Genomic DNA, 57,671 nt, shown 5'->3' on the forward strand with positions numbered 1-57,671 from the left:
AAAAGCATTGCCCAACGCCTGAACCACGCCCTTGTGCCCGTCCTGCAACTCAAACAAGCAACCAACGTCGAGGTCGATAGACTTGCTACGACTGAAGAAGCCGCCAGACTTGCCTTGGTTCCAGTTCAGGTTCACGCGGATTTCACCGAACCCAGCAGCTGTCTTTTCCAGGCTGATCGAGGAGCGAGTCTTGTCGAGGGTTACCTTACTCAGGCTGATAGTCGACTTTGGCGCTGGGGCTGGGGTAGGCGAAGGAGCAGGTGCCGGCGCAGCACTTGGAGCTGGCGTCGGGGTCGGGGCCGGGGCCGGGGCCGCAATGTCGACACCAAAGTGGGTTGCCAGTGGTGCAAGGCCACCGGCAAAGCCTTGAGCGACACATCGGAATTTCCACGCACCCTGGCGACGGTAGAACTCGCCAAGAATGAGCGCGGTTTCCTTCATACCCGAAGTCGGGATCTGGGTCTCAATGCCGCCAGACACAGTGACCACAAGCATGGGTACACGGTCGAAGCTGGCTTTGTTCTCGTAGATGGTCGCCGTCAGCGCGACCTTTTCGATAGCTGCGTCCAGCCGGCTGAGGTCAACGGTGAACACGGCGCGGCCAGCAGCCGTATCAACCAGCTGCACCGACCCACCCAGTACACTGGGCTGGCCGTAGAAGCACATGTCATTGTCGCCACGGACCTTTCCAGTTGCGGTCAGGGCAAATGCAGACACATCAATGTCTGCACCTGGAATGGGCGAATAGCCCACCTCCACCCGCAGGCTCCCGGTCGCTACCGGTGCGTTACCACCAGGGACCAAGGTTGTCATGCGCGCACCGCCTGAACGGCCAGGTTCACCAAGTCGTCAGCAGTACGCCCATGGGTAGTCTTACCGATAGCTTTGAACTCCCAACCAGAAGCGCCGCGCGACAGGTTGGCCATGACCACGCCAGTGTGCTCACCCTGGTCACTGAGGTTGAAACGCGCCAACTCCTGTTTATTGCCGTCATTGACGATGCGGCAGTACGCATTTTGGATGCGAGAGAAGTTCTGCCCAGTGAAGCTGTTAGTCGTAAACACCAGGTGCTTGACCGATGCAGGAACGTTGCTCAGGTTTACGGTGATCGACTCATCATCACCCTCACCCTCACCAGTGCGGTTGTCACCAGAATGCTGGATCGAACCATCTTTGGATTTCAACTGGCGGAACCACACCAGGTCGACCGGCTTCAGGTCGCCATCCAGCATGATGCACGATGCGTCGAGGTCGATCTCTCCACCGCCACCACCGAAAATCTTGCCGAAAAGACCAGTAGCTTTCACAGGATCCCAACCCAGACCCAGGGTTACCTTGGACAGACCCGAGCCCGCGGTCTTCTCCAGAGAAATGGACTGATTCTTCGAAAGGGTAAGTGCCATCGTTACGCTCCTTGTTGGTCATCGTGCTGCTGGGTGCCAGAGGAGACACCCGTAACTGAATTTGTGGTCGCGTCCGACGAGTTCACACGCGCTCCAATTTTCTCAATCTTCATCCGGCCACGCTGCCAGCGCGGGTGAAAGTGCCGCCAGTGCGGCTCTTGCGCTGCAGCAAGTAGCTCTTGATCCCCGCGGGTGTCACCCCAAGCTCGTAGCTTGTACTGGGCCAACGGGCCATAAACAGCTTCCAGGCGAAGAACCTTTGCTTCGCAGCGGCAGTTACTCCCGCTAAGCGCGCCGGTGAGCTTGCCTTCAACTACTTCAAGCTCAGTCCCAATCAAGCTGATACCCAGCTCCTGAGCGAATGGCATGAGCACTATCCGCGGAGAAGCTGAACAGATTGTTACCAGGGCACCGCTTGCAACTTCGGCCGCGACGGATTGTACGCCGGCCGGCCGCATGAGCCGTACCCAAAACGCCCGCCTGAATTCCGCAGCCTTCCGCTTCACCCAAGCCTCCTCAACACCAGTCAGGAAGGTGGCGACAAGCACAGCTTTAAGCTCGTCGCGACTCATTCCCTTGCCGAGGTAGCGAATGCATGCAGGAAGCATGCGTATCACCCGTGCGGCGAACTTCCGCTTACCGAACGCAAACAGCAGGAATGGGACGAAACTGTCTCGCCGCGTCAGGGTGCCGTCGAAGTCAAAAACCGACAGGACCTGGCCGGAGGCCGGGCCAGCTTCAATCATTTCCTGGGTCATCGAACTGCCTCAGCCAGGCGAACTGGCTCCGCTATACCTGCTTCTGCGGGTTTCACTCCGTGCCATTTCACCCGTTCGATGATGTTGATGGCCCAGTTGTAGTGGGTCGCTGGTTCAACCATCGCATCGTTATGCTTGAAGACAGCGGGCGCAGAACCATCGACGATGAGCTTGGCGCAGTTGTAGTCCTCAAGAGGAACGCGGAAGCCGTCATGAATCTGCGCAATCTGAGTCGGGTGGATCGCTGTCTTACCAACCAGCCCATGGGCAATGTCCAGGTCCAGCTCCTCAGCGAGCAGCTGAGGTGTTGCGAGCTGCTCGAAGACAGGCGCGGTAAGAGCAAAACCTTGTGCCCCAAGGACCCCGCACAGCATTGGGATCACGTACCCCATTGGGGTCTGATACAAGGTCGTTGCCGGGTTTCGGCGCAACCCCAGGCAACTCATAAGATCATTTCCACCGATGCGCAACGCAAGGATTCGATCCCCCAGCTCTGCGCGAAGCGCGCAACCCAACTCGCCCATCGCCCCAGGGTTGTATACGTCGCTGGTTTCAAGCGTGGGCATCAACAGCAGGTCGGGGTTGGTAACTGCTCGGACCCACTCGCCCAATGTGGCAAGGGACAGTTTCGGCACTACGAACCCATGCGCTGCGGTGATTTCTGGCCACTCATTGAGTACAGCCGCCATCCTCGAATCACGCGGTCGAACGAAAACCAGTGGACTTCTTGGAGAGCGATTAACTCGAGGCCCGATAGCAGTCAGGATCGCGCGCAGCGACTGCAGAGCATGCTCAACATCGGTCGCGGCAACCGCGTCCTCTAGGCAGATAACGAGCGAGCGAAGACCAGGCTGCTTATCAGCGCAAATCACCTCGACGATATCGGCTCGAGTTGCAGGCATGTAGAGCGTCGCGCCCAGTGCCCACGGGGAGATGCGGTCCATTAGCTCACCTCCCGGATAATGGTAACGGCACGGTATGGCCCCAAGTCTTCACCAGCTTCCTGTACCTGGATGCCGGCACGGTCAGTCAGATGGATCAGCAGTTGGACATCTGCATCGCTGCGGTCCCGCACCAGTACCTGATCTGGGACACGGCGCAGCACAGCGCGAGTCGCTTCGGCGATACCGGGCTTGATGCGATTCAAATTGGTCACACCAAATCGGTCAGCAAGACGGCTGACGACACCAAGTGCATCGTTCTGCAGGTTCTTTGCCTCATCTGGTGTCCACGGCAGGGCCGGACTTACCTCGACGGCAGCTCGAGCTGCTTCGATCCGATCAATGAAAGCCCGGGTCACGTCGTGCTCTCGCAGGTGGTCGTATACGACGCAACCATGCAACCCGCCATCACTCGGCCAGATCGAACGGGAAACCAAACCGGAGACGGTCGCACCGAGAATACCGGATGGGATGATCCAGTCTTCAGCCGAGGCTGCCAGCCAGGCCCGTCCGCACGGATCTGCCAGTACGACCAGTCGGGGGTCTTCAGGGAAACGGCTGTCTCCTGCAAGGCTGCGCTTGATCTCCCCAGAGATTGCGCCTTTGCCCGTCCACCCATCGACGAAAACGATGTTCTCGGCGCCGTGCGCAGCGATGATAGATTCAAGCGCAACAGTGTCGATACCACGATCGCGGACGATGCTGATGCCGTAGTGATGTGCATCGCGGCCCAGGTCAATCAATGCACGGCGTAACAGAACCCCAAGCGGAAGCCCGGCGCGAACGAAGGACACGAGCGCAATTGTCGGACCCTGATAGCGTTCTTCCAAGGCCAGAGCCAGGGATTGAACGTCCGCCGCCATGCGCAGGCCGTTCTGAGTCATCGCTCGCTCGAACAACTGCATGTGAGTCTGTGACGGCGCATCTTCCTGGCTGATCATTTCCGAGTAGTGCTTTTGCTTGGACTGGATCAGCCGCTCCTTTTCCAGCACATCGGTCAGGCCGATGTTCACTGGCTGCAAAAGGAAATGAACATCCTCAGGCAAGTAGCTACCGCTACCAACAGTCATCGAGGTCAGGATCGGGTTAAGCATGGATGCTGCCCTCCACCAATGCGGCAAGCTGGCTCCGCGCCGGAGTCGACCAGAAATCGCAGAGGTTCATGTAGCCGAGATCGGTGATGCTGTCGCCGAAGCCGAGCACAGGGCGCTCCCCGTTCAACTCACGATCCTGCTTGAGGAAGTGCTCAACAGCGACGCGCTTGGACAGACCTGCAGGTAACAGGGCAAGGTTGTTGCCGTTGGAATGAGTGTGCATGCCTTCGATCAGGCCAGCTTCTCTCAGCTTGTTGCGCACCAGAATCAGGTCAGCGTCAGAACCGTTGTTGTGCTTGACCACAACGTAGTGACGCTGATCGGCCTCTTCCACAACCCAGCCACGAAGCGATACACCTTGCTCGTCCCCAATACGCAACGCCGTCTCACACAGCACGGGCAAGCGGTCCTGAAACGCCGAGAGAATTCCATTCATCACGCCATGCCAGTCCATATTGACGGAGCGGTCGGGATTAAGGATCAGGCCGCCATGGGAGCAAATAGCAGGGCCAGTGAAATCCAGACGAACACGGTTGAAGGCCTCTGCACTGCGCGCAGTAACGGGTACCACATCAGTCGTTGCCAGGAGCCACCCAAGGAACTGCTTCTGCATCTCGGTCTGGTAACCGCTCACTTCACCGTTAACGTCAAAGGACGCCGGATAGCGCGAAGTGCCCTCAGGCATTTTTCGAGCGGTTTGGAAGAGGGTGTCGTCCAGGTCGACCAGGGCCAGCGGGCGCTTATTTGCCATCGACGATCACCTCCGCGTTCAAAGCTTCAATCAACGCAGCCGGCACAGCCTGTGCGTCCGTCTCGCTGCAGATCAGCACTCGATCGAATTGCCCGGGTGCCACGTTGTAGAGGAAGTTAACGATGCCCAGACCGTAGTTGTCCGAGAAGTTCAGCGCGTGCCCAATCGAATGACCAAGTGCAATTGGCGAACGGGTAGTCGAGCTGAAATGCACATCGGCGCCAGCGCGTTCAAGGCGTTCAGCCAACAGGAAGGGCTTCCAAACGAACTCACCGGTACCGAGGACGATGACCCGCTCACCCGGCTGGACAGCGATGTTGAGCCCCAGGGTGTCTGCTACCCCACGGGTACCCAGTCGGCCCCAGTCGTTATCGGGGTTTACAGCCCAATCCCCCGCGGCCACAGTGCCGGTGTCCGGCATTTCAGGAAGCGGAGCTTCAGGATCTTCGGTGAAGCTGTAGGCGCCACTCAGCAGGGATACCTGTGCGGCCGCTTCGCCGATGCTGCTCGACACAGCGCCCGCAGACCAATCAGTCAGCACGCAGGTGACAACGCGCTCGATCTGGTTGAGCCCAGCGTCCACGAGGGCGCGGTGTAGATTGATGAACGTGCGACCGGTCGAGGCCTCATCATCAACGAGCACCAGCGACTTGGCGCTGCGCATCATTTCCGAGAGTTGAGGTTCGGACGGCTCATGAATCAAGTGTGCACTGGCATGGCTGTGCTCTTCTTCAAAACGAGCAAAGATCTGATCGCCTACCGGGTGGCGGGTGCTGACGATGTACATGGTGTCAGCCCGAGACTCGCTGAGGGCGCGATGAACGCCCGCCCCCAGGCCGACGGCTGTCTCTGCCATACCGATGACCAGTACAGGGCCTGGCAGGTCCGATGGGATTTGTGCAGCCAAGGCCTTGTAGGATTGCTGCATCACCGATGGCTTGACGGGAATGTGCTTACCCAGCACCCGAGAAACAAACAAAAATGCTCGTTTCGGATTGCGGCGCTCGGCAAAGCCAAAAAGCGACTCAGGCGAAATGGAAGCCTGATGCACATCAACTTCGAGAACGCCGCGCTTCAGCGTGGCGCTCAACTTTGTAGACGCTTGATTCACTAAACTATGCTCCATGTTGGAGTTCCGTGGACGATAGTAGTGAACCTAACGTGCGCACTTTTAATTTCAATGGCCTGCAGCATTTAATTTCGCGCTTCGATTTTCCAAAGCGACGGTTGAACACCCCTCGCTATATCGGCAGGTGTCTGCGCTGCATGAGAGTCATTGACTGTGATATGGATATGGCATGCTTCTAAGAAGGCACCGAGCAAATGGGACTTGACCGCAAAGTTCATGTTCTGCGCATCTGGCACGGTTGAAGTAACCATGCCGACCACACTCCCCCGCGAGTCGAACAGTGGACTACCACTCGACCCGGGCTGAATTGCCGCTGTGAACTGCAAGAGGCTCGAGTCGTTACGCAGTCCGAACAGGGCGGAGACGCCGCCCTGAGTGACATGCGCACCACCGCCAGCAAATCCCGACATTGGGAAGCCAATCGCTGTCACTGCGTCGCCCAGGGAGCAGCCGCCGGTTGCGGCGAACTGGACGGGCGTCAATGGCGCACCATCTACTCGGAGCAATGCAATGTCGTTTGAAGTGTCGACCATCACTGGCTCAGCTCGGTACCGACCATTGAAGGAACTGATCTCAATCGACGACATCCCCTCAATGACATGGGCGCAGGTCAGCAGCACGTTGCTGGACACAGCAAAGCCAGTGCCAGTGGCGGCCGTTTCACCGCCATTAGGGCGAGAGTCACGACTCCCAACCTCTGGATGGTCAGGGTTGGCTTCGTCAATCTCCACCCCGAGCCTGCGGCCAAACGCCGCCAGGCCATAGGCTGAGCCTTCTGCCATGGCCCGGAATTTCCATTGTCCACCGCGGGAATAGAACTCGCCCAATACCAATGCGCTCTCGCCAAACGCGCTGGTATCCAGGTCGTAGGAAATCGTTTGATCAACCTTGAGCTTGAGGTTGCCAAGAGAGCTAACCGGCCCGAGGTTGGAATATCTGTAGACGATCAGCAGAACGCGATCGCTGCCGACAGGCAGGCTCCCGAGCTGAAGCGAGCAGCCGACCTGCTCCCGACTGCCACTCCATTGCATCCAAGCGGGCTGCTCAATGTGAAAAAGCGCGGCAGCCCCCCTTGGGGATCGTTTGTCATCAACAGGGATCAGCGCGACAGCTGCGGTCGAGCCAAAAGCGTTCTGCTGCGAAGACTCCAGCGTCCACGATGCTTTTGGTGAAGAAAGTGCAACATTGGCGCCTGGCGTCAGCATGTCTCGCTCCCTGAGTAGACAGAAACTTTAATCTAGATTTGGTACACGTGGTACCAGAATGATGGCCATTCTATCACCCAGCCGGGGCCGTAACGGCAATAGTGATCGCCCGAATTCGCACCCCCTCCTTCCAAGAAATCTGTGGCTCTGGGAGGCCAAGCCGGCGCGCAGCGAAGATACCCGCAAGGTTGACACCAGCTTCACGGGTGTAGCCAACACCACCTGAATATCGTGGGTTGATCTCAAGAAGCCTTGGCATCCCATCGGCGCCATCGCGGGTCTGGACATTGATGATGCCGTCACAACCGAAATGCTGAGCCGCAGCGACAGCCAGGTCGGTTGCCGGCGTGTCTCGCTCGAAAGTTTGGTGCGCTCCGGCTTTCCGGCGACCGACATACGCCACTACCTTGCCGCCCTCACAAACCATGTCCACGGAGCACTCAGGCCCTGGGAGGTAAGGCATCACCAGCATCGGCTCACGAGCTGGCCCGGCTGAGTAGATTCGATGATAAGTCTCGAAGTCGACTTCTCGAGCATCTGGGTTCGCAAAGCAGCGGAATGGATCAACCCCGGCCTTGAACCGCCAGAATCCCTGTCCATAGATGCCAACAACCGGCTTGATACAAACCTCTGAAGTCGGACTCAAGGTTTCATAGGCAGCGCGTAGCTGGTCTGGGTTTTCAATCGTGATAGCGGGGATGCAAGCCAACCCAGCGCGTTCTGCCTCGGCTGTAAAATTGGCCTTGTCGTCAACCAGCTCAAAAGTGCGCTTGCTCATTCCGCCGGTAACAAGCGTGATGCCTGCGCGCTCAAAATCCGCACGACGGCTCTCATACGCGCCCCCAACGCGACCAGCTAAGACCACCTTAATCGAGTTCTCGATTGCAGTGCGGAGCACCCAGTCAATGCGCTCTTCGCGGTCTTCAGGCTCCTTAAAGCTGCCGTGAGCCAAACCGGTGATCTCCGGTCGGTCACCCCCATGGGATGCGAATACGCGCACACCGGCTGGGAGTGCCTCCAAGGCGCCCAGAATGATGTCGCGCTGAGAAGCCTGACCCTGTAGAAACCAGATCATTAAAACCACCTTGATTTAGTGCAATTGAATTTGGATCTAGGATCCGGACCTTGGGCGAGATGGTAACGGTTGAGCCGGCGGCTTCAAGCGGGGCGACATTATGATCTGCCTCCCTGAAAAAGGCTGCTGGCCGAGCGACAAACGCACCACGCAAATTGTTGCGATTTATGAATGGGTTTGATGCCGAGAATCCAGGGTGCACTACCGTCAGGAAGGTGACTAAGTGTGCCCCTGGCCATGAATGTTCTCTCAATAACCTTGTTTGTTTTTACTCACGTTTGCGGAACCTGGAGGAGGCGGCGCGTTGACTTCGTCAAGCATTTCTATGAGGCGGTCGTACTCTTCCTGGGTGATCGCTCCTGATTCCAATGCCTTCCTAGCCTGAAGTCGGATCACGTCCTTCGATAGTGTTGTCCAGCCGTTTTTCCTGGCTCTGAGGATTTCCCCAGCCAGTCTTTTAAATTCGGATGTGCCCATTGTGACTTCCTTCAGTATGAATGATCGACATCCAGACGCTTCTGCGAATGGGTCTTGCGCCGGTTGTGGCTCCTCTATACGCCAATGAGGTTAGAACCACTATCAGTCGTCTTCAGATCGGCGAAAGCCTGTTATTTGGTCATCAAACAGACCAGGCTTATCAAGGTCCTCGAACTCTTCGAACAGGTCCTTTTGCCTGCGCGGTGGCGTTTTCTTGACGGAATATTGCGGATTGAAGTGCAGGATCATCGGAATTGTTGACCCGATTAGTAGCACGAAACTGATTGCAGAAATCCAGCCGCCGTGAGCGTGGTGCGCGTAGACAGCAACCAAGGTCGCAATCACTGCAAGCAATACGGTGACTATGCCTTTGCAGAGAGAAGCTATCGATCGATTTGAAGTCATTTAACCTCGCAGCAGGAAAAAAGCCCCCTGCAGGATCAATTGCAGGAGGCTTTGGATACCCAGGGATACGGGTCAGTTATGAAATACCAGGTCGGTTTCGTCAACCTGCTGAGCCACCTTGTTCAGCTCCGCAGCCTGGACTTGTGGGTACACCTGGCGAGTCTGGTTAAGGCGGTGCATTTTTGCCGCGCTCAACACGTCCTGCTCTGTGACGATTTCTGGATCATTTTTGTTGTTTTTGCGCTCATTGGCCGTGAGTTGCACCGCCAATGCTTGTGGGTCTACGCCCTTGGCCAGCGAACCGGCGATACGTGCGCAGGCGATACCTGTGCGGTCAGCTTGATCATGGGTGACAAATTCATAGGCGTCTCGGCCTTTGTCGAGGATGTTGGACATGCGTGGCCCCCAGAGGCTGATGGATTGCGGTTCCAGAATAGCGACTGAACGATCTGCCGACCAGCAGCGGGAACTCGCAACGCTTTTACCTTTACTCAGGTCTGAATGGGCCCCTGGATTTCCTCTCAGTCAGGCAGCGCTACTGGGGTGATCCTTGATAGCAGACGACGTTGCTCAATGATGCTGAGGTATCCTTGACTCTCGATGGTTTCAGAGGCCTCTGATGCCGTCTCCGGGCTTGAAAGCAAAAAACGGGTGGTCAGTTCATAAGCTGTCGGTTGTAGGAATGGGTACCCAGAGCCATAGAACAACCAAACCACGCAAAGGAAAGCCCACCCTAAAGATGCGCTAACGATTACCGCATCGATTCCAGGCTTTCGAATACACAGTCCCATAGGAATTTTCCTACGCTGCGGGGCGCTCTGGTCGCAGCACACATTTGCCCTCATCGAAGTGAGCAATGAGAGCGCCGCTTTCATCGAAATACTTCACCTTCCAAGTTGGGTGGCAGTTGTGGTTGCGCTTACCGTGCTTGAGCTGGTTGGTGAACCGCACATCCAAGTTAGCACTGGCGTTCATGCCTTGGATGGTGCCCGAATCACCATCGACCTCAACCATCATGCCCAAGCGAGCGAATTCGATGCCTCGGCAGCGAATCATGTCCTCTTGAAACCGTTGGGCCTTGCTAGATACTGCCATGTGATGACTCCTTAGATTAGGTGGGCCCAATGCGTCCGCAGACTGGGGGCCGGGGCTGGGCGGGCTGATGGTGCAGCGGATTAGGGCCGGGCCTTGGGTGAAATTGGTGCGTTTCCCCATCCCTTCGATCTGGGCCGGGCTCTTTCACCCGTGCCATGAAAATTTCGATTACAAGCCGTCCAAGGCTTCCTTCAGACCATCACCCTGTAGCTTGTTCCAATCGACTCCGACCGACTTTGGCTCATCCCCTGGATACCGGCACACGAGAAGCCCACCCTTGAACTCATGGCAATCGGCACCCTGTTTGCCGGCTTCCTTGACCACGTGCGCTGCCTTTTCGCTTGACAAGCCTTCGTACCGCACCCATTTGGAGGGCGTCGACTGTTCAAGCGGGACGTCCATGACTTCCACTGGTATCGAAATGGTTTCAGCTTGGGCAGTACCGCACAGGACAAGGCAAAAGGTGGCAAGCACACTCAAATAGTTCATTAGGTCTCCATTGGTAAGCGTGAAGATGAAGGACTGCTGGATAGCTAAGGATAACGGCTGATGTGAGTAGTGAACACGGGCAGTACACAATACCTTTGTGCGGACCCTCTAAATTCCCCCGCAGGCCGCGTACCCGAACGCTGCGTAATGCTTTGCACCTCAACTACACCATTGGCTTTAGCATTACCGAGTGGCGTTGCTTGTGAGGCGGGCAATGTGATTTGTTTCAAACAGACAAACGAGTTCCGTTTTGCTGCATCCATTGCTACCCTAGCTGGCGAAATCCCACGCGCTCAGTCCCCGGTCCAATTCAAGGGGCCTTTGGTAACGTACTGAGCGCGTCTAATACATGCCTGGAGTCCCCATGAGCCTGATCAACGAATACCGTTCTACTGAAGAATCCATCCGAGAGCTCGAAGCTCGACTGGCATCGCTCAAAGACGACCCAAAGTTGAAGTCTGAGCTGGAATTTGAAACAAAACTGAAAGACCTCCTGGCCACCTACAGCAAAAACCTGAAAGACGTCATCTCGCTGCTTGACCCAGCCAGCGTCAGCCACAAATTCCCGAAAACCGGGGCTAAGGGTGTTCGCAAGCCACGCGAAGTCAAGATCTACAAGCATCCAGATTCGGGCGAAATTGTTGAGACCAAGGGTGGCAACCAACGAACCCTGAAACAATGGAAAGACCAGTATGGCGCCGACACCGTTGAAGGCTGGCGTCAGCAGTAACGCCGCCGCAGCATGAAGAAAAGCCACCGTAAGGTGGCTTTTTTGTGACCTATCAAAATGCATGGGAACGATGTCCCAAGCAGCTACAAGCAGTAGGACGGCCTACACTCCGAAGGGACCGGAGCTTTCTATTTCGAAGCAGATTTCCGCGAGACCTTATCTGCCCATGCAAAGAGTGCCATCTCAACGTCTGCAACGCGCCACCCAGTTGACGTAGTGCCTGGTAGGAGCGCGCAGCTTGGACGCTTTATACCTGCCGTTTCAAGCTGAGCGCATAAGTCCGTACACAAAGCTTGGAATGCGACGTAACCATCGATCCTTGAGCTGTCATACTCGTGAATATTGGGTAGCAAGTCATTCTGTTGCAGGGCCTGGCGAATCCGACTATCCAAACTCGCGTGGATTTCGGGCTTGAGAAATCTGAGTAGCTTCGACGCGTATGTCAATCCGAAGCCGGGTATCCGCAATGCTGCACGAAGGGCCTCTCGAGGATCTTCAAGCGAAGCCACCACCTGTCGGAGTATCTCAATCAATGCCACGCTGCCAAGGCCGGCCTCGAACTTCATCGAAGGATCATTACTGCCCGCTCCCCAAGCAAGAATTTCACGAAGATAGTCCGTCGGCGTGATTCCCTGGTCTAACAAAACACCCACCCTCGCCCCACGATCCTCGAGCGACCTGATCCAATCAAATTGAGGATAAGCATCACCAGGATATCCACGCAATCCGTGTCTGGCATTCGACCACCTGTAGGCACGGAAGCAGTCTGAAAGGTCGTGAGGGTTGATAGCTGACAATCTGTGTCCTTACCGCTGAGCAGCGCCAGCGAAAGCTTTTTCAAGTTGAGGGTTAAGATGGAAGCCTGGGCAATCCCGAAAGAGCTCTGCGCCGCCTCGCACATACTGCAGAGCCCGCTCCCCAGTAATCCAAAGGCGCCCGAGCATCTCTGCCGCGAGTGAGGTCATCAGGCGGCCGCCAAAGGGATCACAAACGACATCGCCCTCCTCGGTAAGCCACCGAATGAGAAACTCTGGGACAGAGTACGGCTGTCCAGCACCATGGACAGGCAGCCCAAGCGCTTCTGCTGCCTTTTTGTATCTGTTGCCGTGAGCACAGCGAATACCGCGCTGAAGTATGTTCCGGGGGATTCTCCCATCTGTAGGCTGGGCGAACGACCCCACCCTCAACCTATAGGCTCCGTCGCCATGGCAGGTTGAGCGCTTTTCTCCACCTGCGTCAATCAGGGCGAGGTGTCGTTCAGTGTGGGGTTCCAGCACCCGGCGGTTGTCTCCCTTGAATTTGAGAGGATTCTTCGCCATGACAATGATTGGCTCATAACCTACGTTGAGCTGCTGCCGGGTTTTGGAGGCCCACTGCACGGGACCAGGAGCCTTGTTGGACTGCCAGATCAGCCGCTCAATCAAGCTGAGTCCAGCATCCTCGAGAGCGATCACCAGTCGTTCGACATATGTAGACCGCGCTGGCGAACCTGGAAGGAAAATGTCCTGGCTAACGTTGATCGACAGACTGCCTCGCTCGTCAAGCCGCTCAATGATAGGCTCCAGCGTATCCATGATGAATTTGACGATCTCTTTTTGGTCAGGATTTCCGTATCGCCGGGAATGAGCTAATGGATACGGCGGGGACGTCACGCAGGCCATAATAGGTATGTCGAGGTTCTTGAAAATGTCTCCGCTCGGCCCGAACACTGCCACGCCCAGATCAGTGCGGAAGGCGAGGACCTTTACACCTGGCTTCGCCATATTCAGGTCACGCTTGGCATCCTCAGTCAGACGCCAGATACCTCGCTCGCCTGGGACACGCTCAAGAATGCCGGCTCGGCGTAAGTCCTGCTGAGTCCAGCGGATGGCTCGGCGTTCAAGACTGTGACGCTGCCCTGAACGGCCAACCGGCACACGCTCAGCCATCGCCTCCTTCGACAAGCCGGCTTCTTGGGCCACAAGCTGGTAGAGGGTGGAGTTGGATAATGGGCAGTCGGGGCGAGCTTTGTAGATAGCAGCAATCTGGTCTGCTCCAAAAAGGTCCCCTTGCGAGGAGGACACCGCTTTGGCTTTAAAATTCTTCATTGATTAGCACCAGCTGTAACGATGGGCAAAACTATCCCAGCTGACGCTGCGTGCCAGAAGCATGCTTTTGTTGCTGGTGGCACGAACTGGACACCCGTACTGTGGCCTCCTACCTCGGAGAGTAAACGATGAACCGCGATGAGCTAATGAATCTGTTCGACCCAATGCAGGAAGCTGAGCTCGAGTGCGACGGTTTCTCGCGAGTGGTTGCCTCTGTGCTCATAGAGAAGGGCCTCAAGCCCACCCTTATGGCAGGCACTCTGACCATACGTGATAGAAGTGTCCAGCCGCATTTCTGGGTCACCTTTGACGGATGGACTATTGATTACCAGGTGCGGAGATGGCTGGGGAATGAACCCTGGATACCGCATGGTGTGTTCCATCAATCTGATACCGAAGCAGTGTATGCCGGCACTGAAGTGGCAGCGTATGTGATACCAACGGGTATACGCACCTTGATGCTCATGTCGACAAAGGATTTGATATCTCAGTCCCAGGGTTAGCTGCCCTGGCCTGTCGCTCATAGCGGGTTTTATCTCTAATTTGGAGCATTGTTTTGACAGGTGTGTTTTGGCTAGAAGGCTCTGCGACTGTGGGAGAATCAACTCTCCACATGAAGCGCTGATGCGTCGACCGGCGCAATCGTACTTCGCCTTCCCAGCGCGGGCCTCAAGACTCCCGGGCTTACTCCAAAACAGGGACGCTTATGACACCAGAGCAGTTTACAGCCGTTCTAAAGCTTGCGACGCCGGAACAGTTAGACGCCCTAGACCAAGCACACTGGCGCTACATCAGCATGATGGGCCTCATCTCAGATGTCCTGCCTGATGAAGTAGTCGAGGCAGACCGCAAGGCCTACCCGCACTTCATCAAGTCTCGGCCGGGATACAACGATGATGAATGCAAGACATTCATGGTTGAGGTCACTGGTCTTTCCCCAGAATTCTGTGAGGCCTGGCGGGATCAGGACTTCTACACCCTTCACGGCGAGTCCGGAGAAGACATGGGGCGCCGACAGAAGCCTTCCTTCTGGGCGAGGGTTCGCAAGCTGGCGTCGGGGCGAGTCGCGAGATTCGGACTTCTGTACCTACTGATTGGTGCAGCCGGCACTTTTGCTGCGCTGAAAACCCAGGGAGGTGACGCAGCCCTCTGCACCCTTATCATCCTGTCTTATCTCTTTGCTCCATTCTGCAATTCTGTGCACAAGGCGTTCCTGGCACGCGAGGCGCGCGGGCAGCAGTAGAGAGTTAGGCATCCCCCTATTGCATCCTGAAAAATCCGCAGATGTACCCTCAACTCGAACCGAAGGACGCCAAGGAATATGAGCGAGAAGCAACTGGAATGGGGGCAAACACCATTCGATCAATGCTCCAGGGAAGAACTCATTCAGCACTGCGCACGGCTCTATGCGGCCACCTCTGCGCTGAATTCAGTGGCTCTACAGCACAAGGACGGTAGCACCTACTGGAAGAAAGGGAGCGGCGGTGACGCGCTTGAGAGAGCGCGTCAAGCGATGGAGTCGGCTCGAAATGGCCATTCCGATGAGTGCATACACCGCTCCTACCTGCTCTATGCTGGAGACCTTCTGTTCAAAGACGCTGCCGGCCTGGAGATCAGGTCAGGTTGGGTTCTCTGTCCAGAGTGTGGGCAGATGACGTCCTCCTTGAGCGGCGAGACCAACTCAGGCAAGGCCTGCTCGGACGTTCTTCCAGGATCTTGTTCAGGAGTCATGCGTGAATTGTCCTGGGATGACCTCAAACCCAAAGCTGACACCTCGATACTCGTATCCGGGTAAAGCTAAGTATCGGGGCCAGGTTCCTGGGGAGGCGCAGCCATTGGCTTGCGCCTTCGAGGGAGGTCTATGCAGAAACGAGGGCTGGCATCTTCACCCCCATGTTAATCGGTGAATGGTCATCGTCTATCATCGAACAGTCCAGGCTGCAGGCCCGCAAGCATGCTTGCTGTTCGAGGGTCATCCGCCCCTCTGTTCGGGAACCAAGCGCAGCTCACCCTCGCCCTAGCAATACTGCTTGCTGTCAGCCGAAGCGCTTCGCCAGTGCTAACGGTGTCCGCCGGCATTGGGTCACCCCCAGCGCTGAACCCCGCCAGCTTGAACAGCTGGTTCTTAAACATAGCGGCCCCCTGTGCTGAAGGGTCCCCGACCAAAACTACTTGGTCAGCTTCAAGCGCTTTGGCTTTATGGAATCCCCGAACACGAATAGTCTTGCCGCCCTGGGTCCTGTCGCTCCGAATAAGATCGCCTACCGCTGCGGCCACCCAATCTTTGTCGACCTCGCTTTCAATCAGTATCAGAACCTTTAGGCCCTTCGCTGCAGCTTCCTGGCAAACCCGCCTCAACTCATCTGGATCATCGCCGAATACCTGTATTTTCTGAGAGGAGCGCCCGACTCTGGACTGAGCCTTAGGTGCCCGGACACATCCGGTCACGACGCTCTGAACCAAATTGTAGCTAGCGTCGATAATTGACTGCGGAGACCGGAAGGATTCAGTTAATGGGACCCTGCATGGAGACCCAGGGCATGGGAACAGGTCATCGAAATTTGTGATCAGCCGAGGCGTCGCCCCAAACGTACCAAATATCCACTGCCCTTTATCACCTGCAATCAATAGCGACGTGCACAGCCCAGGTGCATGTGGTTGCAACGTGTCACGCCGCCTTACCTCGCTGATGACGGCCCTCACCCAGCCAGCAACTGGAACAGTCTGGTCCTCTGCTCCATCAATGAGTAGGTGTCGACATTGGCCAATCACTTGCGTCGGTAGATGGCGTAGCGCCTGCGAATCATTTCCGAACAAGGCAAACAGACGGCCAATCGGGATAACTGGCGAAGCAAGGCCAAGCAGATGGCGCTCTAGGGCCTGCCAATAAACGCCCAGCGCTTCAAAGTAGATCGAATCGCTATCCTCGGGCAGGAAGTTCATGCGCCCTGGGATGCTTGCCACCTCCAGCCCCAGTGCATCCAATAGCGCAGCGGTGGCGTTGAACGAGTCCAGAAGTGGTGCTGCAGAACGATCCCCCTTGAGCGCATACGAGAATGCCGGCGCTGTCTTGGAGAGGTTGCGCAGGCCTTCAGCAAGTAGAAATCCCTCTTGATAAGAATCCAGGTGGATTAAGCCTTCTGGGAAGTACCCCTGCAGCAAGGTTCTCTTCACAGCCACTTCCTTGTATAGCTCCATCGCGGCTGGATCTCGCTTGAGGGATGGCCCTTCACTACGATCTAGACCAAGCACTATGTGGAGCCCCAGCGCTGGGATGTAGCCGTGCGTGCTGTATGTACGACCCCGGAGGCTAAACAACTTCCTCTCTGGAGTAGCCCCCTCAAAAGGCCAGGCCTTCGCCGACCGCCATAGCCCCTCCACTACATCACTCAGTTGCTCATCAAACTCACTTAAGCGCCATCCTAATGGCGCCCGCTTGACCACCTCATCATCATCGACCTCAAGTCGTGGAAGTCTCAGCGAAGCTTTCCAGAGGTCTTGATACAGCGCAGCAAAGGCCCTGTTGGACCTGTAAAGGAGATTTAGGCACTTAGTCATCTCTTCACGCTGCAGCGGAACAAGCGTGGCCTCAAATGGCCGCCCATCAGCCAGTGCTGCAGTATTGGATGCGGAGCAGCCGAAAACATCGAATGGGATTACCGCGGCCAGATCCGGGAGCGCTTGTACCTGTGAGAGAAGGCATGAGCGAGGGGTCTTCACCACCCGCAAGCACACATCGTTGGAGAGCGTTACGCCAAACAGGCCAAATAGCTCTCGCAACTCAGCCGCCAGGTCAATCCTTGCCTCCCGACTGAATGTAAGAATTTGGATTTGCTCGAGGGGAATACCCAGGTATCGGTGTAAGAGCAGGGCTCTGAAGAGAAGGACTTTCGTCTTCCCGGTCCCAGCGCCCCCGGTCACAAGGGTCGCCGGCGAGTTCGACAGTATGCCCTTCCACTGCTCACCAGTAGGCTGCGCGGCCTTGCCTAAAACTTTTTCACAATCAGCACGCATTGCCGCACGTACTTCACCGGTCAACTGGATGCGACCAGGCCCAAACAGGTCGTCATCCTTTCCCGGCCGATGATGTACGGGATCCGGATGCCCAAGGATGAGCTTCACCTGGCTAGGCTGCTCTTCAGCTTTCGAAGTGCAGCTGGCATCTGCGTGGCCTGCCCGCCGGCCGGCCTGCCATGATGAGTCGTGCCGAGCTTGGAGTAAGTCCAACCCAGCACCAAGGACCTGGGCGGCAATGCGAAGGTGTAACGGCAGTTCGTCCAGCTCGAAGGGTGCCTCAGGTGGATGATTCACTTCATGGGATCCAGTTGGAAATTTCGTCCAATACTGTCCTCGAGTGCTCATTATCGCCACTCAAAACAGACACGCGAAATTCTGAGGTGCTGTTTTGGCTAACGCACAGCGGCAACTATGGGTATCGTCTTGCCATTCCCTCGCCGCGCCAACAGGGCCGGTTGAAGCATTGCAGACGGAGCGTTTAATGACACACCCTGGCCACAGCGACTCTCTCCCAGGAGCTCGCATTCAGGCGTATTTTGAAAAATCCGGAACGCTGCGCAAATATGAACGTGGCACGGCCATGCTACGTTACGAATCACCCGAGCCGAAAATCTTCCTGCTGCAATCAGGTACCGCTGCACTGCACGTGGCAGATCCAAGTCAGTCAAATGATCTGAACGTCATCCATCTCGTACCAGGTGATGTCTTTGGTACAACCGAATCGGAGGCCAACAATCGCATTCAGATGTACGTGCTAGCAAAGACTGAGTGCGTGGCATACGTCATGACGGCTTCGGAATTTCTAGCTGGGTGTTCATCGGACCCCGCTGGGATGTTCGCCATTTGCAACGAACTGACTCAGACCAGTCTGCGGGCCTTACGGAAGGTCGGCCAATTCGCATTCTTCGACGTTCGAGGAAGAGTTTCGAGCGCGTTGGTAGAGCTCTGCACTCTGCCTGAGGCGAAGTCTCATCCAAAAGGGTTCCTGCTTAACACGACACGTGTCGAAATTGCATCGATGGTTGGTTGCACACGAGAAATGGTCGGGAAGGTACTTCAAAACTTGCAAGATGAGGGTCTCATCAGCCTGAAGGGGCGCCAAACGCTGGTCCATGCCGGCGCATCTCAATAGCATCTGGAATGGTGCGGACAACCAATTTTCTGTTATTCCCTGATCCTCCCCCTTAAGGTGGGAATCAGGGAATTCCCAATCCGGATCACTCGCTTGGGAAGCAGCGTATTAGCTTGACTCGCCCTTCCGGCCCATCTCCTCAAGATGCCGCTTCCGAGTTTCTAAGAGGTCTGCCACCACCTCATCCATCGTCCATTCCTTCTCTATGGATATAAGCTTGAGTTCCTTCCATACCTTGGAAGTGACTCCAATATTCTTCAATCTTTCTTTGCTCATTCGGTACTCCTTCAGCGCCGGTAAATGGATTTCAAGTCGAGGTCACATCAGATCTGTCGAGCACGAGCACGGTTGCTGTGTCGGTCATCACATCGATCACCACCAGTGGTTGCTACCTCACACCATGGTTCAGATACGCTCCCTGTGTCGCTCCATGGCGTGTTTGTGCGTCAAGATCCTTGTCATAGGCCGAGATTCGTTCAATCAGCGTCTGGGTCGCCTGCTCTGCTATCACCCTTGCCCGAGAGCAATTCACATCAGTTCGGGTGCCATTGATCTTCGCGAGTAGCGTCACCGCAGCGCGGTGAGCATTCTGCGCGTGGAGCGCCTCGTGAGCATTGAGGGCATTGAAGAAACGACGCCACTCTCGCTCAACAGCAGCTGAGCGAGGATTCTGTGAGAGCGCCGGCAGGTGAATTCGAAGCTTTAGGTAGACCTCACCGTTGTCCAGCAAACAACCATTCTCGGTTGGGATGAGGTCGTAATTCGCTGTCAGGCTCCACTTCGTCACTCCGGCGTAATAAGCGTCGCCGCTTCGGCTCGGTGCACTCCCCGCTATCGATCGCTGAATGTCAGCGATCGTCTCTCCGAACACGGGGTAGGTCACAATCCTGGAGTCAACGTATGGAGACATTGCCCCACTAGCGGCGCAGGTAGCGAATGCCAGCATGGCTCCAACCGTCAGCCGCGCCAACTCAGTGCGCATTGCTTACCTGGCGTCGATCGAGCTTCTTCTGATAGGTCGAAATTTCCTTCACTTCGCGCTTGATCAAAGAACGTTTACCGATGCCATGGTCAAGCATGTACTGGGCGACCTGCGCAGCTAGCCCGGCCGCTTCGGCGTGGCCATAAGTCCAAGCCTGCCGCAGATAGTTGAGTGCGTTTTGAAGCTCACCTGCTTTTGCAGAAACCTCACCCAACTCATAGTTTGCCTCTGGATCTTTCAGATCCGCCGCTTCGCCCAGGAGCTGAAGCCCCTCACCTTCCCTGTCGGTGCTGCAAAGAAGCTTACCGAGATCAGTCATCGCAACCGGATAACCAAAAGCTGAGGATGCCCGCAGATGGATTTCAGCCGCGGCGTAGTCCTCCTCCTCGAGCGCTTGGTAGGCCAGGCTGTACGCACTCAATGGGTGCCGGTCACCAACCTCACGGTGCCACTGAACAGCCTTAGCACTGCTGCCATCCGCCTTGGAGCCTTCATAGCAGCGGGCCAGCGCAACACCGGCGTCAAACACGCCCGCCCTGAACCCCTCCTCGAGCGTGGCAACAGCTTCTTTTCGACGCTCGTCCTCTTTCGGTAGCTCGGACAGGAATGCCAGTTTCAGCCTGCAAGCCCAGGGCAATAGATCGCGCTTAGAGATCGGCATCCTCTCCAGCGCGGCTTGCCAGAGATGACCAATGAGGCGTAGCTCCCTTGAATCCTCGTCCTGCTGCAGAATGTGACCGGTCTGAGGGTCAATGGCCATATTCCCCAGCAACCCAACAGGGATGATCCGATTGAAAGCTACGCCATTGATACGCTGGCCAAGGGTCCAAGAGGTGTGAAGCGCACCTTCAGCGCAGACCAATCGCATAGCAGTCCGCACCAGGGAAATCTCTACCTCACTGAGAGTTGGCAGGCTTACTTCCAGCTTGCCCAGGATCGCGCCCCACCCCCCTTCTACCCCTAGGTCAGCAGTGGAGATGCCGAATTTGTTAATCGCCTTGGATCCTCGCTCTATAGCACCACCCAGGGGCACCATCTGCCAAGCCTGTTCATGAATCAGGTAGTTCTGGGCGTGGAGGTCGACCTCATTGAACGATGCTGTATAAACGGGCACTCCTCGCTGGCTCGCCAGGCCAATTGCGGTAGTCGTGTTCTGCTGCTCTCCTGGATCAGAGGACTCGCCCGCGGGATGAACCCAGATAGCCAGGTCCACCTGAGGTCCACTCTCTGAGCTGGCCTCTTCATGGGTGATGACGCCGCAAGGCTCGAGGTCCAATGCGCTGGCCAGCTGAGAGAATTCGGAGGCAGCGTCTTCGTCTACAGTGAGCAGGATATCAATAGCTCCGGGGGAGCCCAGCATTTCGCCGGCCAGGCTTGCCCACTTCGAGTTGTCGAATCTGATCAGAGGGTCTGACCCAATCAGTAGGACACGGATTGGATCGTGGCCAACCGTGAGTCCTGATTGACTAACTACGGTCGCCACAAGGGCAGCAGGGGCTACGATTGAAGCGGCGCTGTCGAGCTGCAGCTTAATGCCGATGTCTGCTGGATTCTCCTTCAGAATCCCTTTGACATGCTTCAGCCAGCCCTCAGTCAAAACACCCAGGTTCTTCGCAGTTTCAAAGGTCTTGGCCAGTGACAAAATTCGGATACCTCATTTTGGTTATGAAGCTGAGTGTACCCGGGCAATAATGTTTGCCAAACCCATAAGGCATTGCCGGAATTCACCCGGCCGTTAAAGTGTTGCATAGGCCCAGAACGCGAAGATCTCATGGAACTCCATCTCAGCCCTACTAGCCAAGCCATAGCTCTAGTCAACCAACTCAAGACTGAGTTGGAAGCTCTCTTTGCCGTGCTCCAGGCCTCTCGGGATCAGGTGGAGGTGCATGCGGTTTATGCCATGGAGTTTCGACATGAAAACGCGGTGAACGCAGCGGACCCTATCGAGGTTCGGCACCTCGAAGGAGATGATGCAGTTCTAGCTGCATTTGAGGCCTTGACCTGCATCACCCTGAAGGAAGGACAGAGCCCGAAAGAGACTCTACGGGTGCCAGGGGCCATCGCGCTGCCAAAGGTCGCAATCGACCAAATTGCTAAGACCAATGCCTTGCGCAGCGAATTGTCCAGGGTGATCAGCACAATCAAAAAGACGAATGATCGCCGGTTGGTGTGGCGGAAATTCCAAGACATTTGCCCCAAACAAGCGATGCGTAGCACGCATGTGCTTAGCGCCCCGCGGAGCATCAACTTTTACTGGGATGACACTGGCTCCTCAGAGACCAGGCATACCGTGTCAGGACTGCTTGAGGAATGGGAGGAACTCCTCAACCAGAACCATGAGAGGCGCCCTACATTCGAAAGCTCACCCCATGGTTCGGTTGAACGAGCGCTTTTAGTCTCGATTGATCTTGTTAATCAAAAGCTCCTCAGCGATGAGGAGGTACTTTTCCGGGATGAGCATGTTGCAATTCGTCGGCCTGTACAGCCCCACATCAGGGCTCGCGTTAGAGACGGAAACTCCAAAATCAAACCGATTATCTGTCCCGTTCCTTTTGTGTATGAGATCGGCTGCCCGCCCCCGAGGATTAAGCCGTTGCCGTCATACGAGCCAAGCGATGCAGGTAAGAAATCTTCAGCTGTAAAACCTGGGCGCGCACTGCTGGAGCCGGAACCGCTAATCGAAAGCATCAATCTCTATCGGTACCACCCGCGCGTTCGCGGGCCTTTGAAGGCGAAAGCAGACTTACCGTCGACGCATGCCGATACCAATGAATAAGGCAATCCCACTATGACCATCCAACAGAACAGCCCTCAGCGCCTGGCGAGCCTCACCCAAGATCTCCTCTCTCTCGACGAGCGGAACCGCGCAAACGCATATCGAGACATGCTCGAGCTTGCCGAGCAGGGCGATGGCAACGCTATGTTCCAAGTGGCCCGCTGCCTTAATCAGGGCATTGGTGTCGAGCCTGACTCTAAACGCGCAGATCACTGGTTGCGCCTGGCCTGCATAGCCAAGCCCGCGTCTAGCGCCGCACTATTTACGTATGGCATGTCGCACGTGCTTGGCCAGCGGGCGGATGCAGATACTGCCAAGGGGGTCAGATACATTGAGAAAGCGGCTTCGGCAGGCTACGTCAAGGCAACGCTCGAGCTGGTGAGGATTGTTGAGCACGGCTTGACCGACATCAAACCAGATCTCCACCGTGCTTACCGGCTGCTGGCCAACTCCCTTACCGAACAGTCCGATCAAGAGCTGTATTCAGCATACGTGGGCTTTGTGGAGCGCCACCACCCGATCACCAACCTTCTGGATTCCTGAGCATGTACAAAGAGCAGTGGGAGCGACTCGTCCAGCAAAAAGCTTTGGCCCTCAGCGAGGCCGACGCGAATGCCATCGTCGCAAGAGCATATGGCCACAAGCGGCTGGACATCGGCACTGATAAGCTGGTCGACCCCATAGACGGCCTCCAAGTCATCAAGTCTCCTGACGAGATAAAGGCCCTCCCCGACCGCACCCATCAGATGATGGAATTCGTTCGGATGGCCACAAACATGGACCCACTCAGAAGCACCCTCGATGACGTACGAAAAGGGCATCCACAGGGCACCCTGATTGCCACAATGTGGGGCTTCTCCAGTTTCGATGCCCTCAAACACTATGCCGCTCAGGACAGAATCGACCCAACCTCCCAAAGCGCGGAGGAGATGGCCAGATTCAAACATCGGATGGGGTTCATGCCCCCATCGCAGTATTTACTCGGCCGGGACTACAGCGGAAACACGCTCGTCATCCATACAGATCCTCCTCTGATCTCTAAGTGGATCGACCAGGTGATTTGCATGAACCGCCTGGACGATCTGCTCGTAGCTGTCGTGCGGGCTACCCCCGACGGGGACAATTACCTCAACCACTACAGCCGGGAACATGACGTCTTCAGAAAGCCTCTTTCTGAAGATCACAGCTCCTTCATCCTGGGGGCAAGACAGAAAAACCCGGGCCATCGCCTGGCTGTGACGATACTTCCTGATCGCACCTATACCCTTGAGCAATTGGTCTCGGCGCATTTCTCCGCCCTGAGTGAAGGCGCCGAGCGGGGGAGTACGTTGATCATTGATCGGCTTACCCTGGCTAGGGATGAGGAATCGATCGATGCGGGCCTGAAGCTCGCGAAGAGCGCCAAGATCAATGTGGTGCTTACCATCACTCATCCGGATCCAGTGCTCTGGAATAAATTCCAGAGCCGCGCGATTTTCGGCTTTGACCGAAACATGCTCGCGACGGGTAACCTGCAGATGGATCAGTCCCTGGCGGCGTCCTCTCCTTTTGTTGGCCCAAGAGGTACGAACCTGCAGCTGGCGTATCACTCTGACGAAACAGGGGTTAAATTCAGCGTTGCCCAGTTGGCACCCGAGACAAAGCCCCAGGGCGCGACGATTTTTAAACGCATTTTTGGCAAGCCGATCGCTGGCTGAGCTTGCGGCTCGATGCTTCAACCCTGAAATGCGGGGATGCTGGCAGCTCCAAATGGAGGGGGAGTTTTGGATGGTGGTAGCCAGAAAAATCTGATCGAGAACGGAACTGACTGACGGTACCGCTGTCAGAAAGGGGTGTGCTAGACGTGCACGAGAGGGTTGGTATCGATTTGCTGCTACCTTCCGTTACGAAAAGGTTGCCCTTTTCAAGCGATTTCGGGGCTGGTCATCTTCACAATTGGACGATGATCGTACAGAATGTGCGCAATGGGGTTCACTCCCCCGCCGTTTTTTCGGCAAGCTTTTGAGGAAAAGCATAGGCTTTAGACCTCCTAACTCCTAAGTCACCCCCTTCTACATCCAAATGCCTATGGGTGCCGCTGCTGTTCCTCGACTTATTCAAGGCCCGTCCATGCAAATGGATGGGCCTTGTCACATCTGATGGGCATCTAGCTCTGTTCAGCGGGCTTCCGGAAAGCTCTCCGCCAGCTTATGCAGGAAGATGTGTTCGTGAGAGCTTGGATCCTGGTCTGAAAGCGATATCCCCAGGGTGTACTTACCGCTTCGATGGTCAGTCCCGCAGTTGACCACCTTGCCCTCGAACTCAAGCTCCTTGCCGTTGTTCTGGGTCAGCTTCATGCAGATGGAGTCGCCGATTCCCTTTTTTTTGTCGGTGAGAATGAGGGCGCCAGCAATAGACAAATCTCTCACCCTGCATTCATCCCACCCCAGAAGCCCCGCAAAGAGACCCTTACCCTTGATCTTCTGCGAGAGCAGGGCTCCCTCTGTGATCACGTACCGCGTGTGCCGCCGGCTGGATGCAGTCATTCAGTATTCCTAGTAGCAGATATGTTCGGACTCGATCTGCGAGTAAGCGTTGCGAAATCCGAAGCCTCGTTTTGGCTGGTATCCAATTCGTAACCGAATACTATCTTCAGTTCCCATCAGCGGCTAACCAAAACCACCCTATGAAATTCCTTGCCCGCATCCCTTCTGCAGCCAAGGGGATGACTGCTCTCGAATCGCGGATACCATGGCAGCTTCAAGTCCCTCTTTTCTTTCTGGTCTACCTGGTCACCTGCGTGACGCTCAGCAACGCCACCCCTGACGGCGAAACGATCACCTTTTTAAAGCTCCTCGAGGACCTCGGGGTGTACGTGCTCTTCCTGGCATTGTGGACTGGTGTCTTTGCACACTTTCGCAGGACGATCAGCCTAGGATGGCTGGTAGCCATAGCAGCCATGTCTCTGGTCCAGGAGGAAGTGAATTATCTGAATATGGGGTACGAGTGGTTCGCCACCCTGGTTGGCCATACAGTCCTCCCGGCCGAGCGCCAGCGAGGTGATGTCTACACCTTGGCGATCGTCTTCACTACGCTTGTGGGGCGATTCGTCTTCCAACGTGGGTTCCGAAGTTTCATGCGGATCCACATCACCTTCTTCCTCGTTGCCTACACCACATTCCTCTGCTGCATCCACTACCTATTCGCCTACTACGTTCAAGGCGAGCTGCTTCAGCAGCGGATGCTCTACCAGGAGGAGTTGACGGCCACTTATCCGGGCCGGTTCAAGTACCAGTGTGAAACGCTACCCATCAAGTGCTTTGAGTGGGTGGGAGATGAAATCCCAACTGAGGTTTTGGCAGCCCCCTCAACTCGGGGTATCCTTGAGTCCATTAAGACTGCGCGAATGAGTGTCACAGGCTGGCTTGATGTATTCCCTCTACCTGACGAAGAAGCCGATTCAGTGTTGAGGGGGGTTGAAGCCAGCCAGAAAGTGATTGTCACGGCTTACAAGAACGAAAACCTCTATCGAGTCGTGTTCGATGAGCTTTACCCAGCTCACTCGCTGAAGGTGGCCAAGGTTGGCGTCCTCTCGTTCTCGACGACGTTCATTGCAGTGTGGTTCTTCGGAGGCATGTACCTTGTGTTTATGCACCAGTCGCGTAGCAGACAACCCAATGCCAGAGGTAAATAGCGGTGCTTGGAAATTACAGACTCTGGAAGCAGAACGTCATTACCACTGCAGTGAAAGCGCACCAGGAAACCCTTCCGCGAGTCACTGAGTTGAGTTGTCCTCAGATGCTGAAGCTCTATGACAAGGTCCTTGGGGCTCTCACCGGGCCACATACGATCAGACTGCGTCGTACTCCGCGCCTGATCGATGCACTCCGCCTTCAAAATGCACAGCGCTCATTCGCCCGGGCGCTTCACCATCAAGTGAAATTTGCCCAGCTGAGCAAATAATCTCCCGCAAGATCGCTGAAATGGGGCTGTCTCTTTCCACTATTAGGGGCAAGAGATACCTCAAGGGCCTGCCCAATGTTCAGCGAAGCAAAGTCTGCCCAGGCCTGGGATCTAGCAGATCCCAGAACCATGCGCTCGAATTTTTCCTCCGCCAGCTTCTACATCGTGATCGATGGCCTGGAACACCCTGTTGTCCAGCAAACAGCTAAGTCCATCAAGGCAGCGCTGACGCGCGCCGCTGGCGTAAGAGTACGCGGCCCCCTGGCCTTACCCACGGTGCGTCGCCGTCACATCATCCTCAGAGAAGCACCATCCAAGGGTTCCCGCGGTCTCTACTGCTCGAATGCGAAGCGGATCAGGAACGTGTTGCTGGTGGAATCACCGACCTCTGAATCCATCATGTCGCTTGTAGCGCTGCCACTGCCGGCGACCGTCAACATCAAGATCGAGTCGTATCAGAGCCAATACGACTTGAAGGAAGCTAAATGATGGCCAACAGTCACGCACACGTTATGAAGCAGCCCACCATCACTGTTTTCGATACACCCGAACCCGAGTGGTTTAAAACCAGCCCTCTCAAAAGCTCCTGGGCCAGCTGGCTTATCAATGGCAACCACTACGGGAAGCTGATAGAGGTCCAGCCAAAGACCACGCTTGACACCAACCAGGGCGATTTCTACATCGTGCTCAAAGGTTGCGTTGTGGCGTTCGCACTCTCTCTCGACGGGAAAAGCAAATCGGTTTTCGTCGATGCTCTGCGTCGAGGAGACATGATCTGGCCACTTCAACCCAAGCAAGTCCGATTCGGTTACGAGACTCGCAGCCTGACGTACCTGCTGCAGGTACCACAGGCCAAGTACGATGAGTACATGAAGTCCAACGGCTATAGCGAGACTGTGCTCATGGCTGCTGAGTTGGATTTGGTGAAGAAGCACTCACAATCGGCCCTGTATCTGTTTGCCAAGGACCTGGACCGAATCAAGCGAGTGATCTGCATGCTGGTTGACCACCCTGATGCTCGACCCACTGACCGAGGTATTGAGGTAATGGCCAGCAAGGATGAGATCAGAACCCTTGCGGGGGTAGAGCGCCGGTCTGCAAGTCGGGCATTCAAAGTTTTGGAGGACGAAGGGACCATTAAATTTGACGGCTACAAAACATTCTTCTTTCAACCCCCAATTGAGGAGTTGGCATGAAGCGCAGCTCTAACGTGGCGGTGAGCAAGATTGCTGCCTACGCAGAAGATCCAAAGAAATTCGTGGGATCGGACGGCGGAGCATACAACCCCGAGCTAGCAAGGATGGGCACTGCAGCGCACAGGCGGATAGGTCGGGGACCTAGCAAGGCGGCATTCGTGGTCACCGTCGTGCTGGTTGTGGCCGCCCTCCTCTACTTCGGAATCATCGAGATCTGACATGCTGACGCTCTTGGCGGTCATCGCCGCGATTGTGCTCTTCTATCTGGTGCTCAAAGCCAGAGCCCCCCTCGACATCTACAGACAGTTTTCGCTCCCGGCCAGTCAATGGACCATCCTCGGTACCGACCTTGGAAAGGGCCACCCTCGTAAGCGGCTGAGTGCGCTGGGAGTAGGGGGAGAGCCCGATGCCATATTCAAGGGAAAAAGGACCGGGCAGATCGTGATTGGGGAGTACAAAAACCGCAAGCACAAAGGGTATGTTCGACGCCGAGAGTACTACCAGGTGATTCTCTACATCGGCCTGGCTCGTCAGGTTTTCGGCGAGTCGAATGTGATTGGGCTGTTGAGCTTCAAGGACGAATGCGTGCAGGTCCCATTTGATGAGCAGCTGTTTCGGGCCCTCGTTGAGATCCGTACTGAGGTGCCCATCTCGCTGAAGTACAGGAAGCCCAAAGACGCCAGGCCCCTGCACAAACGAATGTCCATTACCCCGAGGAACCCAAAGATTCGGTTCCCCCGATGACAGTTAGGCGACCTCAGCCAGCCGGTCAAAAGCAGGGAAGTACAGTACCTTCTTGACCGGCAGTGTTACCCCGGCATCACGCACAGCCACCCCGTACTCTTCCATCTTCATTCGATAGCGTTCTACCTCCCGAGCGACAAATGCATCCTCCGACATGCCCTCAGGGCAATCCGGGGTCTTATAGTCGCTGATCCAGTAGACGCCATCCTCCTCGAACGGTCGATCCAAAAAGCGATGTACCCATCGGCCATTCCGATAAGCACTGACCTGGACCTCGTGACCGCTGCCCGGCCGCTTTTTCAGAATCCATTGGCCATGCTTGCTATTCACTGTATTCACCAACAACCGGATGATGCGCGCAACAGCTGAGGGCACTTCTGCGGTTGGATACCCTTCCCGGCGTAGCAGTGAGGCAATGGCCTGGGCTTTGGTACGAACCCGTTCCTCGTTCCACAGATCAACGCCCTGCTTGCCAATCTGCTCTACGAACCAGTGGTAAACAATACCAATGGTTTTAGCACGGTAGTCAGTGCCTTCCTCTTCGCGCAGCTCGTCGTTGAGCTCGTTCTCCGTTGGGATTTGATCATTGCTCGCTGCAGGGATGAAAACCGACTTTGGGAGTTCGACTGTGAAATCAGGTGCCAGTCGGGCTTTAGATGGGACGCCCGAGACCTTATCAGCAACGATTGGGAATGCCGGTTCAACCGCTTTCACTTCGGGGCCGATAGCTGGCCACAAACACTCTGCCAACGACCCGGAAACCGGCTTGATCTCTTTATCCTTCTGCTCCTCACCTTCAGCGGCCGGGAAACGGTCAACGCAGACGAACAGGTGGCAGTTCTCCCGGGCACGAGTGGTCCCTACATAGGCAGCGCGGCACACTTCCGCCGCTACATCCTTGCGCACCATTCCTCCGACAAACTTGAATAGCCGGCTCTCTGGGGTCGTGGGGTCCAGATCACCTAGGTTAGGGACGACTGTGAAGACACCCTCCATCTGTCTGAAGTAGAACAGTGGTTGATCATCTTTAGCCCCGCCTTTGTTGAGTCCTGGAATCAGCACGATATCGAACTCAAGGCCCTTCGAGCCGTGCAAAGTCATCACGGTCACAGCGCCGGCTTTAGGGCTGGCGTATGCCTTGTCAATCGCACGGAAGAATGCCTGAGGATCTACCAGATCACCTGTCTCAGTGTGTGCAGTCAGGAGCTTGAAGATGGTCTCAACGTCGTCCATCTGGCCACGGTCGACAGTAGCCGGGCCACCTAGGGCAATCCAGGCGGATTTGACGGCCCAGGCGAGTTCAGAACCTCGGCTAGAACGCTGTACGCCGTCGAGCACAGCTAGCAGCCGCTGGATGCGAGCCTGGCCCTCGGGCGAGGTTTGGGCCTGGACAGCTTCATCGCGAAGGGCATGTCCAATCACCTTGTGACCTTGAGCGATCTTCAGGCAGTCAGCCCAGCTCAGGCCAACGAAGGAGGCACGCAACAGCGTAACCCAGGCTGAACGGTCAGCAGGGTGCCAGAAGGCCCTGATGAGAGCGATCACCTCAGATACCGGTGCCGCTTCTCCGATAGGATCGATGTCCTTACCGCGGACTTCAATTCCCGCATCTTTGAGCATTGGCAGGATGCGTTTGAGGTGGGACCGGCCGCGAACCAAAATGGCGATCGACTTTGAAGGGTCTTTAGCTAAGGCGTCAGTGATGACTTCAGTGACTGCCGCAGCCTCGCCCAATGCGCCTTCAGCAATTGGATGCACCTCTACGCCACCCTCCCCCTTTCGGAAAGGTACCGAGGGCACGAATTCATATGCCGAGTCCTTGAATACCTGCGCGTAGGTGTCGTTGTTCCAGCTGACCACTCCAGGGAGCGACCTGAAATTGACGGTCAGGCGCAGCACTTCCATTTCTTTGGGACCGAAGGCCTTGGCTGCGACCACCGAGGTAAAGAGATTGAGGTCTGCCCCACGGAAGAGGTAAATGCTCTGGAATCCATCGCCCACGAATGCAATCGAACGATTGTCAGCCATCTCCCAGTTCTCTACGAGAAGCTTCAGTAGATCGTATTGAGCCTGGTTGGTGTCCTGGAACTCATCGACCATGATGTGCAGGATGCGGTCTTCTTCGAGAAGAGCTTCGCTAACTGTCTCCCCTGCGCCGAGCGCTTGGATTGCGCGCTGGGCGATCTCAGGGAAGTCCAGCGAGTTGGTCGCTTCCATGGCCAGGGTGAGGTTCGCCAGCAGGTAACGCAGAATGACGGTGAAGTGCTCCACCATCTTCGCGGCCCGGGCGGGATACTCAAGGTCTGGAAGGCACGACAGGACTCCCAACGCCTGAGCGAATGCACCAGAACTGCCCCCTGCTTTGATGTCGGCAAGAATATCGTTCATTTCCACGGTGCAGGGATGCTTAGCCGGGAAACCGTTGGAGACATTCACTTTGGCGCGAACAGTGCCGGTACCGGTCAGCATGTAGGATGCAAACGCGCCGTAATACGACATGGCGTCAGGGCTGGCGACGAACTGGGGTTTAGTTGCGGCCCAATCGAAGCCTTCGAGCGCCGCAGAAGCCGCCTGCAAGCAGTTCATGGCTCGCTCCAGGTCAGACCCTGGAATCAGCGCTATCGCGCTCTGAGCGGCCTGGAGCACAGCTGAACTAACAGCCTCCTGCATGGCTGCAGGATCGAGAGTCATGATCCGCCCGGCCCACTGATCGCGTTTGGTCAGCAGATCAGCAAACATTGGAGCGAGTGTTTCAAAGCGGTTCTTGGAGAATCTCAGGACCGCCTCAAGGGCCTCAGCCAGAGCCTCAGGAATGTCGTTGTCGTTTACGGACTTCAACGTTTCCATGATCGCCTGATGATAAATCATGGAGGCGTCATCGGTGGTCTTGCCACCACCTAGGCCAGACATGATCGGGGTTTTACTCGCCAGGGAGGCACAGAAGCTGTCGAACGTCATGATACGAAGGCGGCTTGGGTTCAGGAGCAGATTCCACCCCATTTCCTTGTCACGCTCCAGGACCAGACGTGCGAGCCGGTACTGCGGAAGCTCGTGTTCCAAGGTAGGCTCAACACCAGTAGCAGCTTGCTGGAGTGCTCCAAGCACCCGCTCGATGATCTCAGCCGCTGCCAAATTGGTGAAGGTGATTGCCAGTACCTCTTCGGGGCGCTCGACCACAGTCAGGCACGACAGCAGACGCATCTGCAGAGTCGAAGTCTTGCCGGAGCCGGCCGGGGCCAAGAGAAGAAGCGATCGGCGCGGATCAATCGCCAATGCACGAGCTTCAGCGTCAGCAATATCCAGCCCACGAATCCCCGCAAAAATTGGATCGAGGTGAGGTAGAGCAGCGAAGGGTACGTAAGCAGTCATGGATTGAGCTCCTAATCAGTTGCAGTCAGAGTAACGGCTTGCGCGTGTGCCACCAGCGGCCCTCTGAATGAACTTGACGCCTCTGAAAACGGAGGTCGAAACCTCCGTCAGAGGCGGATAAAGTTTTCGCATGCGGAATTTTTTTATGCCTACCGGCCACGGACGCTTATCGAGCCAATGGGGCGATGTACTCATACCCGATTGGGTAAGCCTTCCCGTCCAGGTCCAAGTTCCCGTTCCCTGCTACAAAACCGGCGCTCATCGCATCCAATGAGCGATTCCATGCGTCTTTCTGCTCCTCCCATTTCTCCGAAGTGTCGACATCCTCGGGGCGGGGGCGTTTGCCGGCAACCAGCGAGGCTGAGAAATTCGAGCGCGCGTGGTACCCGAGAGACTTCTGATTCACCTGCGCCAGTACGATGCCGTCGATTGCATTGGCACCCTCAGCTTGATCCAGTTTCGTCGCATAGATTGGGAGTTGAGGCTCGGTAAGACTGGAGGCGTTGAGGCTGTTCATGCGCATTTCCTGGCCAGTCTTGTAATCCTCAACAACAACCCTCGTTTGCGTTTGCTCTTCATCAAGGAAAATCCGCACTCGCCGATCAAGGCTCACGGTCAGGGGGACATCACCGACCAGAATGTCGTGGCGCTCCTCAAAACCAATCACCTCAAACTCATTGGCGCGCTTCTTCTCCAGCTCAAGCCATTCGATGGCCAGATCCACAATGCGGCGCTGCTCCAGCCGGATCAGCTTCATCCCGTAGCGCCAGATCAGCTTGTACAACAACTGTTCAGACGCTTGCTGTGTATAGGTTTCAACGACCGCTTTGAGACCCTCCTCGCTGAATTCCTTGAGCGCCTTGGAGGTACGGGTCGCTTTCCAGAACAGCTCAAGCACCAAGTGCACCATCGTCCCCTGGATGCGGGGATCGAGGCCAATGATGGGCTGCGGGAACATCTCGGCCCGGAGACGATTCCGCACGAACGAGAAGAAAGGGGATTCTGCATAGTCTTTGAAGATCCGCACCCCGCCCTTGAGATCAGTCAGTTCCATCGGCGAGACCGGGGGAATGGTTTCGATGTCAAAGACCGTTCTGTCCAACGTGCCCATCAAGTCGTCTAGAAAGTCCCCTTTCGTTTCAAGTGTGCGTGCCTCTGCTGGCCAAGTGCCGAACAGTTCACTAGCGCCTACCGAAGCGCCTTTCTCGTTATGGCTTGGACAAGAAACGGTGACGTCAGAGCTTGTGCTGAGTAAAGCGCCAGCTACGGACTGAGCATAAGCCAGCATCCCTTCGCACGAAGCTTCAGCGATCCCGGCTTTGACCTGCAAATCGGTTGGAATGAATGGCGAGGGCTCAGCCCGGCCGGGCAGAACGTTGTTAGAAGCGCCGATGACCCAAAGGGCGTCGAAACTCAGTCCGATGGCATCTTCATACCCAAGGATCGAGACTGGCGCGAGGTGACTGATGCGCGGCTGGAACTGTCTCGTGTCCACGATCTCACGCAGCCACATGAACGCGCGCTCGTACTGAACAGTCCCCAGCTGGGCGTCAAGCGTGCGGAAAAGAGTCAGCGCCTCGGCCCAGGCGTTCAGGGTTTGGAAGTTTGCACTGTCCAGCTCGCTCTGGCCTGGCCAGCCGATATCGTTCAAGGCTTCACTGAAATGGTCAGCCCACTCCGATGGGTACCGGGTCTGTTCGCCGCTGATCAGCTTTTCGAGCAGGCCACCGAAGCGTTTGCGGAAGTCAGGTACTGCTTCACCCTTGTATGAGCCAATGGCGCGTAGGAAGTCCTTACCGCCCATGTTCAAGCCCATGTTGTCCCGGAACCAAATATCGAGGAGTGCTCGGGTTGCAGATTCACCCACATGGCCACCGATCCATTTCGATCGAAGTACTCGACTGAAAGTCTCGGGGTCTGCTTTTTCAGGGGTAATGGATAGCAGGTCCATAGCCGAACGGATCATCGGCCGGCTACCCAGTGTCGCGCCACTGGAAATGTCCCATGGAGCGCGAGCTTCGCCATCAGGCCCTGCAGGCATAAGCGCGCCAGGGCTTGTGTGAAGGCTCAGAGCATCCAGCAAGGGGCCTTTGTAGGATCGGATATCTGGCACCACGATCGCGAGGGATGGGGCCGCTTGAGGGGTGTCAACGAATGGTTGCAGTTGCTTGGCTACCCACTGGGCAACTTCAAGCATCTCGCTCGCATTGTTGTGACTACGTACCAGGCGAGGGGTCGATTTGTCTCCTTCCGGGGATACGACAGTGACTTCGGTACCGGCAAGCTCCAGCGCCTCGAATACGGCCTTTTCGGCAGGATTGAGCTCGATCATCCCCACGATGACGATGCGTTCAGGGACATCGACTAAGCCGGTCTTCATTGCATCTAGCAGCAGTCCTGGAAGGTGAGCCCGGAACACATACTGCTTCGAAGTGCAATGAGCATCCAGCTGCTGCTTCCACTGATAGAAGGCCTCAAACTCCTCTTTGAACCGGAAGCGATCAGTGTCCATATCGATACGGTACTTGTACGCATCGGAGTAAGCCACGCCTACGCGGCGCGCAGCATTGGTCGAGGAGATCATGTTGGCCGGCAGGAGCCCGGACTGATCGATGATGGCTTTGACGGTCGCCAACTCCTGCACTGGATACAGAAGCTGCTCATCTGGCATCAGCTCAAGCCAGGTGTTCTCGATCCACTTCGTGATCGTCATGATCTGCCCTTTCGCAAACCATGCCTTCTTACCACCAACAGCTTGCAGCAAGGCTGCATGCAATTTGATGTGACGCGCGACCCGCTCGGTCGAAGCCAGCACAACGGTTCCGTCTGACAGGTCTGCCAAGTGGCTCATGAATTTCATTCGGGCGATCTCCGTATTCGATACACCCAGAATAACGATGGGCGGCTGTGCCACCACCCCAAAACACCACCACGAAATTCTTTCGCCAAACACCAAAAAGGGGGCTGTCGCTACCCACTATTAAGGTATCCGCTCTTTGCATGGTTACAGGATATGTACCAACCGAGTTTATCGAATGCGCCAGCTTGGTCACACGAAGGACCAGAGCCATCGAGCTTTAGCCTCGCGTATCAGCCGGTATTCAGCATCGTGGCGGATGCCCGAGCCGTCGTCGCCTTTGAGGCACTACTTCGAATCACTAACCGCGGAGTTACTCAAGGCCCGGCCGACCTGGTCGCTCGGGCAGAAGCCGACGGCTCCATCGTTGAAATCGACCGCTGGGTGCTGAATCAGGTCATCGTTTTATTGAGATCCAGACCGAGGCTTTCAGTGTGGATCAACACATCTCAACTCTCGATTGCCCATCCGACCTTTGTTGAGGACGCTCTGCAAACCTTGATCTTCAACCAGGTCATCGGCCGAGTCTCATTCGAGGTCACTGAGACAGCAGACGTCGATGCCCAAATCCTAACGAAACGGTTAGAAGCGCTACGACTGCAGGCGCTGACCGTTATGGTTGATGATGTCAGGGACGGATATGCCAAACGCTCGCTAATTTCTAGCGACGCGGTAGCCGGCTGCAAGCTCTCAAGGGAGTCGACCAGGGAGCTGATGGTGTGCGAGCGAACCCGGGCAGAGGTTGAGCACTTGGTACGACTATGTCGACGCCTTGGCAAACAAGTCGTCCTGGAAGGGATAGAGACGACTGATGAGCTGGCACTTGCCGATCACCTCGGCATAACCCTTTGTCAGGGATATTTCCTGGGTGTACCGGCAAGCCCTTCTGACCTCCAGCACTTCTCGGAAATGCGCCCCTAAACGGGGCGCATTCCGCTAACGGACCTACCGCATCACAGGCTTAACTGAGCATCGTTAATCCGACCGCGGGTTTCAAGCCAAGGGCGAAGCTCATCACGTGTTGCCAGGCCCTTATTGATCCAGGCAATTGCAGACTGCGCCATCGATACCCGTTTCTGACTTACCATCTCATTCATCAGCTGAGGAAGCTTCTCAGGCCCATCTGCGATGATTTGGCGTACCGAGTTAGTCACGTACAGTGACTCGTAGATCGGCAACGGCTTGCTCAGGTGGTCGCCGCGGCGGTAGACGTGTTGCCACCACATACCCCGCAGGACAGATGGAAGGATTCGCCCCAGCTTTGTATCCAGTAGCGAGCTCATACGGGTAGGAATATCGATCGCGCTGTCAGCATGGAGGGTGCCGACGACGCTGTGCCCCAGGGAGGCAGCCAGAACAGCCGCCTCAGCCGTTTCTGGGTCGCGGATTTCTCCAACCATGATCGTTTTCCGATACTGCCGAACGAAGTCACGAATGGCCTCCGAGAATGAGTCTACGTGCGTACCGACCTCACGTTGAATGACCCCTCCCCCGGTGAACTCGACCTCGATCGGGTCCTCCACAGTCCCTAGGTTTCCGCGCTTGGCTCGACCCAGACGATCAATCGCCGAAATCATTGTGGTCGACTTACCTGAGTTCATTTGGCCAGCGAAAATCGTCAGTCCAGAGCCCTCTAACAAAGGCCGAATCACATTCCAATCAAATCCAAGATCCTGCTCAAGCCGCGGGATCACCTTCATCAGCTGTCGCATGGTGATGATCTGCCCGCCGGCAGAATTCGCCAGGATGCAACGATAACGCTCACCGAGAAACGGCGTGGTGAAGTTCGTGGCCTTTCGCTTGTTACCTCCCCCCTTCTCCCCAAGCATCCGGTCATAGAAGTCTTTCCATGCCCCTGGGGGCTTCATAATCTCGAAGCGCCCCATGTTGTCTTCTGCCTCAAGGGAATGAGCCGAAAGCGTAATGTTGGTCGCTGTCTCAAGCTTCATGGGCATTTCAGTACGATTGCTGGTAAGCACACTCACCGGGTATCTCCTAGTACAGTTGGACGTGGCCGCTTAGTCGGGGGTCGATGCCATTGCGGTGGATGGCGTGCGCCACGAATCGCTTAGCTCCGAAGCATTCATCGTCAGGCTTGTTGGGTTTGGCAAACTCGAGAAGGCAGGCATTCCTGAACTCGCAACTCGTGCACTCGGGGTTGTTGTTCCGCCGCATCTGTCGACGCAGATACACCATCCGCTCCCGCGAGCAGAGAATGTCCCGGAAGGTCACGCCAGGCTCGAGGATGTTTCCGAACGAGTGCAGGTACTCTTTCCACCCATCCCTGTAATTGGGCAGCACCATGTCCCCATTGGGGAGCAGAAATAGGGTTTGACCAGCCATGTTTGCCATAGCGTCGCCCTGGATTTTGTCGACGGCGAAGTGAGCCTCTCCTAAGGCCGGTGCCCTCACGCCCTTCTCCTGCAGCTCATACCAGTAGTCCAGCATCTCGATCATGAAGTCATTGAAGGCCTTCATGGTCGGAGCTAGGGAATCATATTTGCCAGGCACGTCGTTTTGCTCGTTGAGCATGAATGGCAGCCAGCCAGACTCCTGAATCCCGAGGGAGCGGAGTTTGTCCAGGGTGGCAATGGCTCCTTGCGCGAGCAGGTCTGAGTTGACGACACTGATTGTGCCTATCTTCAGTCCACGACGAATCGCTTCAGTGACCTTGAGCTCCCACTTACGGACATAGTTGCCCGAGCGCATCTCGCCGTCATAGGACGTCTGAACGTATCCGTTGCAATGCTTCTTCCACAGCGGCTCCCACACGTCCAGGTCCACGCCGAGCATCGATGTGAGCATCACATGGCGGACTTCGTAGCCGGCTGATGCAGGAAATTCTTCCGCCATAACCTGGACGTAGCCTTCAAAGTACTCTGGCCCAGCTGCAGTTGGTTCGCCGCCATAGTTGTAGGCGATGATGGTGCGCTGCTCAGGCTGCTGCTCTTCAAAGAATTCATGGACCTTGCGGCAGACGATCCGGAGGTCATCAAGGGACATAACGGACTTATCCGCGCGCTGCTCCTTGCTCAGGTAGCAATGCTTGCAGTTGTAAGGGCAATGCAGCGTGGGCATGAGAGTGAAGACGAAATAGCCGTTCTCGATCGTGTCCGGCTTACGGCTCGCATCTTCGAGCGAGAATCTAACGTTTGCGGACTGCACGCAGCACCTCATCATTAATCACAAAGCGGCCCCGGCCAACCTCGTTCGCAGCCTCAGTCAGGGTTTCGGCTTTGCGGAAGTAAGGGGATGTCGCGTCCTCAACGAAAACCGGTGTCGACTCAAGGTGCGCTTGGAACTCAACCTCTTCAGGTGTCTTCTCTCCACTACCCTGTCCCTGCTTCTTCTCCAGAGCAATGATGGTGTCAACACTCAGGAGCTTCTTCGCTGCCCGGAACAACATCCGAGCCAACAGGGGAAAAATGGAGAGGAAGCTTGGTCCATTGTTTGAGCTCATGATCAACCAACCGCAATCAGGTTGTTGCCAAGCGCGCGGCCGCGCTCGACGGCAGACTTGGGAAGCACCCCCTTCTCCTCCACCAGATGGCGCACGTACTTGATGAACGTCTTGAAGCCCGGGCATTCGTCTTTCTGGTTCCATTGCTCGTGCAAAACACCACAGTTGGCCTGGCAGAGCGTGCGTTCATCACATTTGCGACAAATCTCCGGCAAACGCCGTGCTTTGACGACTTCTCGGAGGTAGCTCGGAGAGGTCAGTACGTCGTGAATGGTCGTAGTGAACTCAACGCTGGTGACCCCACCCTCTCCGGCCACCTCCCGGGTTTCGAAAACGTTTCCATGGGATACGTAGTCGTTGGTCCCCCCCTTTTCGATGCAGCTGATAGTGCGGCCATCAGAGTCGATGTCGAGAGCACCGGCGACAATGGGACATACCACGTCGTCAGAGGGTGTGTTTCGATAGACTGCTTCAAGCCAGGACTCACAGGGGTTGATCCAGAGGTCATCGATGTGGTCCCGATGAGCGAGGTACCAATCCATCAACTCGATATAGAACTGCGAGGTGGCAGCGTGTTTCGGCTGGATCAGCTTGGCGTTTAGATCACCGTCACCGGAAGGGATGAAGAAGCCAAAATGGACTTTTGTGAACCCCAGTTCGTAAAGCTCCTCCATCATCGACGCGGCACCCGCTTCCACCACGGGCTTCACCAAAGCAGTCGTTACCGCGAAGTCCTTTGGGCCATAGATTTCCGGGTGCCGAGACTCTTCCATGAGCGTTGCCACATTTTGACGCCACATCTCTTCGTGCCGGCGTTTCTTAAACCTGGTGGACCGCTCATAGGAGGTAGACACCTTGTCGAACAGCCTGGCGACGTCGAGTGCCTCCTTCTGCAGCAGGTTAGTCACGATTGAGAACGAGACGGCCTGAGGAATATTTGCCAGTAGGACCTTGGCCTTGGGCAGCACACTCTCAAAAAATGGCACGCCCAGCATCGAAGGCTCGCCCCCGATGACGTGGATATCAACATGGTTGTAGCGCTGGGCAAAGTTATGATCTGCCTGCATGTGCTCCACAATTCCCTGTACGACATGCAGAAACTCTGCCTCGGTCATGTCCGGGCTCTTGTCCTTCTTGTCGGAGAGGATGTAACAGTGCGAGCAACGCATATCGCATCGGCGAGTGACATTGATCTGAAACAGGAACGTGTGCCGCCCCGTCTCGCCTACAGAGGTCAAACCTGGCTGCATTGGGGCATACCTTCGTAAGAAGCTGATTTGAGATCGTCGACACGCGCTAGGGCATCTACGAACTCGGGTTTGTCCTGTCTTGCCTGGCCCACGAAGGAATACGCGGTACTGGTGGCGTCGACAAAATATGAAGGGTGGCTGGTGAGCACAACTGCGCCAGCGCTGATGAACTCGAGTTCACGGTGGTTGAAGTACATACGATCTAGCCGGCGGGCAAGGAACTTCCAGGTCGGATTTAGGCCAGCGGAGTCGCGTCGACCTGGCTCAATCGGGAACAGGACCTCCCGACGTCGATCGCCACGAACGTATCCGCGGCTCGTCTGGAATGCAGTTCCATCGATCATCCTGACCCGTCGCGTTTCACGGCAGGCCTGGCTCAATGAGGTGAGACACTCTGGCATCGACGCGGGGAGAGGGAGTGCGGGGAACTGTCTGACGACCTCCCGAGCGATCACCTCATCCCAACAGTTGAAGATGGCTAGTGCGTTCTGAGCATAGTCAGGTTTAGGCCACGATCTCGGGTCAAGAGTATCTGGAGCTATCAAAACACTCTCGCCACACATCGCTCTTCGAAGTGCCACGCAGAGGCTGAGCAGCGGGTCGTTCCCCATAACCACGAGGTCGGGGCGAAGAGACCCATAGATCCCGTCCATAAAGGCATCCAGCACACGTAGAACCACGCCAGTGCGCGTGAGCGTTACTGGGGCGGTGATCAGCGCATCTCTGAACTGCAACCGCCTGAGCGGTACGTGAGCAGCACTACTCAACTCCAATCATTCCCATATCTTCGGCGCGGATAGGCGCGCATTACGTTTTCTCGATAGCCGAATTGGCCAATGAGTGTGTAGCGGGGTTTATCACAGAGGATCTCAGACACGCTGTGTACCCATCGTGGGTTGGTGTTGATCAGCCAAACTGCCGTGCCGTGGTTTGGCGATACGGCTTGCTTGACGTTGACCTGTGACGGATCGACCAGCTGCCCCATACCGGTTATGTCACCCTCTCCGAGTAAAAGCTGGCCACCGTCTTCGGGGGTCCAGATTTCGTCGGAGAGGTAAATGATGACGACCAGGTGCATCGGGTCGTAGGCATCGTGATGCCACCCCATTGAGTCGCCTCGCTTACCTCGCTGCAGCATCACGTTGGTTCGACTCCAGTCACCCATATGGGCCCTGAAGTGTTCGGTCTCCATCCCGAGCCCTATCTGCTCCATCGGTCCCAAGTAATGCAGGGGGATCGAATGGTTCTTCGATGGGACTTCGTCCTCCCAGGCAGCTACATCTGGACTGCCAGGCTTATCCGAATCAAAAATGTCGGACTTGGCATGCCGAAGAAACGCATCGGCTTGCTCCTTGGGAATAGAGCTTACAGCGAAGCCATCCCTGTAAATCGAATTCAGGTAGTTCAAAATTCTGGCTCCCACATGGCTGCTGTTTTGGCGCGATCAAGGCCCGCTGATTTGGAGTTGGCGTGACGGGTTTCTACTCGTTGCAGCCATTCGGAAACTTCATGAAGTCCGTGATCAGCGACGGATGAGTCGATAAGTGCGAACAGCGCCTTCCAGCTGCTGCAGTGCTGACTCTTCCCATACATGCCCCGGCCCTGAGCTGCAGCCTCAAACATGCAACCACCCTGGCACTCAGCCAGATAGGGGCAAGAACGGCAGGAGTCGTCGAGGCGACTGGGCCGCTCATTGAGCATGGAGACCATTTCGGCATCCCATTGACCGTCCAGGGCATTGCCTAGCCGCCCTATTCCGCCATCGGCCATGTCTTGGCACACATACAGTTCACCATTGGGCTCAAGCGAAAGTGAGCGCTTGATGCAATCGGCCTGGAATGCGCAGCCTGCGCCAGCGAGCTGCTGGGCTCCGCGAAGCGTTCGAAGCCGTGCCTGGGTGAGGTAGAAGTATGGTTCGACGATAATAGGGAGACGCATGAACCATTGCCGAAAGCCGGCAATGAAAGCATCGCGGGTGGCTTCGGCCCCCTGAAGCTCTTGCCCTGGTGTGCCTCCCTGGAAAAGCGGTCGAAGGGTCAGCATTCGCTGATCACGGGCACACAGCATCATTTGCCTGGACACACCTGCGAGACCTGCTTGGTCCAGCACGTAAACGGCACCCGGCACACTGCGCTCACGACGCAAAGCGGTATCAGCTTCCCGCCAAATGACCCGGTACTTCTCGGCCGAGCCATTTACTGTCCTGACATCACTCATATCGTCTACTGAAGTACCAAGGCGCCCCTCAAATAGGTCGTAGAGCCTTTTGGCACGCGCAGGTGAACCAATCAGGTTGCTTTGGACTCCGTCAACGAGAGCTATCCGGGCCGCAGCAGCCTTGCTGCGCAGGTAGGAAACACATTCAGTCAGTTCGCCATGAGGGACGGTAAGGATCTCTCCACCAATGAATTGGGCAGTTATGTGCGTCGGAGCAATCCCGAGCTTCGAGAATCCTTCGTCGAATACGAAATCAATCGAACGCTTGAAGTCTGCCGGCGACATGCGAGTGGTCGGTGACTCCTGCCAGCTGCTGCAGTAGCCACAGTCGGCATTACAAGCCTTCGTCATTCGAATATGCAAAGTGAGGGGGGCAACGCTCATGCAGCCAACTCCTCTGCTTCGATTACTCTTGAGCAGAAGGTCACCAGCTCCTCATGACTACCTCCTACGCTTGAGACGGCCAGGGGCCGGCCTAGTTTGAGATCCTCAATTGTCAGGGTGACTAGCTTCGAAAGCGGCCACTCAGACCGGTATAGGATTTCATTGAGGACAGCTGTTGGATCGAATGCCAGGAAGTGGAAATTCCCGTAGACGATGTGACGAAACAACTCCTCCCCACCCTCGTCGCCAGCCTCAGCGTACCAGCCGGGATAGTCGTCGATCTGAGCGCCGATGGCGTCATAGAAAAAGAGGCGCTCAATCCATTTTTTGTCGAATAGCACCCCTGACTTCATCGCAACCAGACGCGGACGGTCGAATTCGTTGAAGTAACCGTCGTAGTCACCGGCTACGCTGTCTTCGATCAACGGCACGTCCTTGCCTCTGCTAATTGCAGCCTTGGCCATGCGTTTGACCATTACCCCTTGTCGACCCCGCGCTTGAGAACGAGTTAGGTACCAGCTGCGATCCAGAACACCTGGTGTGCTTCCATCCGCGTACTCCCAAACCCGCTTAAGGCCGGCGCAGTCGCCAGCGGCAATCAACGATGACAGATTAGGGTCGAGCTCTTTGTGCCAGGCCCACCCCCCCGCGCACGTCAAAGCATAGGTACACGTCCCACAAGCCTCGTATGGCATCCGATGCCTGAGAACGAATTCGGGGGTATTGTTGAATATTGCTTTTTCGGCAAACCTCGGGTCGTGCACCGAGAGGACCTGAGTCGGGAAGATCGACTCAGCGCCTGTGTAACTGGAGTTGAAGGTGACCTCGCCGTTGGGCTCCACCTCGATGTCATAGGTATCGTTGCCTGGGTAGTGAAAATGCTCACCCGCTCGCGCCGCAGTGCGCATTTCCACAAGCGGACTGATGGTCACACCCTTCGGTACCAAGGAATTCAGCTCGAGGAGGTAGTCAGACACATCGCCGTAGGTGCAGGTCTTCAGGAAATAGTTTTTCCCGCTGCCAGCGGGATAGAGCATGTCGCAGCTGATGTCCGTAATCCCACGGCTTACAAACTCATCGATGATGAAATGGGGCCCACGATCGATCACGGCTCGGCTCATCGTGATGCATAGCGTTTTCCGTCTGATACCAGTGATTGCTTCAAGGGTGGCGAAGTAGCGTGGTAGCAGCTTGTCGTCTTTTAGGAACCTATTGGTGTCAGGCTCCCATGGGACGAAGATATCAATCCCTTCCCCAAACTCCTGGCCGACCGCGTTTAGCAACCCGACATAGCCTTGGTCTTTGAAAATAAGGTTGGTGCACCAGATCAACGATGCTTCGGCGTCGTAGAGCGCTTCCCACGTCCGCATCGTCTTCAGCGTCCAAGGCAGATTCCTCTCCCAGAAGGCCAGAGGCATCATGGTCAGCTCCCCACCCAGCAGCTCGACGTTGATCTTGGTGACCTTCTTGTCACGAAGGAACAGCTCCTCGACTCGCTGGAACGTGGTCCGATAGGTATTTTCATCCATCATGGATTTGTCCCGCAGCAGGACCGGATCGACGTAGCAGTGGGTGCAACTCAGGTTACAAAGCCGTGTTGGCGCAACGCACACGTTCAGCATGTCCAGGGCGTTATGCACTGAGGACCTCCCCAGACTCTTCAATTCGCACTGGTTTGCCAATGTGCCCTTCCGCCTCGGCTCCCACCACGTAAGGGATATTCAGCCTCCGGGCGTGCTGAAGCAGATGAGACAGTACGGAGCCGGAACGAACGATGAGCGCTCCCGCACCGTTGATTAGTGATAGGTGACTCATATCCGTTGTCTCGAGATAGAGCGCCGAGCCGGGAGTAAATGTTTCAGGTGTATGGAGGGTGAGATCCAATCCTGATCTTGGGACGCCCCAGGCATAGGGTGCATTCGAACGAATGCCTGGCTCACCATCGTCGAACAGTCCACGGACCGAACGAGGCTCGGCTTCACTCAGATCAAAGCCCACCGGTACTTCACCAAGGTAAGTCGGCAATAGGGACAGGAGATGGTCTCCAGCACCACGCCGGCAAAGCTCATCAATCGCCGGCCGCAAGCGCCCAAGCTCAATCATCATCATTACTGCGCATTTGTCCTTTATCCAAGCAAGGGGAGATTCAACCTCTTGTATAACGGGCGAGATCAATTCTTTGTCGATCTGGGGCTGCAAGCCTGGCGCGAAAGTGACAAGTGAGGCGAAGCCCAGGGTCGAGAAACGATGGACTGCATCACCTGGGTTGAGTTGACTTAACTCGTTCCCGATTACCGTGGAGAGCAGGCTCCGCTTGAAGCCCCTTGGGATGGTCTCGAGTTTGAGTTCAATGGCCGTGGTTGCTATGCGACTGAACCGACCGTAGAGATTCGATACCTGTACCAGCTCGCTAGCGATAGCTTGGGCAAGCGCCTGATCAGGTGCCGAGAGAGATATTTGCAATGTCCGGCGAATGTCATCCCGAGCACACTCTTGGGCCTCGAATGCTTGCAGCAGGAGATCCCCTGGTACACGCGAGAACGCCGCTAGGGGTAGCCTTCCAAGCACTGTGACGATATCAGCGAGCTGGAGCGCCCGGGCGGCAACGAAAGAGCGACGACGAACCAGTCGAAAGCCTCCTAGAGAACATTGGTCGCCTGGCGCGGCCATCGCTGCGACCACGGCGGCGCCTACAGCTGAACCATGGTCAACTGGAGCCCTCTGATACTGAGGGAACGGCAACGCAAGCCTGAGCGTGTGCTTTCTTACGTTTTCTAGGGCCGGCCGACCCAATGTGTCGGTGCTGACCTGCAGGATGGTCAATCTTCCACTCGAAGCCAGGGCCCACTCAATACTTGTCGCCCCAAGGTCCCTGTGTAGACGAAGTAGCGCCCGCCGCACCTTACGGTCAGCTCTGGTGAGGCCTGCTTGATTCCATAGAGGTACGGCTACACGCTGGGTTTCACCAGTCCCGCTGGTTGCAGCGTTCCCTATCCCAGCCTCGCAAATGAACAAATGCCCGTCTGAACCGGTACCGAACATAGCAATGCCGAAGGTCTGCTTAGTCAGGTATGGCTGAAGCAGGCAGTACGGTTTCTCTCCTGCTTCGGAGATCTGCCGCTGGACGTTTGAGATTGCCGCCCGCACTGCCGGTTCTCCAATAGCGACAATGGAGTCATAGACCCCCACCGTTTCTGCAGATGAGCTTTCCGAGAGGGCGGCCGATCGGACAATGATCGGCTCGGCGAAGGCCCATGGTGGTAAATCCCCCACCTGCTGTGATGTGACGATGAATCCTTTCTGGACCCGGAACCCGAGGGAAGCTGCCTGCTCGAGCAAAGAGATTTTCGCTGGTAGGTCGACTGCCTTTGCATCACACCCAAACCGGAGGGATTCACGGCGTACACGTACCAGCCACCAACCAGTAACGCCTCCCAATAGCTGAACCACCGCCAGGGCGGTTTCGCTGCCCCATACAGGCGTTGTTTCTAGATAGGCGACCCAGAAGGTGTATACGGCGAGAGAGATAGCACTGAATGTGAAGATCCGCACTGCAGCACGGCTGAGGTGCATGGCCAACATCGTGCACACAAAGCAGACAGCAAACTGCAACCAAAGCACCCATGCCCAAGATCCGGGTATGACGTTGTAGATCGAGCCGATTGCTTGAACTGCCGACTGCTTGGCTCGGGCCTGGAAAACCACGGCCGGCTCGATCAGATCCTGATCCTCAAGCACAGCACGACTGAACCGCCCTGGCTCTGTATTAATCCCCAGCCACTTCACTCCAACTGCTGTGAGGTGCTCGCCAGCGAGGATGGAGTGGTAGAAGGTCCTGCGGTCATATGCAAGGCCTACATAGGACTTGGTCTTGTCGAGACCAGCCAATGCTTCTGTGAGCCCACCCTTAGCCACTGTTTCCATGTCGATGTGGTGGGTCCGAGGGAGTCTATTTTTGGTCCTGGCCCAGTCGACCGCCGGTTGGAAGTCCAAAAACTGTACAGAGGGATCACCAACGACATAGTCAAATGCCTGGGACGCACCGAAATATCGGTCTGCGTTTTTGTAGGGCCTGAAGTAGGCTGGCTTCACCAGCAGCTCTTCGCGCGTGGGCTGCATGAAGTACGGATCCAGCCCGCGCGCCCGAAGCATATCGAGCAAAATCCACGTGTCGCCGGAGTAGTGACTCTCAGCTGCCGTGATCAAGACCGTCTTCCCATGAAGCTGATCAGCGATAGAATCCGCGCCGGCCAGAAAGACCGGCAACGAGATGGTCAGACCATGAATCCATCCATAGTTGAGGAATTCATCAGGGTTGGTGGTGCTAATGATCACCGGGTTACGCTGCGCTTTGAAAGCAGGGATGTCTGAGGGCATCACTGCATGCGAATCACCTGTTCTATCCAGGCTATCCCATGCGTACTCACTCAGAGCGTTTGCGCCCCCCTGAAGAAACCGAACTTGGGCTCCGAACTGAGCATTTAAAGCTTCCGCGATAGCCGCCGCGGTGGTGCCACGCTCATCTACTAGGACGACTCCACCTTCGGAGCGCTTGGCCAGCTCGACAACTGGAGACGGGTTGTCGTGGATCTGAGTAGCTGTAGCACCGAATCCGAAGTCAGAGAATAGTTGCGGTGCTAGATCAACCCGAATGACCCGCACAGATCGCTTGCTGAGGAGCTCATAGAACTCGTGCGGGGCGATACGACGCTTGGATTGCGCTTGTTCCGCGTCACTGACATAGGGGTAAGGGATGTCAGTAGTGTGCTCTGCCGGCGCACCGAGACTCAGTGTGTTGGCAAGGATCTCTTCACGATTCGACTCAGACCAGAGGATTGAAACAACCGCGCAAGCCATGAAGCCAGCAATTGCGAGGGCGACAAGTGCGGGCCGAGACATCCGCCAGAGCTTAATGCCAAGTACAAGGCCCAGGCCAACAATGACCAGCGGTATAAATGCGGTTCCGAACACCAAAGCTCCAGCCCCGGCCAGGACCACAGGGAACGCTTGAGCCTTCAACGTTACCAGCGCGAGTAGAAGCAACCAGAGCCGATTCATGTCGAAGCCTCGTGCGAAGGAGCTAAATTTGAGACCGCTGGCTCACGCCCACCGATTGCTCTCGAGACGAGGCTAACCCGACGCAGAAAATCTGCAGACTCCTCAGTTAGCCCCCCTGGGCATCTCGTGTTGGCCAGAGATTGGATATCGGCCGGAGGATGGCGATGGAGCGCCCAGACAATCAGGTCCTCAAATTTGTAGGACACCTCAAGCCCGGACCTGAGCTTGGAATACCCACTGGACACTGCAGTAGGAAGATCACGCCAGGCCTCCGCTACGGCCAGCGCATCGACCACATAGTCGGAAAAAGGCGTGGCAGGGGCTTCGCGCAGTGCGCTCCACACAAGCTCGTCGCTGAAAGCAAGGTGGTGATAATTGCCGGCAAGCGAGTGAGCCAGAATCGAGAAGCGCTCCTCAAACTGGTTGAGAGAACCATCGGGCAAAAGTACCTGCTTCTGCAGGCGATCGTAAAACCACAGTCGCTGACGGGGCGTACAACCAAAGAGCAGGCCTGGCTCGAGCAAAACCCGGGATGTGCGTTTGACCGCTTCGAAGTACCCTTCATAGTCGCTTTTGAAGTCCAATTCATGGAGCGGTTCAGAGAGGTCAGATGCAGCTAGCTTCCGCGATTGCGCTCGTTTGATTCGGCGGACATTGGCGTATCGGCTTACTCCAATCTGGTCAAAATTCTCCGCTGCCTGCTCCTCCCAAAGCTGATAGAAGCCTGGACAGCTAAATTCACCCTCCGCCGCGGCCATGAAAGACTTCACGGTTTCGGGAGGTAGACCCTTATGTGGGTACCAACCCGAGTTGCAGGCCTGTAAAAATTGGCAATCCCGGCAAAAGTCGTGCTCGAAACTCAACTTGTTGTCGAGTTCGCTGTTGTTGCCCCAAATCACCTTCAACGCAGCATTGGCATCGTGTGCATTGAGGTTGATGTAAGGCTTAAGGGCCTCAGTACCGGTCTGATTGGGGTTCAGCGACAGCTCCCCGCGCTGATCCCAGTGAAATTCGTAGGCATCGTTCAAGGTGTTCTGAGAGCGCGATAGCGTGCGCAGGGACTTCCTCATGTCGTCGAGATGATCGACAGTAAGTCCGTATGGCTCACCAAGCTTGGAGAGGGTTGCGATGTAGTTCGCTACGTCCCGGTATTGGGGTTGCGCCTTCTCAAAATAGGATTTCCCCGAGCCCCAGGGGAAAATCATATCGCAGGTGGCATCGGTGACACCGCGCTTCACAAAAGTATCGATGATGTACTGAGGGCCAAGGTCGATTAAGCCCTGCCCCATCACCAGCACCAGGTTCAGCATGTTGCAGTCACCCAGCGCCTCAATGCGCTCCAGGTACTTAGGCAGGATGGCCATGCCCTTGCCGAAGCGACCGCTTTCCGGTCCCTCGAAGGGGATCGCGATATCCATTGCGGGGTGATCCTTGAACTCACGCAAAAGTCCAAGATAGCGATCATCCTTCCACATCAGATTCGAACAGAAGGTGAACTCAGTCTGGATGCCAACGCGATTGAGGTCATCAACCTGGGCAAGCACCCATGGGAGATTTCGCTGCCAAAACTCAAATGGCATCAGGGTCGCTTCACCACCTAGAACGTCTAGGTGAAGATAGGTAACCGACTGATCCAGATGGAAAGCCTCAATGATGACCTCAACAGCCCGCCGAAAGGTCGCTTCGTCGATATATTCCTTCCTGCGCAGCAGCTCAGGCTGGATGTAGCAATGCTGGCACGACAGGTTGCAATTGAGGTTTGTCGAGATGGTGGTCGACATCATCTCGATTGAGCGATTGCGCGGCAGTGCGAAGGGCTGAATATTCATACCCTAATAGTGGGAAGCTACTGCCCCAATTTGAGCCTTTTCTGAAAAAAGCTTTCCGATCGATATTCAGTGACTCACACGCCTGCGCTCGATTCTCGCCCTGGCCCTATCTTCAAGATAGAGATGGCGTGATAGCTGACCTACAACCGGGTGTGATGTCGAATCCCCATCCTCGCCGGCTGTTCGCCTTGAATGACTCAGGACCCAACGCACAAGCTCTGTATTGTGGCCGGCGACCAGGATGTCAGAGTTGCTAAGCCCCCTGGACAGAAGATCACCTTCTGCCCTAGCTAGGAGGTCAGCCAGCGGGTCACCGGGGTTGCTATCTACCCAGGTCCAAACAGCATGGGCAGAGACGGTGGCGCTAGGCAGATCCTGATAAACAAGGTGTTCGATCAAAACCCGCTGCTCAGCCGTACTCAACGCAAAGACATCATCATCTGCGATCGTTGTCGAGGTGCCCACAGCTTGGTAGGCCCATATCCGCTGAATGATCGGTTTTTGATAAACACACCGAGCAAGCACGTCTACCGAACCTCCCTGCGTTTCTTTCAACCACTCGGAAAAGGCCGGCCCACTTACGACAGGTTCCACAAAGTGAGTGGTAGGACGGCTTGGGGTTTGGACCACCAAAACCAGCGAGTTCATTTCCGCGTTGTGGCGCGCCTGGGCCGGGTCAAAGGAGCCGTGACGGTCCTTCACCTTGGTCCAAAGCTGTTTGTACCCTGGGCAATCATCACTGTCCCACGCACGGACGTCTGCTGGCTCGGCGATACGATAGTGATACCAGCCGCCGGCACATGCAGAGTGGTATTCACATTGGAAACAATAGCTGTGGTACCGGGATAGCTTGTTGTCCAGTTCCTGCGTGTTGTCTGCGAGCACGCGGTATGCCCAGTCTTTGTCGCCGACGTAGATTTTTCGATCTCCTAGCGCCGCCTCATCCGTTGTCTGATTGGCATTGAAGGTAGTCAGCCCATCGGGTTCGACCGCGAGGTCATACCGGAAATTTCCGATGCACTGGTAGCTGGTCCCTCTGAATACCGCTCCGGACATTTCATCCGCCGGCGTAAAGGTAATTCCTGGAGGAGCGATGTCGAACAGCCGGCAGAGGTAGTCACTCATCTCCTTAAACGAAACCATGTTGGGCTGCCAGAAGGTTCGACCGGAACCATACGGACTGATCATCTTGATGCTGAAGTCCGTGATTCCAAGAGGGAGGAACGTTTCCAGCAGGTAATCTGGGCCCATTGCGACGGTGGTCTTAGTCAGGATCACATCGAGGATCTTCTGCCTGGCATTGATGGACCGTACCGTTTCAGCCCAGGGCGCCATCAGCTTTAGGTTCTTGCCAAATCGGTTGGTGTCCGGCTCCCAGGACGTGTAGATGGCCATCTCCGGCCAGTCACCATACTTGTTGAACAGATCCACGTACTCGCCGCGGTGCTTATCGTTTGCAAAGATGAGGTTGGTGAGGACGTTGATTGAACCTGGCGTTTTGAAGCCGGCATTGAACTCTCTGCATCGATTCAGAGCATAAGGGAGATTCCTCTCCCAGTACTCGACTGGAAGCTTAGTGATTTCACCGCCGATCAACTCCCACTCGACCTCCTCAAGGCCCGTGTCTAGTGCCACCAGTTCGGCAACACTGTCAAAGACCGATCGGAATACCGACTCATCCATCTGATAGGGGTTACCCAGCTCTGCAGGGTCGATGTAACAGTGAGTGCAACGCCTGTTGCACCACCTGGTCGCGGTGATGCTGATGTTGGCCTGGTTCACGCGAGAAGCTTTATGCACTTTGCAACCTCAATGAATCCCAGAGTCGTAGCCCCCCAGCACACTCACCAGAACCGTCGAAAACCGGCACGTGAGCGGGACCGCCTCTGCAATAGCTAACGTGCTGGCATTCCCGGCAAGCCCGCACACGCTTACGCTCGTATGAGACGCGGCTAAGCCGATTCCTGGATGCGATCATCTCGTTGATATCGACAAGGTGCAGATCCCCAATGAAGGTCTCATCCAGGTCGGAGTAAAGCGGGTTCGTGGTGACAGTCCCATCAGGGTTGAGTGTTAAAAACCGATCCTCAGAAAGGACGTTGAACTGCGTGTTATCTGCTTCGATCTTCTGCTCAAAAGCGCCTATTCGTATGCCTGATTCTTTGAGCTTTGCGTAATGGCCATCTCTCAAATCCACAAGGAATGACCATGCTTCCTGGTATGGGACGGTCAGTGGCAGCGCGGGTGTACTGCTAGCGTGGTAGATAGGGTCTTGAAGAAATCTGCTGAAGTCCACTGAGATGTCGAACTCCCAAGCCTTACATTGGCTTTTCAGCATGAGGTCGGCCAGGGCTTGAGTACCCATTCGAACTGTCTCAGCGTTGAGCTCCACGTTCACTACACAGGGAATGCCCTCGATCCAAAATTTGTTAAGGCCGGCAAGAAAACGCTCCTGGTAGACAGCCTCTGATCCCGCCAGGCTAAATTTGTGGCCCAAAGCAAACGTTGTCTCTACAAGCCCCCCGAACTCAGCTCGAACCATAGCGACAAGCCAATCTGGTACCGAGAAGCAGTTGGTCACCATCGTCTGCCTTGCGCAGGGGAGAACTCGCCGGGCTGTGTCGATGAGAAGCTGCATTGCCTGACTGCCAATTACTGTAGGCTCGCCGCCCTCCCAAATCAGAGTGCATTCGCGCTCATGCCAAAAGGAGGATCTGAGAAAGCGCTCGAGCGTCGCTACAGTCAGCCTCTCCTTGGCTGAACGATGCTCATCAGTGAGATAGCACCGCTTGCAGTCGACATTGCACTGTCGGGTGACATTGATGAAGCCCACTGCCTCGGATCGCATACATGCCTCATAGAGCAGGCAGCTTGACGCTGCCTGCATACGCTTAGCCGACAGCGATCAGTCCACTCGGAGGAGTAGGTTTCGGCGGGGTTGGTGGAGGTGGAGGGGCGATAGCCTCGCCAGCCACCAGAATGACCTCCGCGATCGTTGCCATTTCACCAGCAGCCAAGGCAGCTACCTTAGGCGCAACTCCAACCGCTTCAGCCAGCCTCGTCGCAGCTGCGCTCGGTTGCGTAGTCTCGCGGTCCAGATTGATTCGTTCGTTGAGTTGGGTGGCATCCTCGATCGAGGCCCAGAGCGATTTCAGTGCTTCCGGCCCCCCGGCCACAGAGCTGGCCATCAAGCACAGTGCTTTGGCCAGCGACGCCTGCTGGGAGTTAGGCGTACGCACTCGCTTACCACTTGCACCACTTTCCTCAGAAGTCGCTGGATCGACCTCCTGCACAGCAGCCGCTTTGCCGTTATCGGACTCATCCGCCGGCGCGGCCGGCTCTGGGAGCGGGTCAGGGGGCAGATACTTGTCCAGAACAGTGTGAATAGAGTTCTTCAACTCAAAAAGCATGCCCGCAGCATCCGCGGGTCTGAGCCCAGTCACTTGCGCGAGGATGCGAATCATGTTCGGGAACGGGGTCCGGGTGTCGAGTTCGGCCTCGAGGATGCTCGCTCTCGCCTCCATAAACTGAAGGTTCTTCAAGTGGAGCGCCTTAATGGTTTGCTCTACCAGACCCTTCGTGAAGTCAGGACCATTGACCTCATAAACGACCGCCTCGATACGAGCTTTCACATGGTCCATTACAGGCTCGGACATAGCGTCTGTGTAGAGCAGATTCATCAAGTCGTCGGTCGAGATGACCGCTGGCTTGTAACCCATTTCCACGTAGAGCAAATATTCCATGTACCCATCGATAGGTGACACACGGACGTTGCTGTTCGCACTACCCAGGGAAAGGCGTGCGTACTCAGCGATCAGGTCGCAATAGGCCTCTACCCTTTCGTCGACAACGGTCGCGTTGGGTGGAGGCAAGAGATTGATGCTCAAGCCAGACGACTCTGCAAGGAAGATGACCTCCTGGGCCTCAACAGTAGTGTCATAGGGAACATCGATCGAGCCGATACCGACTGTGCCAGTAGCCAGAATCAAACTGAACTCAAAGCACTCGCTTGGCATAGCCGGGTCGTTGTCTGACGCTTGCAATAAGAGCCCGATAGACCGCGCGTCCAGTGGGACCTGATTGAATTGCTCATCGCATACAACAGCTTGATAGGCCACATTACGCAACGGCTTCTTGGCACCCTCCTCAGTGATGAGACGATGCTGCTCGGTGAACTCAACCCTCAGCTCGGATACCCGCTTGTTGAAAACGTAGGTGTACCGATGCTCAGGTGGAATCGACTCGTCGTCGTGATTCGCTGGTGCCGAAAACAGTGGGGTGCTTGCTGGGGCATCCGGCTGAGCAGTGACAGGCCCGGGGGCATTCTCAGCACTGCTGTCAGACACTGCTGCTTGAGATGGCTCAATGCCGAATAGCCGCTTGAGGACTCTGAGGGGGGAAAACTCGCTTTTCATATCGCCTTACCGCCAGCCCCGCGCGCCGTGACATGCGCCATGGCAAGCGCCGTGACAAGCACTGTGGCAGTAGCCCCAGTCGCCAACATTAGTCGAGTCCATATCCTTGGCTGTCGCTGTGGCTGCCAGGAGCATGTTGTCGATGCGCGGGAGCGCATCATGCTGGACAACAGTGTTTAGAGTGTCCGCATGCCGTTCGACCATGGGCTTGATCGGGTTCATCTCAAGCAACTGGCGCATTTTGGCAACCTGTGGGTCGGCCTCTAGCTCAGCCTGGGATTCGGTGACTTTAAATCTGGTATCAGCGTTGTGGAACGCTGAGATTGCAATGGCGCTCACAGCCATGGCAGCCAGCACCCTGTTGGGTGTGAATTTGCTCATTTTGTGCCTTCTCTCCAGATATTCAAAGCGGCCCCCTTCGGAGCCGACAACTCACCCATTGCCGAGCTGCGGGACTTGGATGTTGCAATATTTGCCCCGCCACACCCTTTGCACGCCAACTGAGTTGGTGCCGTGGCAAAGGAATGGGCAGAACGGACGAATGATGGGATGGTACAGACTCACCTCAAAAACACGAAGCCAAAATGGTGCTGCGAAATTCTGCCAGCAACCGCTAGCTGCCCACTGCGATTAGGGAAGGCTCATCAGACATCGCCAGCTGCTGGTTAATGAGCTTGAACGCCGTGTACCCGCCAGCGCACTCGCCACTCTCGTCGGTCTTTGGGGTCGCCATACAGCCTGAGCTGCAGATGGGTTTGAACTGACAGGTGAGGCAGTCCAACTGACGCTCAACCCGCAACTCAGTCAAACGTCCTGGCTGCGCAGTTACGGTACCTACAGCGTTGCGATTGTTGGACTCCGATGTAAGTGCAGTGCAGGCCTTGTAGTAGCCGGCCTCGTCGAACGTATGGAATCTGGTATCGCATACCCCTGAAAGGCAGCCATATCCACCTCTGTCACCGCGGCGGTGCCGGCGCACGCTCTCGATTAGTCCATCGAGAGGAGAAATGTGCAGGTCTTGGAGATGGTCTCGTGGCGTGGCGACATACTGCGAATACGCCATCGCGAATCGTGCAATCCAAAGGCTGTACTGGCGGTTACTCACACCTATCCGGGGCCAGTTGGTTATCGCATAACCTGTTTTGGTGAGCCGCTCAAAGTGGACATGTCGAATCCCTTTGGCACGTAGGAACTCGATCAGCTCCGCAGGGTTTCTGAATTGGTCAATCAAGATCTTGGTCGTTGTAATGACCAAATACGGCTCCAACCCTTCTGACTGGAGTGCTTGGAGGTTGGCCCAGAACCTGTCTTCGAATTCGGTATTGGACTCAGGCTTGCTAGCTCGGGTCCGACGAATCACTGGATCCCAGGACACTCCCACTACCCCATCAAAAAACTCGCGATAGAGTTCAGCCCACCGCAAGTCAAAATTCATCAGGTTCGTCTGGAGTGAGAAAACCACCTTGAAGTCAGGAAGCTCGGCCCTGAGATAGACCACAACCTTCCTCATGAACTCGACACCAACAAGAGTCGGCTCTCCACCATGCATCTGAAACAGAATGGTGTCGCCAGGCACTGCGAATGATCGAACCTTGGCGGGGATCGCTTCGATGTGCGCCATGTCCATACGTTTCGGATTATTGGGAATGAAGCAGTGCTCACAGTGAAGGTTGCAGGCCTCAATCAATCGAACGTAGACCATGTGGTCAAAGTCAGGGGCTCCGATGCTCACTGGATTCGCTCTATTCCGTAGGTGTAGGGGTCGTATCGGTAGACTCCTGCTCCAGCCAGATAGGCCGACGCCAGGCGGAGGCCATCTGGACCGCTCAAGAAATCCTTCACGTGCACTAAATGGGAGCGATAGCCCGCACACTCCCCCGTGCCTGTGTGCACTTGGTGGGAAGTGATCGGACAACCAGACTTGCACCAGGAGCGGAACTCGCACCTACGACAATGGTTCTCGATATGGTCGATGAACTGCACTTTGATCCATCCGAGTCGAGCGGGGCTGGACTGGAAAGCGTCGATACCATCTTGTGCCTTTGGCCAGGCATCCACCTCGTACTCCATCCGATCGGGGCAGGAGTTAAGTGACCCATCAGGGTTGATGACGAGGAAATCTCGCTGGCAGGTCCCCCCCCATCGCTCACCTGGCTGGGCATTCATCACGCCGGCGATTGATGCCCCGACCGCGTTGTTCGTCACGCAAGAGCCGGTTTCGCGGAGGTCCGCCATGGAAAGATCGAAGAGTTCACGCAGAAAGCCGGCGTGCTCCCTATTGTCAGGGCGATTCGCATCACCACCCTGGCTGTTATAGCGCTCAATGTTGAAATGGCGGAAGCCGTTGTTCTTAAACCAAGCGTAGATATCCTGGGCGCGGCCCATCTCGCCTCGGGTAGGGACCATTACTGGCCCGACCTCCAGTCCATTGCTTCGGGCAAGGCCAACCTTCTCCATCCAGAGATCGACGTAACGGTCGCTAGAACCGTTGATAGTTCTACCTGAAAAGTCGATTGAGGAGCCTACAAAGGAGCCGCAGCGCTCGTGTAGAAAAGCCATGTGGCTCGGGCGCAACGGGATCAACGATGTTTGTATAGACTCCTGGATTTCCAACCCCTTCAAGCCTTCTCGAACCGCATTGGAGAACTCATAAAGAACCTCCGATGCCAACGTGAGCGGTTCACCACCGTGGTAAAGGATCGATACCCGATCATGGCCTTCACGAGCAGCCAACTCGCGAATGAGCTGGAGCGAATGCTCCAGCGTTTCAGGCGACATGCGACTCTTAGTGGACCTGACGTCTTCAGGCAAGTAGCAGAAATCGCAACCAACATTGCAGTAGTTTGTCGGCTTGAGATAGACCTGCAACATCAGGACACCATGGCCAGAGCCGCTACTCGAGCGCGAGCGTCGGCGGGAGTGATGCCTAGCTTGAGGAGCAGCTTGTCAGCTTCACCGCTTGCAACGGACTGTTTCAGTCGCGTGAATACCATTTTCCAACTCTCGCAATATCCAAATTTGCCGCCCATACCGCGATCGAAAAGTACTGCGTCTCTCGCACAGCCACCTTCGCACTCGCTAAAGTGCTCACATGACCTGCAATCGACAGGGAACTTGATCTGCCGGCGCATGATTTCCTGAGAGGCTGGTGACGCTGATAGAGCCGATACGATCTCTTCGGGGGGGTAAAACTTGACCTCTACCGGGGTTGGGCCTTGCACCTCGCCTGTGAGGATGTTCCCGAAGCGATACCTAAGGTCCCCAAGGTCACTGAATTCACTGCAATTGAAAACTGAGCCATCGGGGTCGATCGTTAAGAATTTACCACCGCACGACTTGGTCCATGGGCACAGTGTGCTGCGGTACCCCGCCACTTTCTGAAGCATCAAGTCCAGAGGAGTTATGTTGAAAGTCGGAAGGTCTGTCACCCATCGATCATAGAGATCAATCAGCATCTGCCCGTAGGTCTTAGGCGCGATCAGCATTCCCGAATCACGCACTCGACCTGCTGGGTAGGCGTAGTTGAAGCGGATGTCAAAACCGTAAACGCCGTAAGACTTTGCTTTATCGTACATTTGGGATGCCGCTGGGGCGGCCCCTTCGTCATACACACCGATGACAAGAGGGCGGAAACCGTCGCCAATGACCGCGTCCATTGCCTTCCAGAAAAGGCGGTCGTAGGTATCGGCCGAACCTTTAACGGTTCGGTACTGCTTATACGGGTCGAAACTTGTGGAAATTCGCCCCTCGAACACTTCTTCGAAGACCCCTTTCCACCGATCAGATTTATAAGCCAGTAGATTTGTCTGAATGGCAAATTTGATCCCAGGATGCTTTTGCAGAGCGTATTGGGAGCACTTACGGTAGAACTCTGGTTTCATCAGCATCGGCTCACCGCCGTGCCAGATCCACTGTACATTCGGGGTAAACGAATCTACCAGGCGATCGAACATCAGCCGAAAGTCGTCAAACGTCCAGCCTGCATTACCGTCTGGGGGCGCTGAGCAGTAGGTGCAATCGGCGTTGCAGTCCTTGGTAGGCTTAGCAATGATGACTGAGTACGGCACTTGTCGGTTAACCTGTAATGGATGCCGCCCCTAATGGGGCGTTATGGGTAGTAGCAGTACACATCTACTAACGAATCAAGCTTGTTTCGCTCTTCAGCTGTACCCCAAATGTCCGTCTGAACGATCCACATGGAGCCGTTATCGATCAAGCGATACACGAATCCAAAAATGCCGCTACCAGTCACCCCAGGATCGTAACCACCCGACATCATGCCCGGACGCAGAGAAGCTTTTGGAACTCCACCGTTTGAACATGTTGGCTTTATAACGCCCCAGCCATGCCTGACAAGGTAGGTGCCCTTCTGAACATAATTAGGCAACAGATCTGAGAGGAGAG

Annotated in this window: 53 protein-coding genes (2 of these 53 only partly in view); 14 read left to right on the top strand and 39 right to left on the bottom strand. The window is 55.9% G+C overall.

Features of this window, described 5'->3' with window-relative positions:
- From KY379_RS02555 to KY379_RS02620, 14 genes are all read right to left on the bottom strand, one after another.
- Window positions 1-813, bottom strand: partial view of a TerD family protein gene (locus KY379_RS02555; protein WP_084851958.1) — the 5' portion only. The gene continues 378 nt to the left of window position 1, outside the view; only the first 813 of its 1,191 coding nucleotides appear in the window; the start codon lies at window positions 811-813; its stop codon lies beyond the left edge, outside the window.
- Window positions 810-1,403: a TerD family protein gene (locus tag KY379_RS02560; RefSeq protein ID WP_014753726.1), complete on the bottom strand. Its 594-nt coding sequence runs from the start codon at window positions 1,401-1,403 to the stop codon at window positions 810-812. Before KY379_RS02560 ends, KY379_RS02555 begins: the two co-directional genes overlap by 4 nt.
- A 2-nt stretch (window positions 1,404-1,405) precedes the next feature.
- Complete coding sequence (locus KY379_RS02565) at window positions 1,406-2,161, bottom strand: HAD-IB family hydrolase (protein WP_084858334.1); 756 nt, start codon at window positions 2,159-2,161, stop codon at window positions 1,406-1,408.
- Window positions 2,158-3,105 (bottom strand): HpcH/HpaI aldolase/citrate lyase family protein, encoded by a 948-nt coding sequence (locus KY379_RS02570; RefSeq protein ID WP_084851967.1) that lies wholly within the window; start codon window positions 3,103-3,105, stop codon window positions 2,158-2,160. The genes KY379_RS02565 and KY379_RS02570 overlap by 4 nt, the downstream gene beginning before the upstream one ends.
- The gene (locus tag KY379_RS02575) at window positions 3,105-4,196 is read right to left on the bottom strand and encodes a cysteine protease StiP domain-containing protein (RefSeq protein WP_084851969.1); all 1,092 of its coding nucleotides are present in this window, start codon (window positions 4,194-4,196) and stop codon (window positions 3,105-3,107) included. Before KY379_RS02575 ends, KY379_RS02570 begins: the two co-directional genes overlap by 1 nt.
- A complete protein-coding gene (locus KY379_RS02580; RefSeq protein ID WP_084851971.1) occupies window positions 4,189-4,947 on the bottom strand; it encodes a trehalose phosphatase in 759 nt (252 codons plus the stop codon). The genes KY379_RS02575 and KY379_RS02580 overlap by 8 nt, the downstream gene beginning before the upstream one ends.
- A complete protein-coding gene (locus tag KY379_RS02585) occupies window positions 4,937-6,073 on the bottom strand; it encodes a phosphoribosyltransferase domain-containing protein (protein ID WP_084851973.1) in 1,137 nt (378 codons plus the stop codon). Before KY379_RS02585 ends, KY379_RS02580 begins: the two co-directional genes overlap by 11 nt.
- 68 nt (window positions 6,074-6,141) lie before the next feature.
- Entirely contained in the window at window positions 6,142-7,281 is a 1,140-nt protein-coding gene (locus tag KY379_RS02590; protein WP_256819879.1) for a trypsin-like peptidase domain-containing protein, read from the bottom strand.
- A gap of 73 nt (window positions 7,282-7,354) precedes the next feature.
- Window positions 7,355-8,356 (bottom strand): ATP-grasp domain-containing protein, encoded by a 1,002-nt coding sequence (locus tag KY379_RS02595; protein ID WP_084851976.1) that lies wholly within the window; start codon window positions 8,354-8,356, stop codon window positions 7,355-7,357.
- 249 nt (window positions 8,357-8,605) lie between these two features.
- Window positions 8,606-8,833, bottom strand: coding sequence for a hypothetical protein (locus KY379_RS02600; RefSeq protein ID WP_084851978.1), 228 nt, complete (start codon window positions 8,831-8,833; stop codon window positions 8,606-8,608).
- A 102-nt stretch (window positions 8,834-8,935) separates the two neighbouring features.
- A complete protein-coding gene (locus KY379_RS02605; protein WP_139813931.1) occupies window positions 8,936-9,238 on the bottom strand; it encodes a hypothetical protein in 303 nt (100 codons plus the stop codon).
- Window positions 9,239-9,310: 72 nt separating this feature from the next.
- A complete protein-coding gene (locus KY379_RS02610) occupies window positions 9,311-9,634 on the bottom strand; it encodes a hypothetical protein (protein WP_084851982.1) in 324 nt (107 codons plus the stop codon).
- 405 nt (window positions 9,635-10,039) lie between these two features.
- Window positions 10,040-10,333 carry a hypothetical protein gene (locus KY379_RS02615; protein ID WP_084851984.1) on the bottom strand — a complete coding sequence of 98 codons (294 nt, stop codon included), beginning with the start codon at window positions 10,331-10,333 and terminating at the stop codon, window positions 10,040-10,042.
- 168 nt (window positions 10,334-10,501) lie between these two features.
- Complete coding sequence (locus KY379_RS02620) at window positions 10,502-10,822, bottom strand: hypothetical protein (protein WP_084851986.1); 321 nt, start codon at window positions 10,820-10,822, stop codon at window positions 10,502-10,504.
- A 364-nt stretch (window positions 10,823-11,186) separates the two neighbouring features.
- On the opposite strand from KY379_RS02620, the gene KY379_RS02625 reads away from it, so the two are divergent.
- Window positions 11,187-11,552, top strand: coding sequence for a histone-like nucleoid-structuring protein, MvaT/MvaU family (locus tag KY379_RS02625; RefSeq protein WP_084851987.1), 366 nt, complete (start codon window positions 11,187-11,189; stop codon window positions 11,550-11,552).
- 806 nt (window positions 11,553-12,358) lie between these two features.
- On the opposite strand, the gene KY379_RS02630 is transcribed toward KY379_RS02625, so the two are convergent.
- Window positions 12,359-13,639 (bottom strand): DNA methyltransferase, encoded by a 1,281-nt coding sequence (locus KY379_RS02630; protein ID WP_084858335.1) that lies wholly within the window; start codon window positions 13,637-13,639, stop codon window positions 12,359-12,361.
- A gap of 128 nt (window positions 13,640-13,767) precedes the next feature.
- Here KY379_RS02630 and KY379_RS02635 point away from each other — a divergent pair, with 128 nt between their 5' ends.
- The 3 genes from KY379_RS02635 (at window position 13,768) to KY379_RS02645 (ending at window position 15,434) form a co-directional block, all read left to right on the top strand.
- On the top strand, window positions 13,768-14,142 hold the full coding sequence (locus KY379_RS02635) for a hypothetical protein (protein ID WP_084851992.1): 375 nt from the start codon (window positions 13,768-13,770) through the stop codon (window positions 14,140-14,142).
- Window positions 14,143-14,345: 203 nt separating this feature from the next.
- The gene (locus KY379_RS02640; RefSeq protein WP_176705137.1) at window positions 14,346-14,882 is read left to right on the top strand and encodes a hypothetical protein; all 537 of its coding nucleotides are present in this window, start codon (window positions 14,346-14,348) and stop codon (window positions 14,880-14,882) included.
- 78 nt (window positions 14,883-14,960) lie between these two features.
- The gene (locus KY379_RS02645) at window positions 14,961-15,434 is read left to right on the top strand and encodes a hypothetical protein (protein ID WP_084851994.1); all 474 of its coding nucleotides are present in this window, start codon (window positions 14,961-14,963) and stop codon (window positions 15,432-15,434) included.
- A 116-nt stretch (window positions 15,435-15,550) separates the two neighbouring features.
- Here the strand turns inward: KY379_RS02645 and KY379_RS02650 are convergent, their stop codons facing one another.
- Entirely contained in the window at window positions 15,551-17,761 is a 2,211-nt protein-coding gene (locus tag KY379_RS02650; protein ID WP_158242118.1) for a UvrD-helicase domain-containing protein, read from the bottom strand.
- A gap of 376 nt (window positions 17,762-18,137) precedes the next feature.
- Here KY379_RS02650 and KY379_RS02655 point away from each other — a divergent pair, with 376 nt between their 5' ends.
- Window positions 18,138-18,788 carry a helix-turn-helix domain-containing protein gene (locus KY379_RS02655; protein WP_084851998.1) on the top strand — a complete coding sequence of 217 codons (651 nt, stop codon included), beginning with the start codon at window positions 18,138-18,140 and terminating at the stop codon, window positions 18,786-18,788.
- 108 nt (window positions 18,789-18,896) lie between these two features.
- Here the strand turns inward: KY379_RS02655 and KY379_RS02660 are convergent, their stop codons facing one another.
- The 3 genes from KY379_RS02660 to KY379_RS02670 form a co-directional block, all read right to left on the bottom strand.
- Complete coding sequence (locus tag KY379_RS02660; protein ID WP_158242117.1) at window positions 18,897-19,064, bottom strand: hypothetical protein; 168 nt, start codon at window positions 19,062-19,064, stop codon at window positions 18,897-18,899.
- Window positions 19,065-19,176: 112 nt separating this feature from the next.
- Entirely contained in the window at window positions 19,177-19,770 is a 594-nt protein-coding gene (locus tag KY379_RS02665) for a DUF922 domain-containing protein (protein WP_172402866.1), read from the bottom strand.
- Window positions 19,760-21,412: a hypothetical protein gene (locus tag KY379_RS02670; RefSeq protein WP_084852000.1), complete on the bottom strand. Its 1,653-nt coding sequence runs from the start codon at window positions 21,410-21,412 to the stop codon at window positions 19,760-19,762. Before KY379_RS02670 ends, KY379_RS02665 begins: the two co-directional genes overlap by 11 nt.
- A 129-nt stretch (window positions 21,413-21,541) precedes the next feature.
- On the opposite strand from KY379_RS02670, the gene KY379_RS02675 reads away from it, so the two are divergent.
- From KY379_RS02675 to KY379_RS02685, 3 genes are read left to right on the top strand one after another with little or no spacing between them, the layout of a single operon-like run.
- The gene (locus KY379_RS02675; protein ID WP_084852002.1) at window positions 21,542-22,546 is read left to right on the top strand and encodes a DNA replication terminus site-binding protein; all 1,005 of its coding nucleotides are present in this window, start codon (window positions 21,542-21,544) and stop codon (window positions 22,544-22,546) included.
- Window positions 22,547-22,558: 12 nt separating this feature from the next.
- Complete coding sequence (locus KY379_RS02680) at window positions 22,559-23,089, top strand: tetratricopeptide repeat protein (protein ID WP_172402867.1); 531 nt, start codon at window positions 22,559-22,561, stop codon at window positions 23,087-23,089.
- A 2-nt stretch (window positions 23,090-23,091) separates the two neighbouring features.
- A complete protein-coding gene (locus KY379_RS02685; RefSeq protein ID WP_084852004.1) occupies window positions 23,092-24,243 on the top strand; it encodes a hypothetical protein in 1,152 nt (383 codons plus the stop codon).
- 459 nt (window positions 24,244-24,702) lie between these two features.
- Here KY379_RS02685 and KY379_RS02690 read toward each other — a convergent pair whose 3' ends face one another.
- The gene (locus KY379_RS02690) at window positions 24,703-25,071 is read right to left on the bottom strand and encodes a PilZ domain-containing protein (protein ID WP_084852006.1); all 369 of its coding nucleotides are present in this window, start codon (window positions 25,069-25,071) and stop codon (window positions 24,703-24,705) included.
- Between the two features lie 140 nt (window positions 25,072-25,211).
- Between KY379_RS02690 and KY379_RS02695 the strand changes: the two genes are divergently transcribed.
- The 5 genes from KY379_RS02695 to KY379_RS02715 all read left to right on the top strand — a co-directional run bounded on the left by KY379_RS02695 (window position 25,212) and on the right by KY379_RS02715 (window position 28,428).
- Window positions 25,212-26,219: a hypothetical protein gene (locus tag KY379_RS02695; protein WP_084852008.1), complete on the top strand. Its 1,008-nt coding sequence runs from the start codon at window positions 25,212-25,214 to the stop codon at window positions 26,217-26,219.
- A gap of 344 nt (window positions 26,220-26,563) precedes the next feature.
- The gene (locus KY379_RS02700) at window positions 26,564-26,977 is read left to right on the top strand and encodes a 30S ribosomal protein S10 (protein ID WP_084852012.1); all 414 of its coding nucleotides are present in this window, start codon (window positions 26,564-26,566) and stop codon (window positions 26,975-26,977) included.
- Window positions 26,974-27,684, top strand: coding sequence for a Crp/Fnr family transcriptional regulator (locus KY379_RS02705; RefSeq protein ID WP_084852014.1), 711 nt, complete (start codon window positions 26,974-26,976; stop codon window positions 27,682-27,684). The genes KY379_RS02700 and KY379_RS02705 overlap by 4 nt, the downstream gene beginning before the upstream one ends.
- A complete protein-coding gene (locus tag KY379_RS02710) occupies window positions 27,681-27,902 on the top strand; it encodes a hypothetical protein (RefSeq protein WP_084852017.1) in 222 nt (73 codons plus the stop codon). Before KY379_RS02705 ends, KY379_RS02710 begins: the two co-directional genes overlap by 4 nt.
- 1 nt (window position 27,903) lies before the next feature.
- The gene (locus KY379_RS02715; RefSeq protein WP_084852019.1) at window positions 27,904-28,428 is read left to right on the top strand and encodes a hypothetical protein; all 525 of its coding nucleotides are present in this window, start codon (window positions 27,904-27,906) and stop codon (window positions 28,426-28,428) included.
- Window positions 28,429-28,431: 3 nt separating this feature from the next.
- Here the strand turns inward: KY379_RS02715 and KY379_RS02720 are convergent, their stop codons facing one another.
- A complete protein-coding gene (locus KY379_RS02720; protein WP_102059578.1) occupies window positions 28,432-31,797 on the bottom strand; it encodes a UvrD-helicase domain-containing protein in 3,366 nt (1,121 codons plus the stop codon).
- A gap of 166 nt (window positions 31,798-31,963) precedes the next feature.
- On the bottom strand, window positions 31,964-34,657 hold the full coding sequence (locus tag KY379_RS02725) for a PD-(D/E)XK nuclease family protein (RefSeq protein ID WP_084858336.1): 2,694 nt from the start codon (window positions 34,655-34,657) through the stop codon (window positions 31,964-31,966).
- A 153-nt stretch (window positions 34,658-34,810) separates the two neighbouring features.
- Between KY379_RS02725 and KY379_RS02730 the strand changes: the two genes are divergently transcribed.
- Window positions 34,811-35,575, top strand: a complete 765-nt coding sequence (locus KY379_RS02730) for an EAL domain-containing protein (protein ID WP_084852026.1) — start codon at window positions 34,811-34,813, stop codon at window positions 35,573-35,575.
- Between the two features lie 32 nt (window positions 35,576-35,607).
- Here the strand turns inward: KY379_RS02730 and KY379_RS02735 are convergent, their stop codons facing one another.
- The 17 genes from KY379_RS02735 to KY379_RS02815 all read right to left on the bottom strand — a co-directional run.
- Window positions 35,608-36,639: an ATPase, T2SS/T4P/T4SS family gene (locus KY379_RS02735; protein ID WP_084852028.1), complete on the bottom strand. Its 1,032-nt coding sequence runs from the start codon at window positions 36,637-36,639 to the stop codon at window positions 35,608-35,610.
- 10 nt (window positions 36,640-36,649) lie between these two features.
- On the bottom strand, window positions 36,650-37,819 hold the full coding sequence (locus KY379_RS02740; RefSeq protein WP_084852029.1) for a transcriptional regulator: 1,170 nt from the start codon (window positions 37,817-37,819) through the stop codon (window positions 36,650-36,652).
- Window positions 37,800-38,114 (bottom strand): hypothetical protein, encoded by a 315-nt coding sequence (locus KY379_RS02745; protein WP_084852032.1) that lies wholly within the window; start codon window positions 38,112-38,114, stop codon window positions 37,800-37,802. Before KY379_RS02745 ends, KY379_RS02740 begins: the two co-directional genes overlap by 20 nt.
- Before the next feature lie 2 nt (window positions 38,115-38,116).
- On the bottom strand, window positions 38,117-39,364 hold the full coding sequence (locus KY379_RS02750) for a radical SAM protein (RefSeq protein WP_172402868.1): 1,248 nt from the start codon (window positions 39,362-39,364) through the stop codon (window positions 38,117-38,119).
- 763 nt (window positions 39,365-40,127) lie between these two features.
- Complete coding sequence (locus KY379_RS02755) at window positions 40,128-40,772, bottom strand: 2OG-Fe(II) oxygenase (protein ID WP_084852036.1); 645 nt, start codon at window positions 40,770-40,772, stop codon at window positions 40,128-40,130.
- Window positions 40,769-41,965, bottom strand: a complete 1,197-nt coding sequence (locus tag KY379_RS02760; protein ID WP_084852038.1) for an SPASM domain-containing protein — start codon at window positions 41,963-41,965, stop codon at window positions 40,769-40,771. The genes KY379_RS02755 and KY379_RS02760 overlap by 4 nt, the downstream gene beginning before the upstream one ends.
- The gene (locus tag KY379_RS02765; RefSeq protein ID WP_084852040.1) at window positions 41,962-43,605 is read right to left on the bottom strand and encodes a radical SAM protein; all 1,644 of its coding nucleotides are present in this window, start codon (window positions 43,603-43,605) and stop codon (window positions 41,962-41,964) included. The genes KY379_RS02760 and KY379_RS02765 overlap by 4 nt, the downstream gene beginning before the upstream one ends.
- On the bottom strand, window positions 43,598-46,936 hold the full coding sequence (locus KY379_RS02770) for a PEP-utilizing enzyme (protein ID WP_301823354.1): 3,339 nt from the start codon (window positions 46,934-46,936) through the stop codon (window positions 43,598-43,600). Before KY379_RS02770 ends, KY379_RS02765 begins: the two co-directional genes overlap by 8 nt.
- 83 nt (window positions 46,937-47,019) lie before the next feature.
- Window positions 47,020-48,852 (bottom strand): radical SAM protein, encoded by a 1,833-nt coding sequence (locus KY379_RS02775; RefSeq protein WP_084852042.1) that lies wholly within the window; start codon window positions 48,850-48,852, stop codon window positions 47,020-47,022.
- Between the two features lie 66 nt (window positions 48,853-48,918).
- A complete protein-coding gene (locus tag KY379_RS02780) occupies window positions 48,919-50,634 on the bottom strand; it encodes a radical SAM protein (protein ID WP_224372679.1) in 1,716 nt (571 codons plus the stop codon).
- A gap of 10 nt (window positions 50,635-50,644) precedes the next feature.
- A complete protein-coding gene (locus tag KY379_RS02785; protein ID WP_084966581.1) occupies window positions 50,645-51,700 on the bottom strand; it encodes a hypothetical protein in 1,056 nt (351 codons plus the stop codon).
- 43 nt (window positions 51,701-51,743) lie between these two features.
- A complete protein-coding gene (locus KY379_RS02790; protein WP_084851185.1) occupies window positions 51,744-53,267 on the bottom strand; it encodes a hypothetical protein in 1,524 nt (507 codons plus the stop codon).
- Between the two features lie 6 nt (window positions 53,268-53,273).
- Window positions 53,274-53,648 carry a hypothetical protein gene (locus tag KY379_RS02795; protein ID WP_084851187.1) on the bottom strand — a complete coding sequence of 125 codons (375 nt, stop codon included), beginning with the start codon at window positions 53,646-53,648 and terminating at the stop codon, window positions 53,274-53,276.
- 232 nt (window positions 53,649-53,880) lie between these two features.
- Window positions 53,881-54,999, bottom strand: a complete 1,119-nt coding sequence (locus tag KY379_RS02800; protein ID WP_084851189.1) for a radical SAM protein — start codon at window positions 54,997-54,999, stop codon at window positions 53,881-53,883.
- Complete coding sequence (locus tag KY379_RS02805) at window positions 54,996-56,138, bottom strand: radical SAM/SPASM domain-containing protein (protein ID WP_084851191.1); 1,143 nt, start codon at window positions 56,136-56,138, stop codon at window positions 54,996-54,998. Before KY379_RS02805 ends, KY379_RS02800 begins: the two co-directional genes overlap by 4 nt.
- Window positions 56,138-57,220, bottom strand: a complete 1,083-nt coding sequence (locus KY379_RS02810) for a radical SAM protein (RefSeq protein WP_084851441.1) — start codon at window positions 57,218-57,220, stop codon at window positions 56,138-56,140. The genes KY379_RS02805 and KY379_RS02810 overlap by 1 nt, the downstream gene beginning before the upstream one ends.
- A gap of 155 nt (window positions 57,221-57,375) precedes the next feature.
- Window positions 57,376-57,671, bottom strand: partial view of a type II secretion system protein gene (locus KY379_RS02815; RefSeq protein ID WP_084858347.1) — the 3' end only. 715 nt of this gene lie beyond the right edge of the window; only the last 296 of its 1,011 coding nucleotides appear in the window; its start codon lies beyond the right edge, outside the window — the gene reads right to left on this strand; it ends in the stop codon at window positions 57,376-57,378.

The organism is Pseudomonas sp. HD6422 (assembly GCF_025377065.1).
Classification (GTDB): Bacteria; Pseudomonadota; Gammaproteobacteria; order Pseudomonadales; family Pseudomonadaceae; genus Aquipseudomonas; species Aquipseudomonas putida_U.

Excerpts from the sequence above, each read along its gene's own strand:
- KY379_RS02590 (WP_256819879.1), bottom strand. The coding sequence starts at position 7,281 with ATGCTGACGCCAGGCGCCAATGTTGCACTTTCTTCACCAAAAGCATCG.
- KY379_RS02605 (WP_139813931.1), bottom strand. The coding sequence starts at position 9,238 with ATGACTTCAAATCGATCGATAGCTTCTCTCTGCAAAGGCATAGTCACC.
- KY379_RS02565 (WP_084858334.1), bottom strand. The coding sequence starts at position 2,161 with ATGACCCAGGAAATGATTGAAGCTGGCCCGGCCTCCGGCCAGGTCCTG.
- KY379_RS02655 (WP_084851998.1), top strand. The coding sequence starts at position 18,138 with ATGACACACCCTGGCCACAGCGACTCTCTCCCAGGAGCTCGCATTCAG.
- KY379_RS02700 (WP_084852012.1), top strand. The coding sequence starts at position 26,564 with ATGTTCAGCGAAGCAAAGTCTGCCCAGGCCTGGGATCTAGCAGATCCC.
- KY379_RS02790 (WP_084851185.1), bottom strand. The coding sequence starts at position 53,267 with ATGAAAAGCGAGTTTTCCCCCCTCAGAGTCCTCAAGCGGCTATTCGGC.
- KY379_RS02660 (WP_158242117.1), bottom strand. The coding sequence starts at position 19,064 with ATGAGCAAAGAAAGATTGAAGAATATTGGAGTCACTTCCAAGGTATGG.
- KY379_RS02625 (WP_084851987.1), top strand. The coding sequence starts at position 11,187 with ATGAGCCTGATCAACGAATACCGTTCTACTGAAGAATCCATCCGAGAG.
- KY379_RS02630 (WP_084858335.1), bottom strand. The coding sequence starts at position 13,639 with ATGAAGAATTTTAAAGCCAAAGCGGTGTCCTCCTCGCAAGGGGACCTT.
- KY379_RS02600 (WP_084851978.1), bottom strand. The coding sequence starts at position 8,833 with ATGGGCACATCCGAATTTAAAAGACTGGCTGGGGAAATCCTCAGAGCC.
- KY379_RS02615 (WP_084851984.1), bottom strand. The coding sequence starts at position 10,333 with ATGGCAGTATCTAGCAAGGCCCAACGGTTTCAAGAGGACATGATTCGC.
- KY379_RS02710 (WP_084852017.1), top strand. The coding sequence starts at position 27,681 with ATGAAGCGCAGCTCTAACGTGGCGGTGAGCAAGATTGCTGCCTACGCA.
- KY379_RS02720 (WP_102059578.1), bottom strand. The coding sequence starts at position 31,797 with ATGACTGCTTACGTACCCTTCGCTGCTCTACCTCACCTCGATCCAATT.
- KY379_RS02595 (WP_084851976.1), bottom strand. The coding sequence starts at position 8,356 with ATGATCTGGTTTCTACAGGGTCAGGCTTCTCAGCGCGACATCATTCTG.
- KY379_RS02580 (WP_084851971.1), bottom strand. The coding sequence starts at position 4,947 with ATGGCAAATAAGCGCCCGCTGGCCCTGGTCGACCTGGACGACACCCTC.
- KY379_RS02645 (WP_084851994.1), top strand. The coding sequence starts at position 14,961 with ATGAGCGAGAAGCAACTGGAATGGGGGCAAACACCATTCGATCAATGC.
- KY379_RS02575 (WP_084851969.1), bottom strand. The coding sequence starts at position 4,196 with ATGCTTAACCCGATCCTGACCTCGATGACTGTTGGTAGCGGTAGCTAC.
- KY379_RS02810 (WP_084851441.1), bottom strand. The coding sequence starts at position 57,220 with ATGTTCGATCGCCTGGTAGATTCGTTTACCCCGAATGTACAGTGGATC.
- KY379_RS02675 (WP_084852002.1), top strand. The coding sequence starts at position 21,542 with ATGGAACTCCATCTCAGCCCTACTAGCCAAGCCATAGCTCTAGTCAAC.
- KY379_RS02730 (WP_084852026.1), top strand. The coding sequence starts at position 34,811 with ATGTACCAACCGAGTTTATCGAATGCGCCAGCTTGGTCACACGAAGGA.
- KY379_RS02760 (WP_084852038.1), bottom strand. The coding sequence starts at position 41,965 with ATGAGCGTTGCCCCCCTCACTTTGCATATTCGAATGACGAAGGCTTGT.
- KY379_RS02745 (WP_084852032.1), bottom strand. The coding sequence starts at position 38,114 with ATGAGCTCAAACAATGGACCAAGCTTCCTCTCCATTTTTCCCCTGTTG.
- KY379_RS02570 (WP_084851967.1), bottom strand. The coding sequence starts at position 3,105 with ATGGACCGCATCTCCCCGTGGGCACTGGGCGCGACGCTCTACATGCCT.
- KY379_RS02750 (WP_172402868.1), bottom strand. The coding sequence starts at position 39,364 with ATGCAGCCAGGTTTGACCTCTGTAGGCGAGACGGGGCGGCACACGTTC.
- KY379_RS02725 (WP_084858336.1), bottom strand. The coding sequence starts at position 34,657 with ATGAAATTCATGAGCCACTTGGCAGACCTGTCAGACGGAACCGTTGTG.
- KY379_RS02680 (WP_172402867.1), top strand. The coding sequence starts at position 22,559 with ATGACCATCCAACAGAACAGCCCTCAGCGCCTGGCGAGCCTCACCCAA.
- KY379_RS02610 (WP_084851982.1), bottom strand. The coding sequence starts at position 9,634 with ATGTCCAACATCCTCGACAAAGGCCGAGACGCCTATGAATTTGTCACC.
- KY379_RS02620 (WP_084851986.1), bottom strand. The coding sequence starts at position 10,822 with ATGAACTATTTGAGTGTGCTTGCCACCTTTTGCCTTGTCCTGTGCGGT.
- KY379_RS02585 (WP_084851973.1), bottom strand. The coding sequence starts at position 6,073 with ATGGAGCATAGTTTAGTGAATCAAGCGTCTACAAAGTTGAGCGCCACG.
- KY379_RS02665 (WP_172402866.1), bottom strand. The coding sequence starts at position 19,770 with ATGCGCACTGAGTTGGCGCGGCTGACGGTTGGAGCCATGCTGGCATTC.
- KY379_RS02690 (WP_084852006.1), bottom strand. The coding sequence starts at position 25,071 with ATGACTGCATCCAGCCGGCGGCACACGCGGTACGTGATCACAGAGGGA.
- KY379_RS02705 (WP_084852014.1), top strand. The coding sequence starts at position 26,974 with ATGATGGCCAACAGTCACGCACACGTTATGAAGCAGCCCACCATCACT.
- KY379_RS02635 (WP_084851992.1), top strand. The coding sequence starts at position 13,768 with ATGAACCGCGATGAGCTAATGAATCTGTTCGACCCAATGCAGGAAGCT.
- KY379_RS02795 (WP_084851187.1), bottom strand. The coding sequence starts at position 53,648 with ATGAGCAAATTCACACCCAACAGGGTGCTGGCTGCCATGGCTGTGAGC.
- KY379_RS02685 (WP_084852004.1), top strand. The coding sequence starts at position 23,092 with ATGTACAAAGAGCAGTGGGAGCGACTCGTCCAGCAAAAAGCTTTGGCC.
- KY379_RS02695 (WP_084852008.1), top strand. The coding sequence starts at position 25,212 with ATGAAATTCCTTGCCCGCATCCCTTCTGCAGCCAAGGGGATGACTGCT.
- KY379_RS02715 (WP_084852019.1), top strand. The coding sequence starts at position 27,904 with ATGCTGACGCTCTTGGCGGTCATCGCCGCGATTGTGCTCTTCTATCTG.
- KY379_RS02560 (WP_014753726.1), bottom strand. The coding sequence starts at position 1,403 with ATGGCACTTACCCTTTCGAAGAATCAGTCCATTTCTCTGGAGAAGACC.
- KY379_RS02785 (WP_084966581.1), bottom strand. The coding sequence starts at position 51,700 with ATGCGATCCGAGGCAGTGGGCTTCATCAATGTCACCCGACAGTGCAAT.
- KY379_RS02805 (WP_084851191.1), bottom strand. The coding sequence starts at position 56,138 with ATGTTGCAGGTCTATCTCAAGCCGACAAACTACTGCAATGTTGGTTGC.
- KY379_RS02775 (WP_084852042.1), bottom strand. The coding sequence starts at position 48,852 with ATGAATATTCAGCCCTTCGCACTGCCGCGCAATCGCTCAATCGAGATG.
- KY379_RS02640 (WP_176705137.1), top strand. The coding sequence starts at position 14,346 with ATGACACCAGAGCAGTTTACAGCCGTTCTAAAGCTTGCGACGCCGGAA.